Source organism: Streptomyces corchorusii (genome assembly GCF_001514055.1).
Taxonomy (GTDB): Bacteria; Actinomycetota; Actinomycetes; order Streptomycetales; family Streptomycetaceae; genus Streptomyces; species Streptomyces olivaceoviridis.
Genome location: NZ_KQ948374.1, coordinates 1 through 55,891, shown reverse-complemented (window position 1 = coordinate 55,891; position 55,891 = coordinate 1). Strand labels below are relative to the sequence as shown.

At 70.1% G+C, this 55,891-nt stretch carries 52 protein-coding genes, 1 tRNA gene and 4 pseudogenes; 25 read left to right on the top strand and 32 right to left on the bottom strand.

Annotation, left to right across the window (positions count from 1 at the left end):
* The first annotated feature begins 459 nt into the window (after positions 1-459).
* The 4 genes from AQJ11_RS40080 to AQJ11_RS40065 all read left to right on the top strand — a co-directional run bounded on the left by AQJ11_RS40080 (position 460) and on the right by AQJ11_RS40065 (position 4,517).
* A complete protein-coding gene (locus AQJ11_RS40080; protein ID WP_059266686.1) occupies positions 460-1,485 on the top strand; it encodes a zinc-dependent alcohol dehydrogenase in 1,026 nt (341 codons plus the stop codon).
* Positions 1,486-1,547: 62 nt separating this feature from the next.
* Positions 1,548-2,921, top strand: coding sequence for an MFS transporter (locus AQJ11_RS40075; RefSeq protein ID WP_059266685.1), 1,374 nt, complete (start codon positions 1,548-1,550; stop codon positions 2,919-2,921).
* On the top strand, positions 2,914-3,678 hold the full coding sequence (locus AQJ11_RS40070) for an SDR family NAD(P)-dependent oxidoreductase (RefSeq protein WP_208616739.1): 765 nt from the start codon (positions 2,914-2,916) through the stop codon (positions 3,676-3,678). The genes AQJ11_RS40075 and AQJ11_RS40070 overlap by 8 nt, the downstream gene beginning before the upstream one ends.
* A 47-nt stretch (positions 3,679-3,725) precedes the next feature.
* The gene (locus AQJ11_RS40065; RefSeq protein ID WP_059266683.1) at positions 3,726-4,517 is read left to right on the top strand and encodes an SDR family oxidoreductase; all 792 of its coding nucleotides are present in this window, start codon (positions 3,726-3,728) and stop codon (positions 4,515-4,517) included.
* A 429-nt stretch (positions 4,518-4,946) separates the two neighbouring features.
* Here the strand turns inward: AQJ11_RS40065 and AQJ11_RS40060 are convergent, their stop codons facing one another.
* A complete protein-coding gene (locus tag AQJ11_RS40060) occupies positions 4,947-5,324 on the bottom strand; it encodes an ATP-binding protein (RefSeq protein ID WP_159061795.1) in 378 nt (125 codons plus the stop codon).
* A 442-nt stretch (positions 5,325-5,766) separates the two neighbouring features.
* On the opposite strand from AQJ11_RS40060, the gene AQJ11_RS40055 reads away from it, so the two are divergent.
* The 4 genes from AQJ11_RS40055 (at position 5,767) to AQJ11_RS52290 (ending at position 9,345) form a co-directional block, all read left to right on the top strand.
* On the top strand, positions 5,767-6,828 hold the full coding sequence (locus AQJ11_RS40055) for a substrate-binding domain-containing protein (RefSeq protein WP_059266681.1): 1,062 nt from the start codon (positions 5,767-5,769) through the stop codon (positions 6,826-6,828).
* 119 nt (positions 6,829-6,947) lie between these two features.
* Positions 6,948-7,985 carry an ABC transporter permease gene (locus AQJ11_RS40050; protein WP_059266680.1) on the top strand — a complete coding sequence of 346 codons (1,038 nt, stop codon included), beginning with the start codon at positions 6,948-6,950 and terminating at the stop codon, positions 7,983-7,985.
* Positions 7,982-8,788, top strand: coding sequence for an ATP-binding cassette domain-containing protein (locus AQJ11_RS40045; RefSeq protein ID WP_059266679.1), 807 nt, complete (start codon positions 7,982-7,984; stop codon positions 8,786-8,788). The genes AQJ11_RS40050 and AQJ11_RS40045 overlap by 4 nt, the downstream gene beginning before the upstream one ends.
* 425 nt (positions 8,789-9,213) lie before the next feature.
* Positions 9,214-9,345: a hypothetical protein gene (locus tag AQJ11_RS52290; protein WP_279616978.1), complete on the top strand. Its 132-nt coding sequence runs from the start codon at positions 9,214-9,216 to the stop codon at positions 9,343-9,345.
* 127 nt (positions 9,346-9,472) lie between these two features.
* Here AQJ11_RS52290 and AQJ11_RS40040 read toward each other — a convergent pair whose 3' ends face one another.
* The 11 genes from AQJ11_RS40040 to AQJ11_RS39990 form a co-directional block, all read right to left on the bottom strand.
* Positions 9,473-10,384 carry a MurR/RpiR family transcriptional regulator gene (locus AQJ11_RS40040; RefSeq protein ID WP_059266678.1) on the bottom strand — a complete coding sequence of 304 codons (912 nt, stop codon included), beginning with the start codon at positions 10,382-10,384 and terminating at the stop codon, positions 9,473-9,475.
* A gap of 18 nt (positions 10,385-10,402) precedes the next feature.
* A complete protein-coding gene (locus AQJ11_RS40035; RefSeq protein ID WP_059266677.1) occupies positions 10,403-11,332 on the bottom strand; it encodes a phosphoglycerate dehydrogenase in 930 nt (309 codons plus the stop codon).
* Positions 11,329-11,904: a glucose-6-phosphate isomerase gene (locus AQJ11_RS40030; RefSeq protein ID WP_059266676.1), complete on the bottom strand. Its 576-nt coding sequence runs from the start codon at positions 11,902-11,904 to the stop codon at positions 11,329-11,331. Before AQJ11_RS40030 ends, AQJ11_RS40035 begins: the two co-directional genes overlap by 4 nt.
* Positions 11,901-12,863, bottom strand: a complete 963-nt coding sequence (locus tag AQJ11_RS40025; RefSeq protein WP_059266675.1) for a shikimate dehydrogenase family protein — start codon at positions 12,861-12,863, stop codon at positions 11,901-11,903. Before AQJ11_RS40025 ends, AQJ11_RS40030 begins: the two co-directional genes overlap by 4 nt.
* Positions 12,864-12,918: 55 nt before the next feature.
* A complete protein-coding gene (gene glpK / locus AQJ11_RS40020; RefSeq protein ID WP_059266674.1) occupies positions 12,919-14,418 on the bottom strand; it encodes a glycerol kinase GlpK in 1,500 nt (499 codons plus the stop codon).
* Positions 14,419-14,422: 4 nt separating this feature from the next.
* Positions 14,423-15,526 carry a zinc-dependent dehydrogenase gene (locus AQJ11_RS40015; protein WP_059266673.1) on the bottom strand — a complete coding sequence of 368 codons (1,104 nt, stop codon included), beginning with the start codon at positions 15,524-15,526 and terminating at the stop codon, positions 14,423-14,425.
* Positions 15,523-16,611: a galactitol-1-phosphate 5-dehydrogenase gene (locus tag AQJ11_RS40010; protein ID WP_059266672.1), complete on the bottom strand. Its 1,089-nt coding sequence runs from the start codon at positions 16,609-16,611 to the stop codon at positions 15,523-15,525. Before AQJ11_RS40010 ends, AQJ11_RS40015 begins: the two co-directional genes overlap by 4 nt.
* Before the next feature lie 10 nt (positions 16,612-16,621).
* The gene (locus AQJ11_RS40005) at positions 16,622-17,458 is read right to left on the bottom strand and encodes an SDR family oxidoreductase (protein ID WP_059266671.1); all 837 of its coding nucleotides are present in this window, start codon (positions 17,456-17,458) and stop codon (positions 16,622-16,624) included.
* 68 nt (positions 17,459-17,526) lie between these two features.
* On the bottom strand, positions 17,527-18,186 hold the full coding sequence (gene eda, locus AQJ11_RS40000; protein ID WP_059266670.1) for a bifunctional 4-hydroxy-2-oxoglutarate aldolase/2-dehydro-3-deoxy-phosphogluconate aldolase: 660 nt from the start codon (positions 18,184-18,186) through the stop codon (positions 17,527-17,529).
* Entirely contained in the window at positions 18,183-19,142 is a 960-nt protein-coding gene (locus AQJ11_RS39995; RefSeq protein ID WP_059266669.1) for an MBL fold metallo-hydrolase, read from the bottom strand. The genes eda and AQJ11_RS39995 overlap by 4 nt, the downstream gene beginning before the upstream one ends.
* Positions 19,143-19,273: 131 nt before the next feature.
* Complete coding sequence (locus AQJ11_RS39990; protein WP_059266668.1) at positions 19,274-20,068, bottom strand: SDR family NAD(P)-dependent oxidoreductase; 795 nt, start codon at positions 20,066-20,068, stop codon at positions 19,274-19,276.
* Positions 20,069-20,686: 618 nt separating this feature from the next.
* Here AQJ11_RS39990 and AQJ11_RS47490 point away from each other — a divergent pair.
* The 3 genes and pseudogenes from AQJ11_RS47490 to AQJ11_RS50590 form a co-directional block, all read left to right on the top strand.
* A pseudogene (locus tag AQJ11_RS47490) lies at positions 20,687-20,991 on the top strand (transposase); the annotation flags it as partial.
* On the top strand, positions 20,888-21,442 hold the full coding sequence (locus AQJ11_RS39985; RefSeq protein ID WP_244218594.1) for a TetR/AcrR family transcriptional regulator: 555 nt from the start codon (positions 20,888-20,890) through the stop codon (positions 21,440-21,442). The pseudogene AQJ11_RS47490 and the gene AQJ11_RS39985, both read left to right, overlap by 104 nt.
* A gap of 324 nt (positions 21,443-21,766) precedes the next feature.
* Complete coding sequence (locus AQJ11_RS50590; protein WP_208616738.1) at positions 21,767-22,006, top strand: DUF6417 family protein; 240 nt, start codon at positions 21,767-21,769, stop codon at positions 22,004-22,006.
* A 53-nt stretch (positions 22,007-22,059) separates the two neighbouring features.
* Here the strand turns inward: AQJ11_RS50590 and AQJ11_RS52285 are convergent.
* Both AQJ11_RS52285 and AQJ11_RS39975 read right to left on the bottom strand, forming a co-directional pair.
* A pseudogene (locus AQJ11_RS52285) lies at positions 22,060-22,137 on the bottom strand (DUF6233 domain-containing protein); the annotation flags it as partial.
* Positions 22,138-22,182: 45 nt separating this feature from the next.
* Positions 22,183-23,397 carry an SMI1/KNR4 family protein gene (locus AQJ11_RS39975; protein ID WP_244218593.1) on the bottom strand — a complete coding sequence of 405 codons (1,215 nt, stop codon included), beginning with the start codon at positions 23,395-23,397 and terminating at the stop codon, positions 22,183-22,185.
* A 530-nt stretch (positions 23,398-23,927) separates the two neighbouring features.
* On the opposite strand from AQJ11_RS39975, the gene AQJ11_RS50165 reads away from it, so the two are divergent.
* A complete protein-coding gene (locus AQJ11_RS50165) occupies positions 23,928-24,101 on the top strand; it encodes a hypothetical protein (RefSeq protein WP_167360902.1) in 174 nt (57 codons plus the stop codon).
* 290 nt (positions 24,102-24,391) lie between these two features.
* Positions 24,392-25,747: a beta-1,3-glucanase family protein gene (locus AQJ11_RS39970; protein WP_244218592.1), complete on the top strand. Its 1,356-nt coding sequence runs from the start codon at positions 24,392-24,394 to the stop codon at positions 25,745-25,747.
* A 15-nt stretch (positions 25,748-25,762) separates the two neighbouring features.
* On the opposite strand, the pseudogene AQJ11_RS50585 reads toward AQJ11_RS39970, so the two are convergent.
* Positions 25,763-26,105, bottom strand: a pseudogene (locus tag AQJ11_RS50585) (transposase family protein); the annotation flags it as partial.
* Between the two features lie 342 nt (positions 26,106-26,447).
* Positions 26,448-27,080, bottom strand: coding sequence for a TetR/AcrR family transcriptional regulator (locus AQJ11_RS39965; protein ID WP_059266665.1), 633 nt, complete (start codon positions 27,078-27,080; stop codon positions 26,448-26,450).
* Between the two features lie 170 nt (positions 27,081-27,250).
* Between AQJ11_RS39965 and AQJ11_RS39960 the strand changes: the two genes are divergently transcribed.
* The 5 genes from AQJ11_RS39960 to AQJ11_RS39940 all read left to right on the top strand — a co-directional run bounded on the left by AQJ11_RS39960 (position 27,251) and on the right by AQJ11_RS39940 (position 32,978).
* Positions 27,251-27,820 carry a hypothetical protein gene (locus AQJ11_RS39960; protein ID WP_059266664.1) on the top strand — a complete coding sequence of 190 codons (570 nt, stop codon included), beginning with the start codon at positions 27,251-27,253 and terminating at the stop codon, positions 27,818-27,820.
* An 896-nt stretch (positions 27,821-28,716) separates the two neighbouring features.
* Positions 28,717-29,472 (top strand): (5-formylfuran-3-yl)methyl phosphate synthase, encoded by a 756-nt coding sequence (locus AQJ11_RS39955; protein WP_014677242.1) that lies wholly within the window; start codon positions 28,717-28,719, stop codon positions 29,470-29,472.
* Between the two features lie 7 nt (positions 29,473-29,479).
* The gene (locus AQJ11_RS39950) at positions 29,480-30,883 is read left to right on the top strand and encodes an aldehyde dehydrogenase family protein (protein WP_059266663.1); all 1,404 of its coding nucleotides are present in this window, start codon (positions 29,480-29,482) and stop codon (positions 30,881-30,883) included.
* A 2-nt stretch (positions 30,884-30,885) separates the two neighbouring features.
* Complete coding sequence (locus tag AQJ11_RS39945; RefSeq protein ID WP_059266662.1) at positions 30,886-31,992, top strand: NAD(P)-dependent alcohol dehydrogenase; 1,107 nt, start codon at positions 30,886-30,888, stop codon at positions 31,990-31,992.
* A gap of 80 nt (positions 31,993-32,072) precedes the next feature.
* Positions 32,073-32,978, top strand: a complete 906-nt coding sequence (locus AQJ11_RS39940) for a class I SAM-dependent methyltransferase (RefSeq protein WP_059266661.1) — start codon at positions 32,073-32,075, stop codon at positions 32,976-32,978.
* 152 nt (positions 32,979-33,130) lie between these two features.
* On the opposite strand, the gene AQJ11_RS39935 is transcribed toward AQJ11_RS39940, so the two are convergent.
* The 8 genes from AQJ11_RS39935 to AQJ11_RS52940 all read right to left on the bottom strand — a co-directional run bounded on the left by AQJ11_RS39935 (position 33,131) and on the right by AQJ11_RS52940 (position 42,737).
* Positions 33,131-33,664 (bottom strand): EF-hand domain-containing protein, encoded by a 534-nt coding sequence (locus AQJ11_RS39935; protein WP_059266660.1) that lies wholly within the window; start codon positions 33,662-33,664, stop codon positions 33,131-33,133.
* 604 nt (positions 33,665-34,268) lie between these two features.
* Complete coding sequence (locus AQJ11_RS39930; RefSeq protein WP_059266659.1) at positions 34,269-34,550, bottom strand: hypothetical protein; 282 nt, start codon at positions 34,548-34,550, stop codon at positions 34,269-34,271.
* A 31-nt stretch (positions 34,551-34,581) separates the two neighbouring features.
* The gene (locus AQJ11_RS39925; RefSeq protein ID WP_059266658.1) at positions 34,582-35,964 is read right to left on the bottom strand and encodes a phosphotransferase; all 1,383 of its coding nucleotides are present in this window, start codon (positions 35,962-35,964) and stop codon (positions 34,582-34,584) included.
* Positions 35,961-36,812 carry a methyltransferase domain-containing protein gene (locus tag AQJ11_RS39920; protein WP_059266657.1) on the bottom strand — a complete coding sequence of 284 codons (852 nt, stop codon included), beginning with the start codon at positions 36,810-36,812 and terminating at the stop codon, positions 35,961-35,963. The genes AQJ11_RS39925 and AQJ11_RS39920 overlap by 4 nt, the downstream gene beginning before the upstream one ends.
* Complete coding sequence (locus AQJ11_RS39915) at positions 36,809-38,128, bottom strand: protein-L-isoaspartate O-methyltransferase family protein (RefSeq protein WP_244218591.1); 1,320 nt, start codon at positions 38,126-38,128, stop codon at positions 36,809-36,811. Before AQJ11_RS39915 ends, AQJ11_RS39920 begins: the two co-directional genes overlap by 4 nt.
* A complete protein-coding gene (locus AQJ11_RS39910) occupies positions 38,125-39,498 on the bottom strand; it encodes an MFS transporter (RefSeq protein ID WP_059266655.1) in 1,374 nt (457 codons plus the stop codon). Before AQJ11_RS39910 ends, AQJ11_RS39915 begins: the two co-directional genes overlap by 4 nt.
* A 102-nt stretch (positions 39,499-39,600) precedes the next feature.
* Positions 39,601-41,070, bottom strand: coding sequence for an NUDIX hydrolase (locus tag AQJ11_RS39905; protein WP_059266654.1), 1,470 nt, complete (start codon positions 41,068-41,070; stop codon positions 39,601-39,603).
* Between the two features lie 1,103 nt (positions 41,071-42,173).
* The gene (locus AQJ11_RS52940) at positions 42,174-42,737 is read right to left on the bottom strand and encodes a helicase associated domain-containing protein (RefSeq protein ID WP_059266653.1); all 564 of its coding nucleotides are present in this window, start codon (positions 42,735-42,737) and stop codon (positions 42,174-42,176) included.
* A 446-nt stretch (positions 42,738-43,183) separates the two neighbouring features.
* Between AQJ11_RS52940 and AQJ11_RS51835 the strand changes: the two genes are divergently transcribed.
* Entirely contained in the window at positions 43,184-43,717 is a 534-nt protein-coding gene (locus AQJ11_RS51835; protein ID WP_244218590.1) for a hypothetical protein, read from the top strand.
* Complete coding sequence (locus AQJ11_RS51830) at positions 43,675-43,989, top strand: hypothetical protein (protein WP_244218589.1); 315 nt, start codon at positions 43,675-43,677, stop codon at positions 43,987-43,989. Before AQJ11_RS51835 ends, AQJ11_RS51830 begins: the two co-directional genes overlap by 43 nt.
* Positions 43,990-44,456: 467 nt before the next feature.
* Here AQJ11_RS51830 and AQJ11_RS39890 read toward each other — a convergent pair whose 3' ends face one another.
* Both AQJ11_RS39890 and AQJ11_RS39885 read right to left on the bottom strand, forming a co-directional pair.
* On the bottom strand, positions 44,457-44,795 hold the full coding sequence (locus AQJ11_RS39890; protein WP_059266652.1) for a hypothetical protein: 339 nt from the start codon (positions 44,793-44,795) through the stop codon (positions 44,457-44,459).
* Positions 44,792-45,400, bottom strand: a complete 609-nt coding sequence (locus tag AQJ11_RS39885) for a DUF6232 family protein (protein ID WP_244218588.1) — start codon at positions 45,398-45,400, stop codon at positions 44,792-44,794. Before AQJ11_RS39885 ends, AQJ11_RS39890 begins: the two co-directional genes overlap by 4 nt.
* Positions 45,401-46,359: 959 nt before the next feature.
* On the opposite strand from AQJ11_RS39885, the gene AQJ11_RS39880 reads away from it, so the two are divergent.
* Positions 46,360-47,574: a hypothetical protein gene (locus AQJ11_RS39880; protein WP_059266650.1), complete on the top strand. Its 1,215-nt coding sequence runs from the start codon at positions 46,360-46,362 to the stop codon at positions 47,572-47,574.
* A 297-nt stretch (positions 47,575-47,871) separates the two neighbouring features.
* Complete coding sequence (locus AQJ11_RS39875) at positions 47,872-48,384, top strand: hypothetical protein (protein WP_159061794.1); 513 nt, start codon at positions 47,872-47,874, stop codon at positions 48,382-48,384.
* Between the two features lie 110 nt (positions 48,385-48,494).
* Here the strand turns inward: AQJ11_RS39875 and AQJ11_RS39870 are convergent.
* Positions 48,495-48,569 (bottom strand) — tRNA-Trp (locus AQJ11_RS39870).
* A gap of 811 nt (positions 48,570-49,380) precedes the next feature.
* Between AQJ11_RS39870 and AQJ11_RS50160 the strand changes: the two genes are divergently transcribed.
* Complete coding sequence (locus AQJ11_RS50160) at positions 49,381-51,576, top strand: hypothetical protein (RefSeq protein ID WP_059266648.1); 2,196 nt, start codon at positions 49,381-49,383, stop codon at positions 51,574-51,576.
* Here the strand turns inward: AQJ11_RS50160 and AQJ11_RS39860 are convergent.
* On the bottom strand, positions 51,537-51,914 hold the full coding sequence (locus AQJ11_RS39860) for a hypothetical protein (RefSeq protein ID WP_059266647.1): 378 nt from the start codon (positions 51,912-51,914) through the stop codon (positions 51,537-51,539). The two genes, AQJ11_RS50160 and AQJ11_RS39860, sit on opposite strands and share 40 nt — an antisense overlap.
* A complete protein-coding gene (locus AQJ11_RS39855) occupies positions 51,914-52,153 on the bottom strand; it encodes a hypothetical protein (RefSeq protein ID WP_058084289.1) in 240 nt (79 codons plus the stop codon). The genes AQJ11_RS39860 and AQJ11_RS39855 overlap by 1 nt, the downstream gene beginning before the upstream one ends.
* A gap of 507 nt (positions 52,154-52,660) precedes the next feature.
* Between AQJ11_RS39855 and AQJ11_RS52935 the strand changes: the two are divergent.
* Positions 52,661-52,801 (top strand): annotated as a pseudogene (locus AQJ11_RS52935) (alpha/beta hydrolase); the annotation flags it as partial.
* A 74-nt stretch (positions 52,802-52,875) separates the two neighbouring features.
* Here the strand turns inward: AQJ11_RS52935 and AQJ11_RS39850 are convergent.
* Complete coding sequence (locus AQJ11_RS39850) at positions 52,876-53,919, bottom strand: SMI1/KNR4 family protein (RefSeq protein ID WP_059266646.1); 1,044 nt, start codon at positions 53,917-53,919, stop codon at positions 52,876-52,878.
* A 142-nt stretch (positions 53,920-54,061) separates the two neighbouring features.
* Between AQJ11_RS39850 and AQJ11_RS49525 the strand changes: the two genes are divergently transcribed.
* On the top strand, positions 54,062-54,670 hold the full coding sequence (locus tag AQJ11_RS49525; protein WP_159061792.1) for a hypothetical protein: 609 nt from the start codon (positions 54,062-54,064) through the stop codon (positions 54,668-54,670).
* Here AQJ11_RS49525 and AQJ11_RS39845 read toward each other — a convergent pair.
* Both AQJ11_RS39845 and AQJ11_RS49520 read right to left on the bottom strand, forming a co-directional pair.
* Positions 54,579-55,085, bottom strand: coding sequence for a hypothetical protein (locus AQJ11_RS39845; RefSeq protein WP_159061791.1), 507 nt, complete (start codon positions 55,083-55,085; stop codon positions 54,579-54,581). The two genes, AQJ11_RS49525 and AQJ11_RS39845, sit on opposite strands and share 92 nt — an antisense overlap.
* Before the next feature lie 57 nt (positions 55,086-55,142).
* Positions 55,143-55,583 (bottom strand): PIN domain-containing protein, encoded by a 441-nt coding sequence (locus tag AQJ11_RS49520; protein ID WP_159061790.1) that lies wholly within the window; start codon positions 55,581-55,583, stop codon positions 55,143-55,145.
* Positions 55,584-55,891: the final 308 nt, after the last annotated feature.

Below are 55,891 nucleotides of genomic sequence, written 5' to 3'. Positions count from 1 at the left end.
CCGACGCCATACAGACCGTGCCACCGCGATGATCGTTCGGAAATGTGCCCCGCGGGGAGGGACGGTTCGCGCACGCACCCTCAGGACCGGGGGCACCAGTGGTGGCCAGGTCGTACCGTCGTGCGCCGCGCGGCGGCCCCTGTCTCAGGCGGGACCGGCGGCTAACGGGCTGTGAGGCCAGGTCGGCTCGGGATGTGTCGACGCCGACGGCGGCGGTGCGGCCATGGGGTCTCCCATTCTGTGGGGCGAGCGGTGGTACGCAGGCCTGACTCCGGCCGCGCCACCGTTCGCCGGAAGTTATCACTCACTGGACATAGTGTCCATGCCATGAGAATGTCTTGCCGGCAACGAACGTTCCCCTCATCGAGGGCTGGCCAAGGAGCCGCGATGCACCCTCCTGGCACCACGCGCAATCCGGGGCAAGATCCGCAGAGCCGCCCGCGGTCGACGCAGTATCAGGTGAAGACCGAGGCAGCGGAACAGACGTCGATCAACGAGTTCCCCCTCGGCCCACCACCGCCCGGCCACCTCACGGTCCGCGTCCGTGAAACCGGCGTGTGCGGCAGCGACGTGACCATGTGGGCGGGACGGCACGCCGTCCTCAAGCCGCCGATGGTCCTCGGTCACGAGACCTGGGGCACCGTGGAAGAGCTCGCGGGCGACCTCAGTCCGGATCTGCTCGGCTACGGCCCCGGCACCCCTGTTGTCGTCGTCCCGCCCGCCGGATGCGGCACCTGCTACAACTGTGTCCGCGGCCGCGAACAGCTCTGTGCCGACATGCGCTTCGTCGGTGCGCAGCTCGACGGAGGGATGGCCCGCTTCCTCACGGTGCCTCCCGCGCATGTGCTCCCCGTCGATCCTGTGGTGCCCACCGGTCAGCGGGTGCTCATCGAGCCGCTGGCGGTAGCCGTTCACGCTGTCGGGCGCGCCCGGCTCCGCCCCGACGATCAGGTCGTGGTCATCGGCGCGGGCCCGATCGGTGTTCTCTCGGCGCTCGTCGCCGCGACGCACGGCGTCGCCACCGTCGTGATCGCCGATCGGGATCCGCACCGGCTGGACCTGGCACGTCGGTTGGGCCTGCGGCACCGCGTGCGGACCACAGGCTCCGGGCTGCTCGCGGACTGCCGCGGGTCCATCCGCCCCGAGGGAGCGGATGTCGTACTGGACTGCGTCGGTGCCCAGGCCACGACCCGAATGGCCCTGGACACGGCGTGCCGAGGCGGCCGCGTGGTGCTCGTCGGCATCAGCCCCCCAGAGCTCACCGTGGACGGTGTTCAGCTGCAGCGCGGCGAACGGGAACTGATCGGGGTGCAGATGTACGTACGCGCCGACTTCGGCGAGGCGATGCGGCTGCTGGCCGATGGAATGCTGCCGGCGGTCGACGGTCTCAAGCGCTCCAGGCCACTGGCCCAGGCGGGCGTACTGCTCGCCGAACTCGCCGAACGGCCCAGCCCGGTCCTGAAGGAGACTCTGCTTCCCGGCTGAGCCCCCTGCCTCTTCCCTCCGCGGTCTGCGCCCGACCCTTTCCCGCAGCAAGGGATCCGACGATGAATCCTGTCAACGCCCCCTCCCCGGCTTCTTCCCCTTCCGCTCGCCCTGCCTCCTCCGGCTCCTCCCCGCGCACCGTCGCCTGGGCCACCATGATCGGTACGGCCATTGAGTGGTACGACTCCTTCGCCTACGGCATCGCGGCCGCACTCGTCTTCGACAAGGTCTTCTTCCCGGCGGGCACCGCTCCTCTGCTCGGTGTCCTGCTGTCCTTCAGCACCTACGCCGTGGGATTCGCCGCCCGGCCTTTCGGCGGCATCGTCTTCGCCCACTACGGCGACAAGACCGGCCGCAAGGCGACCCTCGTCGTCTCACTGCTCATGATGGGCGGTGCCACGTTCCTGATCGGACTGCTGCCCGGGTACACGTCCTGGGGCGTTGCCGCACCGGCCCTGCTCGTCGCTCTGCGGATAGTCCAGGGCTTCGGCGTGGGCGGCGAGTGGGGGGCCGCGGCCCTGATGGCCGTGGAGCACGCGCCCGCCCATCGCCGCGGCTTCTACGGCAGTTGGCCGCAGATGGGCGTGCCGGCCGGCATGCTCGTCGCGAACCTCGTCTTCCTCGCCCTGTCCGGCACCGTGAGCGACGCGGCATTCCAGGCCTGGGGCTGGCGCATACCGTTCCTCGCCTCCCTGGTGCTCATCGTGGTCGGGCTGGCGATCCGGCTGCGCGTTGGGGAGTCACCCGAGTTCACCGCCCTGAAGACGCGAGGCGCTGTAGAACGCCACCCCGTCGTGGCCGTACTGCGCTCCCAGCCCAAGGACATCCTGCGGGCCGCGGGCGTCCGCTTCGCCGAGAACAGCACTTTCTACGTCCACACCACGTTCGTGCTCACCTACGGCACCACCGTGCTCACCCTCGACCGTAACGGCCTGCTGATCGGCGTCATCATCTCCGCCGCGCTCGGCCTGGTCAGTCTGCCGCTGTGGGGGCTCGCCTCCGACCGCTTCGGCCGCCGGCCGGTGATGCTCTTCGGCTCGGCCCTGCTGGCCGTGATGAGCTGGCCCTACTTCTGGGCCCTGGACACCAGATCCCTCCCGGTCATCGTGCTGGTCACCGTGATCTGCGTCAACATCGGCAACCACGCCGTGTACGCACCCCAACCCGCCTACTTCGCAGAGCTGTTCGAGCCCCAGGTGCGCTACAGCGGTGCCTCCCTGGGACAGCAGACCGCCAGCGTTTTCGCGGGCGGACTCTCCCCACTCGTTGCCACCGCGCTGCTGAATGTCGGCGACGGCTACACCCTCATCGCGCTCTACATGACCGCGATGTGCCTGATCACCGTGGTGACCGCACTGGTCAGCCCGGACCCCTACCGGGACGGCCTACGCGCGGCCGCTCCTACCCCGACGACAACGGAGGCCAATCATGTCTGACCGTACGGTCCTCATCACCGGAGGCGCCCAGGGCATCGGTGCCGCGACCGCCCGTACCCTCGCGGCACGCGGCTGGCGAGTCGCCGTCGCCGACCTGCAGGCCGATGAGGCCCTGGCCCGCGCCAAGGAACTCGACGAGTCATCGCCCGTGGCAGACGGACACGTGGGCCTCAGCGTCGACGTGTCCGATCCGGAAGCAGTCAACGCCCTGGTCGCCGACATCGAGAGCCGCGCCGGCCGGCTCGACGCCCTGGTCAACGGCGCCGGGAACATCTTCCGCCAGGAGGCCCGCTCCTACGACGACCGGCAGTGGGAACGGCAGCTCGCCGTCCACCTCACGGGTGCGCTCAACTGCACACGCGCCGCATACCCGCTGCTGCGACGCAGCGACAGCCCGGCGGTCGTCAACATCGCGTCCGTGGGCTCCACCTTCGGCCTGCCCGGCCGCCTCGGTTACGCCACCGCCAAAAGCGGCATCCTCGGCTTCACCCGCACGCTGGCCGCCGAATGGGGCCCCGAGGGCATCCGGGTCAACGCCGTGGCGCCCGGCTATGTGGCCACCGACATGGTGCGCAGCGGCCTGGCCTCCGGAGCCCTGAACGAGGAGGCTCTCCTCCGACGCACGCCATTGCGCCGTCTGGCACGCCCCGAGGAGATCGCCACCGCCATCGCCTTCCTCCTTTCCTCCGACGCCGCGTTCGTCCACGGGACCACTCTCGCCGTCGACGGCGGGATCACCATCGACGGCACTTTCTGATCAACACACGCCGCGGCCGAAGCCGCGTCATCGCAGGAGCACACCTCATGGACCCCAAACCAGTGCGCCGCCCGGGCGATCTGACCGGCCGCACCGTCGCCGTCAGCGGCGCCAGCAGCGGCATCGGTCTGGCCGTCACCCGCCGCTTCCTCCAGGCCGGGGCCACCGTGCACGGGCTGGCCCGACGGAACGCACTCATCGAGAAGAAGGCCGACAACAGCGCTCCAGCGCCCGGCCGGCTGCACACCCATCGCGTCGACGTGTGCGATCCCGACGCGGTCGACCGCTGGGCTGCGACCCTGGACGGTCCCGTGGACACCCTGGTATGTGCTGCCGGGACGAACATCCCCGAACGCCGTCTGTCGCAGCTGACGCCCGAGAGCTGGAGCAAACTGATCGCCACCAATCTCAATGGCACGTTCTACCTGCTGCGCGCGCTGCTGCCGCGCCTGCGTGAATCCGCGGGCGACGTCATCATCGTCTCCAGCGTGGCCGCCGCCTGGCCCGACCACACCGGTCCCGGCTACCAGGCGGCCAAGGCCGGTCTGCTCGGCCTGGCCCGGGGTGCCGGGCTGGACGAGCACCGCCATGGCGTACGGATCTGCACCGTGCTGCCCGGCATCGTCAACACCCCCATCCTCGACAACAGACCCGAGCCGCCCCCGCAGGACCTGCGGGAGCTGTTCGTCCAGCCCGAGGACGTCGCTGAGGCCTGTCTGGGCGCCGTGACGCTGCCCCACCGGGCGTCGATCACCGAGATGACGATCGTGGCGACCAGGCTGCAATCCATGGGCAACACCCAGGCGGCCACGCCCCACCCCGCGCCGCCCGTCGCCTGACGGGCCGCCGCACCCGCGCGGTGCGCCTCACGCCTCTGCCCGCAACGTTGCCCGGGCAGGGGCTGTCGGCCGCAGACCAGGCGGCCTGAGGGTCGCTGAACCGCAGGTCGCCTTCCTGCGGCGGTCCGCCCACCGGGGCGGTGCAGGGTGCGCAGACACGGGCCTGGGAGAACGAGGGACACCCCATCGCCTGCGCCCACTTTGAAGGCGTCCCCTGGCATCGAGCCGCAGGCCGCGTACGACATCGGGACGCACCTGTATGACCTCATGCTCCCGGGAGCCCGTGCCACGCGGTGTCGCGGACACGCTCGCTTGGAACTCGGGGCGCTGTAGTCGCCGTTGTCCGGCATGAGTCGCCGTTGTCCGGCATGAGTCGCCGTGACGTCTCCCGGTGGACGCTCCCGGAGCCCGCAGAGCGGGGTGGCGTCATCACCCTCCTGTTGGCGGCGGGGAGAGGATACGCCGACTGAACCAGACGACTTTCCCTGTCCCGGCAGCACGTGCGCCGAAGCAGTCCGAGAGCGCGTAGACGAGGAAGAGCCCGCGGCCGCTCTCGGCGCCGGGGCCGGCCCGGCGCGGGCCGGGGAGCACGTCGCTGCTGTCGCCGACCTCGCAGACCAGAGTGTGCGAGGGGTGCACGCTGAGCCGGAGCCACATAGGGCCGCGACCATGCTGCACCGCGTTGGTCACGAGTTCGTCCACCATGAGGACCACGTCGTCGGCGGCTTCCCCGCCCATGTTCCAGCGTGCAAGAGCGTCCCTGGAGGCACGGCGCGCGTTGAGGACGCTCGTCGCCGTGGCAGTCAAGACCAAGGTCATCTCGTGTCGGGCACCGCAGAGGCGGGGTGGTCCTTGCGTGCGGTGGCCCCCGTGAGCGATCACTGGCGGTGCCGGGACTGCTGTCATGACTCCGAGCCTCCTTACGTCCGGTTCGCCTGGCCCCGAGCCGGTCCACTAGGGGACCGACTCGAATGTCGCATTCTCTTCGATGGCAGTCAACAGGTTTCGTAGAAATTTCTACTCCCCTTTAGATAGACCTCGAAGAACTTTCTTTCACGTTGTTGACATTGTCTCGAAACCTCTGCGACCTTCTTGGCAAGCGCCGGGCCGACACGCCTCTGCCCGGCCTGACCGGCCCAGGGAAACCCCAGGTCAGACGCCGGTCCCAGCCCCCCTTCCGCCCTGCCGCGAACCCGCTCGGCCGGTGGTCGGCCCCCGAATCTCATGCATCCGAAAAGAGGCATCCTCCATGGCATACCGACCCCTGCCGCGCCACCGAGCGCTTGCGCTGTCGTCCGCCGGTACCGGGCTCGCCCTGTTGCTCACCGCTTGCGGGAGCGGCGCCGGCTCTGCCCACGGCTCCCACGGACAGATCGTCGTCGGACTGATCACGAAGACCAACGACAACCCGTTCTACGTCAAGATGCGCGAGGGAGCGGAGAAGAAGGCGAAGGAACTCGGTGTGGATCTGAGAACCTTCGCCGGCAGCGGACAGACCGACAACAATTCCCAGGTCAGCGCCATCGAGAATCTGGTAGCCGCAGGAGCTAAGGGAATTCTGATCACCCCCTCCGACTCCAGCGCAGTGGTACCGGCCATCGAGCGAGCCCGAGAGGCCGGCGTGATGGTCGTCGCTCTGGACTCGCCCACCGATCCGTCCTCGGCCGTCGATGCCACCTTCGCCACCGACAACCGGCGCGCCGGCCAGATGATCGGCAAATGGGCCAAGGAGAAGATGGCAGGCAAACGCGCCCGGATCGCCCTGCTCAATCTCAGCGCCGACCGCGTCAAGGTCGACATCCTGCGCAACCAGGGCTTCCTTGCCGGCTTCGGTATCGACGTCGTTGATCCCGAACGCATCGGCGACGAGCACGACCCCCGCATCGTCGGTCAGGAAGTGACGGGCGCGAACGAGGAGGGGGGCCGCAGCGCCATGGAGAAGCTCCTCCAGAAGGACTCCTCCATCAACCTCGTCTACACCATCAACGAACCTGCTGCCGCGGGCGCTTATCAGGCTGTCAAGGCGGCGGGCAAGGCGAGGGACGTCACCATCGTATCCATCGACGGCGGCTGTTCCGGCGTCAAGAACGTGGCAACGGGGGCGATCGGGGCGACCTCCATGCAGTTCCCCGTGAGGATGGCTGCCGAGGGGGTCGCCGCCGTGGCCGAACACGTCAGGAAGGGCGGCGAGCCCTCCCCCTCGTCCGGGCAGGACCTGACCGACACCGGCGTCACCCTCATCACCGACGCACCCGTGGCCAGCCTGCCCTCGCAGAATTCCCACTGGGGCATGGCCCACTGCTGGGGCTGAGGCGACCGCCGCGCCCCGGCCCGTCGGCGTACCCCCTTCACCGGCCAGCGGGGTCGTGCGCCGCTCTCCGCATCACATCGCCGTTCATCCGCGCCTCCCACACGATCCAGGAGCTGACCATGGCACACGACACCGTCGCGCATCACGCCGCCGACCCCCCGGCCCTCCAGCCGCCGCGGCGCGGCCTGCGCGCCCGTGCGCAGGCCGCCCTACACTCTCAGCCGCTGCTTGGCCCCCTCATCGTTCTCGTGCTCGCCTCCACCTTGTTCACCTTGTGGGTCGGCCCTCGCTTCAGCGATCCCCTCAACCTTTCGCTGATCCTCCAGCAGGTGCAGATCATCGGCATGGTCGGCATAGCCCAGACACTCATCGTGCTGACCGCGGGCATCGACCTGTCGGTCGGCGCCATCACCGTCCTCGCCTCCGTCGTGATGGGCAAGCTCGCGGTCGACCACGGTATGCCCGTGCTCCTTGCCCTGTTGCTCGGTGTCGTCATCGGTGCCGCCTGCGGAGGAGTCAACGGCCTCCTGGTCACCCGGCTGCGGATCCCACCATTCATCGCCACCCTGGGCACTCTCAGCGTCTTCTCCGCACTCACCCTCGCCTACTCCCGGAGCGAGACCATCAGCGCCCAGGACGTACCGACCCTGCTCAGCTGGCCGGGGCATTCCGTCCGCATCCTCGGGACGGAGGTGACGTACAGCTCTCTGCTGATGATCGGCTGCTTCGCCGTCGTGGCCTACGTCCTGCGGTGCACGGCATGGGGTGCCCATCTGCACGCAGTGGGTGACAGCCCCGAGGGCGCGCGTCTCAGTGGAATCCGCACCGGCAGGGTGCTGCTCAGTGTCTACGTCGCGGCCGGGACCATCTGCGGTGTCGCCGCGTGGTTCCTCATCGGCCGGATCGGTTCGGTAAGCCCGCAGGCCGGCGAGAACCTCAACCTCAGCAGTATCACGGCCGTCGTCATCGGCGGAACCAGTCTCTTCGGCGGCCGGGGCCATGTCCTCGGCACTCTGCTGGGTTCCCTCATCGTGGGTGTCTTCAGCAGCGGGCTCGCCCTGGCCGGCGTGAATGACCTGTGGCAGGTCTTCACCATCGGCGTCCTCGTCATCGCCGCGGTGGCGGCCGACCAGTGGATCCGGAAGGTGGCCTCATGAACTCCGCCGACACGCATGCGTGTGTGCTCCAGGCACACGGCTTGGTCAAGCGCTACGGACACGTCACCGCACTTGCTGGCGCCGACGTCGAACTGCGAGCGGGAGAGGTCCTGGCCGTCATCGGCGACAACGGAGCCGGCAAGTCGACCCTCATCAAATGCCTGTCCGGTGCCGAGCTTCCCGACAGCGGAGAGCTCCGCCTGTTCGGGCAACCGGTGCAGTTCCGCAATCCCCTGGACGCGCGCGCCTACGGTGTCGAGACCGTCTACCAGAACCTGGCGGTCGCCCCCTCCCGGGACATCCCGGCCAACCTCTTCCTTGGGCGCGAGCGCCGTAAGCCGGGGCCGCTGGGCAGCGTCCTGCGTCTGTTGGACAAGAAGGCCATGCAGCGGGAGACCCGGGAACTGCTGACGTCGCTCGGTCTGCTGACCATCCAGAACTTCTCCCAGCCGGTGGAGACACTCTCCGGTGGGCAGCGTCAGGGCGTGGCAGTGGCCAGGGCCGCCTGCTTCGGCAGCAACGTGATCATCATGGACGAGCCGACGGCGGCCCTCGGGGTGCGGGAGTCGCAGCGCGTCCTGGACCTCATCCGTCAGATCCGCGACCGGGGGGTCCCCGTCATCCTCATCAGCCACGACATGCCGCACGTGTTCGATGTCGCCGATCGCATCCACGTGCAGCGATTGGGCCGGCGGATCGCTCTGGTGAACACTTCGGACATCTCCATGCCCGACGCCGTCGCGCTGATGACGGGAGCGCTGGACCCGGCAGACATCGACAGCCGGTCCACCGCGCCGAGCTGACCGGAGCATCCTCCGGTGCCCGGGGCCCCGATAAGGCCGGGCGACAAGCCGAGCGCGGGCGGCCCGATCAGAACCGCGATCACCGGGAGCCGCCGCCCGCGCCATGCGGACATCCCCATGGCCCCGGAGCCGGCGACGGTTCGCGGTGGACGCACTGCGCCCACCGCGAACGGCTGTCGGGACTGCCCGGGCGCCCACGGTTCGACCAGGAGCGGTCCGAGGGCCGCCCACGGTGTGCCACATGTACGCGCCTGGCCGAGGGACAGCAGGGTGGAACCGTGGGCCGCGGCCGAAGCGTTCGCCGCGGAACGGTAACTGCGCGAGACCCGTCCCCGCTGGCCTGCCCGACGAGGGCGGGTACACCCGTAGTGAGCCGGTGCTGCCGTCGGCGGCATCGAGGCTCAGCCCCCACGATCGTCAACTCGGTGACCGACGCAGGCGAAGACGGCATCACCGTGCTCGGGCGCTTCAGCGACGCTTCGCGCCGGACAACACAGTCCCGCGACCGTCACAAGCCCGGTTCGGGTGGCGGTCGGCCGTTGTTGTTCGACGACTGACTACCGCGAGCGCCAGACGGTCGGACAGCGACCACCAGGCACCTCAAGCTCGCCGTCCGCCACGAGACGACGGTGCCGGTCACAGTACTCGACGAGTGACTGTGACCGGCACCTTCCCCACAGGGCTTCAAGGGCGCAACTGTTCCGTGGAACGGGAACGGCGGATGCCCGCCTCGTAGGTCTCCTTGAGATGCTGAAGCGTGGCGTCGACATGGCGTGCGGCATAGGTGGCGTAGAGGATGTCGATGAGGAGGAGCTGGCCCCACTTCGAGGTGACGGACTCCCCGTACAGACCTGCTCCGGCAAGGGTGGACGTGAACAGGGGGACGTCGCTGAGCTGGGCGACCGGGCTGTCCGGGGCAGACGTGATCCCGATCGATGCTGCTCCGGTATGGCGGGCCAGCTGCATGGCCTCGACGATGGAGGTGGTCTGTCCCGAGTCGCTGATGGCGATGAGGACGTCCTGGGGTGTCAGGATGGTGGCCAGCATGACTTGCAGGCTCTGGTCTCGGTAGAGCAGACACTTCTTGCCGGCTCGGGTGAAGCGCATGACGCCTTCTTCCGCGGCGATGCTTGAGGACCCCATGCAGCAGAAGACGACCGAGGCGGCGTCGTGCAGGAGGTCGACGGCCTGGTTGATGGCGTCGCTGCTGACGCGTTCGGCCGTCTGGGCGAGGGCGTGTTTGCTGCTTCGTTCGATCTTGCCGACGATGGCGGGGGTGGTGTCGCCGCGGAGGATGCCTTCGTAGACGAACTCCTCGTCCCGGTCCTCGCCGGTGGACCGGGACGCGAAGGTGGCTTCGGCGAGGCCGAGCCGGAGCGAGTGGAAGCTGTCCATGCCGAGTTCGCGGACGAACCGGGAGACTGTCGACTCGGCCACCCGGCAGCGCGAGGCGAGCTGCGAGATGGTCATCGACTGGGCCTGCTGAGGGTGGGCCAGCAGGTACTCTCCGATCTGCCGCAGGGCGGCCGGAAAGTAGGGCATCTTGCTGCTGATGAGGCGCAGCAGGTTGCCGATCTCATCTTCCGGGACAGCCATGACTTCTCCGTGGTCTCTTCAGGGGCGGGCGGACAGCACCCGCAACAAATTCTCCACGGCCGCGCGGGTCGCGCGTTCCACACTCTCCTTCGTGTATCCGCCGATGTGCGGAGTCGTGATCACCCGCGGGTGCTGGTGGAATTCTCGCGGATCGGGGGGTTCCCGGTCGAAGACGTCCGTGGCGTAGCCGACGAGTGTACCGTTGTCCAGCGCCTGTCCCACGGCCTCGTCGTCGACCAGGGCCGATCTGGCGGTGTTGATCAGATAGGCCCCGGGTTTCATGGTCGTCAGCGCTTGCTTGTCGATCAGTGGGTGCGCGGTGGGCGGGCAGTGCAGCGTCACCACGTCGGCCTGGGCCAAGAGATCCTCCAGGCTTGTGAACGAGAAGTCGCCGGCCGGTGCGAACGAGGGATCGGGCACCGCGTCGAAGGCCCGGACCGACAGGCCGAGGCCCAGGCCGAGCCGGGCGACCCGTCGGCCGATCTGTCCGCATCCGATCACACCCAGAGTCCGTCCGGCTACCTCCCTGCCCTCCAGTCGTTGCCACCGGCCGGCTTTGAGTGCGGCGTCCTGCGCCGGGATATGGCGCAGCCCGGCGAGCATCAGCGTCACGGCGAGTTCGGCGACCCCCTGCGCGTTGGCGCCGGCTGCCGTCTCGACCGCTATCCCGAACTCGGCCGCGGCGTCCAGATCGATGGCGTCGGTACCGACACCGTTGCGGCTGATGACCTTCAGCACGCGCGCCGTGGACAGCACCTCTCGGCTGATCGGCTCCACGCCCGCCAGGTAGCCGACGCAACTGGGCAGGAACCGCAACTGCTCCTCAAGGGTGGGCTGACGTCCGGGGGCGGGGAAGAAGACTTCGTAACCGGCCGTCTCCAGGGCGGCCAGCGCGAGGTGGCCGCCCCGGGAGAGTGCGCGGGGTGTCACCGCGATCCTGCCGGTCACTGGGCCCACCTGGGGTTGTCCAGCACCGCCGGGGCACCGTCGCGTTCGACGACGATCTTGCGGAATCCCTTGGATTCGATGGTGCCGTAGTCATGGCCGGCGTGACCGGGGAAGGCGAAGAAGGTGATGAGCTGCTCGTCCGGAGAGGTGTTGATGCTGCGGTGGGCGTACCGGCCGGGGACGTAGACGGCTGTGCCGGGGGTCAGCTCCTCCCACTGCACGTCACCCTCGGGATTCTCCATCATCATGATCCCGCGGCCCCGCAGACAGTAGTAGATCTCGGCGGTGTCGAGAACGGAATGGAAATGGCCCTTGGTCATGAAGTACTCGTCGCCGACCTTGCCCGGGTAGACGATGCTCGTGCCGTAGGCGACTTCACCGGGGCTTTCCGGAACCCCGGCGTCGAAGAACTCGTAGACGAGGACATCCTCTTCCGCCAGCCGGCGGGCGGCCTCCCGGTCGGCGTACATGTCCGCCATCGCCGAGATCGTGCGGCGCAGGGGCGTCTTGGTCTGGGACAGTCCGTCGACCAGGCTGAAGTCGGTGACGATCGCGGGCCGGGTGGTGTTCATGCGTTCTCCTGGGAAGCGTCACGGGCGACACGGGACAGCCGCTCGAACGCGGGTCCGTGGGTGGGGATGTCGATGTGGAAGACCTCGGCGATGACCCGGGTCCAGCCGTGGATGAAGTACAGCCAGCCGTCGACGACGCGCACGTTGCGAGACTGCTGCTGGGCGCGTGCCTGGTCGAGGAAGACCAGGTCTCCGCGGTAGTTGAAGTCCCATGCGAGGCAGTCGCGCGGGAAGACGGCGGCGCCCGTCAGCGGCGAACCCGGCCGGTCCTTGCCCAGGCCGGTCGCGTTGACCACGACCGACTCCGGGGCGAGGGAGCGTAGTTGCTCGTCATTGCGCTCCGGCTCCGGCGCCAGGCGGTACTCGATGGGCAGCGTGGAGCCCAGGCGCTCGTGCACGGCGCGCATCTCCCTCAGGCGGGCCTCGCGGCGGTTGGTGACGACGATGCGGGACGGTACGTCCCGGCCGGCCCGTGCCCGATTGTGCAGGTAGAGGGTGAGAGCCAGCGATGAACCGCCCGCGCCCAGCAGGAGCAACTCGGCGCCGGTGGCGGACCAGTAGCCGTCGGGCACGACGGCCTCCAGGGACAGACCGCTGGTGACCGGGTCCATGGCGTGACCCCACAGTTGTTCCCCGCGCTTGGAGATGCTGCTGACCTCATCCAGCAGCCGGGTCTCCTCGCCGACCCCGTCGAACAGGTCACGGGCGGCCTTGAAGAGGTTGAGCTTGTGGGTGGTGACCAGCGCCCCGAGGGACTGCGGATCCTCCTTGATGAAGGAGACCACCTCGCGGTAGTGCTCCGGGGCGTCGTCCAGTGGAAGGTCGATGCCTTCGATGACGGCGTCCAGGTTCAGTTCCCGGGCCCAGGCCGGGAACACCTTCATGATGGACGACTTGGTGGTGGTGACACCGACGAAGTACATCGTCGGTCTGTTCGCGGGGGCGTGGCGACCCGTCATGGGGTGACCTCCGTGGGTTGCTGGGGGGTGAGGGGCCGGACGGCTTTGTGGACGCTCAGTGCTCCTCCCAGTCGCGGGCGCGTCCTACGGCCTTCTGCCAGCCCGCGTACAAGCGGTCGGCCCGGGCCGGATCCATCTCCCGTTCGAAACGCCGGTCGAGCCGGAAGGCGCCGGCGAGCTCCGCGTGGTCCTTCCAGAAACCGGTGGCCAGACCGGCGAGGAAGGCCGCTCCCCGGGCCGAGGACTCGATGACGGTCGGCCGCAGCACGGGCACGCCGAGGAGGTCGGCCTGGAACTGCATCAGGAAGTTGTTGGGTGTGGCTCCGCCATCGACCTTGATCTCGCGTACCGGGATGCCGGAGTCGGCCTCCATGCAGCCGATGACGTCCTGGATCTGGTAGGCGATGGACTCCAGCGTGGCGCGGATGATGTGCTTGCGGTTGGTGCCCCGGGTCAGTCCGATGATGGCTCCTCTGGCGTACTGGTCCCAGTAGGGCGCCGCGAGGCCGACGAAGGCGGGGACGACGTAGACACCGTTGGTGTCGGGTACCTGGCGCGCGGCGTATTCGGTGTCCTCGGCGTCGTAGACGATCTGTAGTTCGTCGCGCAGCCACTGGATGGAGGCCGCGGCCACGAATATCAGCCCTTCCAGGGCGTATTCGACCGTTCCGTCGATGCCCCAGGCGATGGTGGTGAGCATGCCGCGGTGACTGAACACCGGCTTCTCACCCGTGTTGAGCACCAGAGAGGCACCGGTGCCGTACGTCGCCTTGACACTGCCCGCGGTGAAGCAGGCCTGCCCGAACAGGGCGCCCTGCTGGTCGCCGACGGCGGCCGCGACCGGGATGCGGACGCCCAGCAGGACCGACTCGTCGGTGTGTCCGTAGACCTCACTGCTGGAGCGCACTTCGGGCAGGATCGCGCGGGGGATGCCGAGCTCGTCCAGCAGTCGCTGGTCCCACTCCAGACGGTTGATGTCGAACAGCATGGTGCGCGAGGCGTTGGTGTAGTCGGTGACGTGCGCGGCACCGGCGGTGAGATTCCAGATCAACCAGCTGTCGACGGTCCCGAACGCCAACTCGCCGCGCTCGGCGCGCTCCCGGGATCCCGGCACGTGGTCGAGAATCCACTTGATCTTCGTGCCCGAGAAATAGGCGTCGATGATCAGCCCGGTGGTCCGCCGGACATGGTCCTCCAGGCCGCGAGCCTTGAGCTCCTCGCACAGGTCGGCCGTACGGCGGTCTTGCCACACGATCGCGTTGTACACGGGCTCGCCGGTCGCCCGGTCCCACACCACGACGGTCTCGCGCTGGTTGGTGACGCCGATCGCCGCGACGTCCTCGGCGCCGCATCCGGCCTGCGACAGAACCTGCTTGGCCACGGTGATCTGGGTGTTCCAGATGTCGAGCGGGTTGTGTTCCACCCAGCCGGGACGGGGATAGATCTGCGGGAACTCCTGGCACGCCTCGGCGACGATGCCGCCGGCCTTGTCGAACAGGATCGCCCGGATTCCGGTGGTACCGGCGTCGAACGCCATGACATAGCGGTGGACCATGGTGCTACCTGCCTTCCGGCGGTGCGGTGCGCGGACCGGTGCCGGGAGCGGTGTCGAACACGTCACCGCCGAACGCGATCATCGCCTTCATGCCGGCTCCTGAGGCGGCGTACGCGAAAGCGTCATGGATCTTCTCCAGTTCGAAGACCTGGCCCACCAGGGGCGACAGGTCGACGCGCCGGTCGCCGACCAGTTGCAGACAGCGGCCGTAGTCGCCGTTCGTCGATCCGGTGGTACCGGTCAGTGTCAGGCCCTTGTAATGCACCTTGTTGGTGTCCACGGGTACGCTCCCCGCGGTGCCGAGACCCGCGAAGTAGTTCAGTCGCCCGTGTGTGGCGAGCAGGTCCACGGCCTGTGCCTGCACCTGCGGGTCGGAGACCGCGGTGATGACCACGTCCGCGCCGCGGCCGTCGGTGTGTTCCCGCACCACGTCGGCCAGGTCCCGCTCGCGCACACTGACACACACGTCGGCGCCGAGACGGGCGGCGAGATCGAGACGGGGCCGGCTCCGGTTGGAGATGATCAACTTCCGCGCCCCCGCGAGCTTGCCGAGCAGCACGTGGAAGGCACCGATCGGACCCGCCCCAGCGATCACCACCACGTCTTCCGGGCCCACGCGCAGGGCCTGCTGGCCGCTGTAGCAGCAGGAGAACGGCTCCACCAGGGCCGCTTCGGCGTAGGAGATGCCCTCCGGCAGCTCGAAGACGTTGCCCCGCTGCACGGCGAAGCCCGGTACACGCAGGAATTCCTGGAAGCCCCCGTCCATGGTGATGCCGAACGCCTCATAGTCGGCGCACATGTTGTTGAAGCCGTGGCGGCACATGTCACAGCGGCCGCAGCCCACGTTAGGGGTGACGCTCACCCGCATGCCCGGGTGGAATCCGGTCACCTGCCCGCCGACCGCCACCACGTCCCCGGCCACCTCGTGGCCGAGCACCCGGGCTTGGCCGGCCGGGAGCTTGAAGTGGCCGTGCTTGAAGATCCGGAGGTCGGTTCCGCACACGGAGGCGGCCCGCACCTGTACCAGGACCTCGTCGGCGCCGACGGCCGGCTCGGGCAGCTCCTCCACCGACACCGAGCCCGGCTCGTGCAGTACCGCCGCCTTCACCGGGCACCTCCGACGACTCCCGGCCAGGCCAGTTCGTCGCGGGCCTCCTGGGCGACGGCGAAGACGACCTTGTTGTACCAGGTGCGGCGCTCCAGCATGTCCTGGAACGTTCCCGGCGCCTCCTCCAGCGTGGGCGTGTGACTGATCAGGGGAGCCACCTGTAGATCCCGTCCCAGATGCCGTACGACCATGTCCCACTCGCTGCGCCCGGCAGGAGTGATCTTGGAATTCCAGGTGCCGTAGAGCCGCAGCTCGCGCCGCAGGACCGATGAGACCAGCGCACGGGGGACGGTCAGGTCCCCCGACAGGTCGCCCAGCAGCATGACCTGGCCCAGCGGGGCTGCCGCGGTGATCGCCTGGAGCAGCGAAACGGGCAGACCGCTGGCCTCCACGGTGCAGTCCACGCCGCGGCCGGAGGTCAGCTCACGGACGGTCTCCACGGTGTCGCCGTCGGAGGCGTCGACCACCGGAAAGCCCAGCTCCGCCATGACGGCGAGCTTGCGTTCGTCGACGTCGGCCACGTACACCTCGCTGGCGCCCAGGATGCGCAGCCACTGCGCGGCCAGGGCACCGATCGGGCCGGCTCCGATGACCAGCGCGGTGGCGTGCGCCGGCAGCCGGAACTTCAGCATGGCGTGCAGGGCGACGGCCGCGGGTTCCACCATGGCGGCGTGCACCAGCGGCACCTGGCGGCCCACGGGGACGAGGTTGGCCTCCGGGACGTGGAGCAGTTCCGCCATCGCCCCGTCACGCCGGGAGCCGTAGTAGTCGTAGCCGGAGCTGACCGTGTACTCGCCGATCTGTGTCATCGGATCCGCCGGGTCGGCCAGGAGTGGGAACACGGCCACGCGGTCCCCGGGGGAGAAACGGCTGTCCGCCGGGACCTCCTCGACGACGGCGGAGAACTCGTGGCCGAGGACGAGCGGATAGTGGTACGCCTTGCCGCGGCCGAACCGGAGCACGTCCGAGCCGCACACGCCCACACCGCCGACCCGGACCAGCACCGACCGGTCGCCGACGGGCTTCGGCTCGGGGACGTCCGTCCAGGTCAAAACGCCCGGGGACTCAAGTACTGCTGCCTTCATCGCGGTGCCCTCAGACTTCCATGCCGTAGCGGTGCGCCTTGTGCGTGGGGTACAGGGCGATCTGGGGAATGGTGACGTCGGGGGTGCGTGTGGCCACGTAGAGGGTGACCTCGGCGACGTTGTCGACGTCGATGCAGCTGGCGTGGATGCCCTCGGTCAGTTCCTTGTCGTCGAGCCATCCGTCCAGGTAGGCCGGGATGTCTCCGTCGTACAGACCCGTGTCGATGATCTCGGTCATGGGGGTCTTCACATGCGACGGGTTGATCACCGTCACACCGATGTTCTTGTCCTTGCCCTCAAGCAGGATGTTCTTGCTGAACCCCATCATTCCGTGCTTGGAGGCCCGGTAGGGGCTGTGCCCGGGGCCGGAGGCCAGTCGGGCGGAGGAGGACCCCATGTTGATGATGCGCCCGCCGCCGGGCTGGCCCTCCATCACGCGGAAGGCCTCGCGGCAGCACAGGAAGACCGCGGTGAGGTTCGGACCGATCGTCTTGTTCCACTCGTCCAGCGTCACCTCGCTCACCGGCGGGGACAGCGAGTCACGGCCCGCGCTGTTGACGAGCAGGTCCACGTGGCCCCACCGCTGTACGGCGTGCCGGAAGAAGTCCTGCACCCGCTTCTCGTCGGTGACATCGGCCTCGACGCCGACGCAGGTGCCGCCCTGGGACTGGATGGAGTCGACGACTTGCTTGAGCCGGTCGCCGTCGATGTCGACGAGCAGAACCGCTGCCTGGTTGGCGGCGAAGATCCGGCCGACGGCCTCTCCGATGCCCGACGCGCCGCCGGTGACGATCGCGGTCTTGCCGGCGAGCGCGGTGCCGGGAGCGGGTTCGTAGGTGGGGGTCATTTTTCCTCTTTCGGTTTCGTGAGCGGTGAGGCAACGTGCGCCGGAGCGCGTGGGGAGGGGCAGGAAGGTCAGGAGGCGGTCGCGGCGCCGGGTCGTGCGGCGGCGATCTCCACGGCGCGGCGGGCGTTGTCGGCGATGGCGGCGAAGTCGCCTTCGGCCAGCAGCGAGGCGCCGGCGATCCAGGTGCCACCGCAGGCGGCGACACAGGGGCGGCTGAGGTAGTCGCCGAGGTTGTCGGGGGTCACGCCGCCGGTGGGCATGAACGACACCCGGTCGTACGGCGCCGCCATGGCGTCCAGCAGACGCAGGCCGCCGGATGCCTCGGCGGGGAAGTACTTGACCAGGGACAAGCCCCGGGCGAGGGCCGCCTCGATGCCGGTGGGGTTGTTGACTCCCGGCACCACCGGGACGTTCAGGCGCAGGCAGTGGTCCACGACGTCCGGGTTGAACCCCGGGGCGACGATGAACTGTGCGCCCGCGTCGAGGGCCCGGTCGACGGTCGCCCGGTCCAGTACGGTGCCCGCGCCGACGAGCAGGTCGGGATGGCGCAGGCGCAGCGCGGCGATCCCGTCGCGCGCCGCCCCGGTGCGGAAGGTGATCTCGGCGACGGGCAGCCCGGCTTCCAGGAGCGTCTCGCCGAGGGGATCGGCCTGGCGGACGTCGGGCAGCGTCACGACCGGTACGACGCGTAGCCGGTGCAGGTGCTCCAGGAGGTGTGATGAGTTCATCGGTCCTCTTTCGCGGACGGGACGGCCTGGGTGAGGACGTAGGCGTGGCCGGGCCGGGGCACGGTCCACGACAACCGGGGAGCGTGGTCCTGCAGTTCGGCACGGGTGTCCTCGGGGTCGACGGTGTTGAAGTCGAACAGGCCGAAGTGGTGGCACAGCAGGTGCGGGATGCCGGCCGCCTCGCAGAGAGCGGCGGCCTCCCGCGCGGTGAAGTTGCCCGGGACACCGTTGGCGGTGCGGTAGGCGTCGCGGCCGTTGACGGGCAGCAGTGCCAGGTCGACGCACAGGTCGCGCAGCAGCTCGGCCTGTCCGGCGTAGGGCACGCAATCCCCCGAGTGGTACACCCGGATGCCGCCGATGGTGACGACGTAGCCGAGGAACCGGTGGTCGCCTTGTTCATCCTGTTCCAGCTGCTCGTGTGCGGCAGGCACCGGTTCGACGACGATGCCGTCCGCCTCGACGCGCTCGCCTGCCGTGGTGCCCGTGAGCAGTTCCGCGAGGACCCCGCGCTCCCGTGCGCGGGCTCGCTCGGCCCGTGGGACGACGAAGCGGGGGCGGTTGTGGAGCAGCAGCGGACGGATGGTGCCCGGGTCCATGTGATCGGTGTGGCCGTGGGTGCACAGCACCGTGGTCACACCGCGGATGTCCTCCGGGGCCACCGGGGCGGGGTGCATCCGCCGGTGGGGGAAGAGTGTGCCGCGGTATTTCCGCGCGAGCGTGTCGGACAGGTACGGGTCGATCAGGACGAGGTTCCGGCCGTGGCGCAGGGCGAACCCGGCTTGGCCGAGCCACCACAGCGTCACGTCCTCGGAGCCCGCGCCGTCGGGCGCGGCGAAGGCACCCGGCAGTGGGGAGACCGGCGCGGGCTGCGCGAGGACCTGGATGCTCCGCTCGCCCTGGTGGGGTGGCGGCGAGGCGGGACGGGCGGCTTCCGGGTTCGGAAGGCTGCACTGCATGGCGACCGGCTTTCCTGATATTTCTGCGGGCGGCTGGGGCGGCGCGTCCGGACGGTTTCCCGGCAGCCTCGCGGGAGGCGTGCCGGACGGCTTCTCGGATGCCTTTCAGGGGGCGGGCGTCGGAGCGCCTCTCACACGACGGACCGACGTGTGCCGCCGTCGACGGAGAGCGCGGCACCGGTGGTGGCCGATGCCTGCGGCGAACTGAGGTAGACGATCAGGTTGGCCACCTTCTCGGGTGTCGCGGCACGGCGCAGCAGCGAGGTGGGCCGGTGTTCGCGCACGAATTCGTCGACCTGTTCGTCGAGGGACAGGCCGGAGCCGGCGCCCAGTTCGGCCACGAAGCCGGCGATGCCCTCGGAGTTCGTGGGGCCGGGCAGGACGGAGTTGACGGTGACTGCGGAGCCGGCGCAGACCTCCGCAAGCCCGCGGGCGACGGCCAGCTGGGCCGTCTTCGTCATCCCGTAATGCATCATCTCCGGCGGGATCTGCAGGGCTGACTCGCTGGACACGAACACGATCCGGCCCCATCGGCGCTCGATCATGGCCGGCAGGTAGAGACGGGACAGCCGGATGCCGCTGAGCACGTTGACGTCGAAGTAGCGGCGCCATTCGGCGTCGTCGATGTCCAGGAAGGCCTTTGGTTCGAAAATGCCGAGGTTGTTGACGAGGATGTCTGCGGCGGGCACCTCCGCGAGGAGGGTCTCGGCACCTTCGCTGGTGCTCAGATCGGCCGCGACGGCGTCGACGGCGGCGCCGGGGACGTCGTCGGTGATCCGCCGCAGGGCCTTCTCCAGACGGGCCGTGTCCCGCCCGGTGATCACGGTACGCGCGCCCGTGCGGGCCAGGCCCAGGGCAGTGGCGAAGCCGATGCCCTGGCTCGATCCGGTCACGATCGCCGTCTTGCCGCTCAGATCGATGTGCATGAGGTATCCGCTCCTGCGAGGGGTGAGGTCGGGCCAGGGTGTGCCGTGGCGCGGCAGGCGGGTGGCGGCGCCGGCGAGGACGAGCGCCGGCCCGTTGCGGATCGGTTGGGTCCGGACGGGAGCGCCGGCCAGTGACGGTCCACTGGCGGGACGGTTGCGGTGAGGGCAGGCCTGGAGCGACCAGCAGGGGGGTGGGCGAGGGATCGGATCACGGCGGCGGTTCCTTCACTGCGGCGGGGCAGGTCGGCTCAAGGGGTGCCCAACGGCCGTGGGCTGCACGGGGAGGGCGGCTCATGCCCTCGGCTGCCCGTGGGCCGTTCCGGCCCATCGGAGCGAGGCTCTCTGCGGCAGAGCCGTGGTCGGTCCTGCCGTCGAGCAAGAACGTCGCAGACTCGTCGACCCCCTGTCAATGGAGTCGAAGAAATTTCTTCGACTCGCTTCACCTGAGCGCGTGGAAATTTCTTCGCCGGTTCTTGACACGTCTCGAATTCACTGCGACCTTGTAACTGTCCTGATGGCGCGGCTGCGGATGCCTCGATCGAGCGCGAGCGGTAAGGAGCCCGGAGCGCACCGGCACACGGACGTCGCGGTCTCATTTGGCTGAGTGGGCTGTCGGTCGTGCTGGTGATCGTTGAACGGCTGGTGCCGGACGAGTTGGGGACCAGTTCCAGCGGGTGGTGCCCGAGGCTCCAACTCGGCCTCAAGGTGGTGGTCGGCGTCGCCACGGTGACCGCGAGGTGCTGGCCGCGATCGTGTTCGTGGCCACGTCGGGCTGCACATGGCAGCAGCTCCCCACCGCTTCCTTCGGGCCGTCGGGTGATGGACGACATCGCCCAGGCGACCGGCCTGGGCAAGGGCAGCCTGTACGGCGCATTCGGCGACAAGGCCAAGCTGTTCCACCGCGTGTTTGGCGACTGGTGCACCACAGTCGTCGAGGTGGCCGAAGGACAGCTGACAGGTGGCCCGGACGCAGAGGCCTTGGCCCGGCTGTCGGGATACGTGCACCTAATGGCGGAGAACACCGCCTCCGACACCGAGCGCCGCGGGTGCCTGTTGGCCAAGGGTGCGGCGGAACTGGCCCAGCGCGACCCGACGGTCGCCGGACGGTCGGCCGAGACTATGACGGCACTACTGACCCTGCTGCGGACGGAGATCAGCGCCGGCCAGCGCCACGGCGACATCGATAGCGCTGCGGATCCGGAGCGGTTGGCGGCACTGCTGCTGACGGTGGTCCGCGGTATCGAGGCGGTAGGCAAGCCCGGCCTGGACCCGGAGACGCTGCGGAACATTGCAGACACCGCACTGGCAGTCCTGCCCATGCCCGGGGGGCAGAAACGCGCCGCAACCGGGCGCAGTCCGGCCCGCGAGAACTAACTTGGTGCCATCACGGCCACATGATCCGCCGGACAGTGCCTACTGGGTTCGGGACCCGTGCCCCGGCCCGGTGCGCTCCGCGCGCCGTCCGGGCGGCCGGGAATGCCCAGCGGGTGGGTGTGGTTGAAGGAGGCGTGGTGGTGAAGGGGACTGTGTCCCCGGGCCTCACCTATTGCCTGCGGGGACGATCGTTCGGCTGAAGCCCCGCAGAGCCTTTCGCCGCGTAGGCGACCACCCTTTCACGACCACACTCTTCACGGGTTCAGCCCCGGCCGCGGCCACGCGGCCGGGGCTGCTTCCTGCCCGGGGCCGGGGCGAGGGCCCGTGACGGGGGCGGGGTGCGCAGCGTCGCCACGGTCGTGGACGGCTACGAACCTGGACCTGGACGAGATCGAGTTCGCGTCGGTGGAGACAGCGGGCGAGCGACTGCCGCTGCTCACGCTTCATGAGGCGCACGACCTGCTGAACTGGCTGCGTCGTGTCACGGCCGAGGGCGGGGCCCATGCGCCGGACGCCGGGCGCTGGGCGAAGGAGATCGCTGCCCGTGTCCCGTCACAGGAGTGAGTCCCCGCCGCCTGGCGGTCGCGGCCGGCTAAGCCGGCGATGCCGAGAGCGGTGTCGGGGCGGCAGTGGCTGCACGCGCTGGTGCCGTCGGCCAGCAGCCGGCGGGCCTCGTCCGGGCCGACGGGCCGGGGCCGTTTGCCCGCCTAATTCTGTCCCAGCCCGTGGTCTTGGGGTCTTCACCACGGCGCGCCCGGCCCGAACGGTTCGAAGAACATGACGTCCAGCGGATGCAGGTCCCGGCCGCTCAGACCGGGGAAGCCGGATTCGGCGGGGCCGCCGCGCAACCACGTGAGCAGGGTTGCCGTGAAGCCGCCTGGCAGGGGCGGTCCTTGGTCGCAGTGGCGTGGGTTGACGGCTACGCGCCAGGTCTCGGGCGGGCCGTCCGCGCACCAGCCGATCTGGTCCCCGTCGATCGTCGACGCGAACGGCAGGAAGCCGCCGGGCTCGGGCCACGCGGGCATCGGATAGTACTGGGGATGGGAGGCGCGCAGTTGGCGGTATCCGTCAAGCATGCCCTCGACGGTGGCCGCGAGCCCCTGCCCCCGTGGCCGGTCCAGGGACAGTGGGGCGCTCATGTCCAGCCACCAGCTCCAGTTGCCCGCCCCGTACCGCTCCGCGAGCGCCACGAAGTCCGGCGGCAGCCGGGTGCCGAGCCGCTCGAAGACCTGCTCCCATGTGCCCTCGCCCAGATACGGCTCCAGGGGCGGTGGAATCAGCGCCATGACGGCGTCGAGACCCGAGCCCTCGGTGAGCGCCGCGTGCTGCCGCGCGTCCACGGCGGTGCCCGCAGGCGGTGGCGACCAGGGTGCGGCCCCGGCCAGCGGCGGCCAGACCCGTATCTGCGAGGACAGCGGACCCAGCAGCCCGCCGGGCTCGCCCGGGTGCGGCACGCCGGTGCGCAGCAGAGTGAACAGCAGTTCCAGGAACGGGACTTCGTAGTCCACCCAGGGCTCGCTCACCCCGACTGCCACATTCGTGGTCATGAGCGTGACCGGCCACTCGTCGGGGTCGTCCGACGCGCCCGTGTTCCAGAAGAGGTGGTCGCCGCTCCTTGTCGTGGCGAAGGCGAGCAGGCCGCCCTCCTCGGGCAGGAAGGGGCGCCGACGCGCGGTGAACATGCCGGGCCGGATCGCCGAGTGCCGGTGCGTCTCGACGATCCATGCTGCGTACTCGAAGCGGCCGTCAGCGCTGACGCACGGGGGGTGCAGCCGGATCGCCGCACCCGGGCCGCCTATCTCGGCCGCACCGTACGCCGACACGAGCGCCTTGTAGTCACCGGGCAGCGGGGTGCCGAGCCAGCCCTCGACCGCCGCCCAGTCGACGGCGGGCGCCGGGCCGGGCGGCGGTCCGACGAGACCTGTGAACGCGGTGATCCGCGCAGAGTGATCCATGGTGCCGAGGATGACATCCCCCACCGACATCGAGATTCGGACCTGGCACCGCTCGGGGGTCTGACCCGCCCACTGACTGACGCTTCGGCTGTCCTCGGGCTGAATGGCCCGGCTCCCGGGCGGTGCCACAGCGCGCGTGACCGGCCGGGCTACCGTGACCTCATTGCCTCGCCCAACCCCCGTGCCCCGCGCATCTCGTTGCCCGGAGCGGCTGCGGGGTCGGACCCGCGTCCATCGGGTCGGCTGCCCGACCCTCACCCACGGCCTGAACGACTTCCCGGTCGGCCTGCTGGCCTGGATCCTGCGTCGGTGGAAGAAGTGGAGCGATCGCAGGGGTGACTTCGTCGCCGACCGGCCGGTCGGCGACATCCTGACCTTCACCACCATCCACTGGGTCACCGAGTCCATCGGCTCCTCGATCCGCGCCTACAAGAACGCCCACCTCCATCCGCCGGAGCCGGTCAATGACGTGACCCCCTACGTGCAGGCCCCGGCCGGGTTCACGCTGCTGCTCGGGGACAACCGCCCGGGTGTGGACGGACACGGCCGAGGAGCGCATCGAGGCCTTCAGGGTCGGCGGCGGCCGGTTCTACGCCGACGTCCGTGGGGTCAACGTCCACGACAAGGGGAGCTACTTCGGCCCGTACGAGAACCCAGAGGCCTGGATCGACGACCTGCGGAACACCTACCGTGAGCTGCGCTGACCACAGCTGCGGCGGACGTACAGCCATCCCCGGTCGGTAAGGGCCAGCAGACCGGAATCCAGGCAGGCACGCCACATCGATCGCAGGAGGCACCCGGCCCAGGGCCGCCGTCTTCGTCACCATGCGTTCATCCTCCGAACGCCAAGCCGCTCGACGGATTGGTTATCGAACAAGCTATTGACTGTCGAGTAGCTGCTTGCGAGCATCACCTCGCTACCGAAGCTCCCGGACAATCCGCGCGTGGCTCCGCCACGACCCCCACCCGGACGAGGAGTTCATCCGTGTCAGTCATGGCATCGACTCATCGCTCGTACAGCCGTCTTCGGCGCCGCCCCTCCCTCACCCTCACGCTGCTGATGGCCCTGGTCGCCGCCCTCGGCCTCACCGTCATGGCGCAGCCGCCCGCCCACGCGGCCGGCACCCTTCTCTCCCAGGGCAGGCCCGCGACCGCCTCTTCCACCGAGAACGCCGCCTTCAGCGCATCGCAAGCCGTGGACGGGAACGAACAGACCCGCTGGTCCAGCGCGTTCACCGACCCGCAGTGGATACAGGTGGACCTCGGGGCGCAGAAGACCATCACCCAGGTGACCCTGCAGTGGGAGGCCGCCTACGCCAAGGCTTTCGCTCTGCAGACCGCCACGAGTGAGAACGGTCCCTGGACGACTGTCTATTCGACCACCACGGGCGCAGGCGGCGTACAGAACCTGAACGTCGACGCCACGGGCCGTTACGTCCGGATGTACGGCACCCAGCGCGCCACTCAGTACGGCTACTCGCTCTACGAGTTCCAGGTCTACGGCAGCGGGGGCGGCGGATCCGATCCCTCGGGCGACTTCTGGGGGACGACCGACGACATCCCGGCGTCGTCGGCCGTCATGAAGGTGAAGGTGCTCAACCGGACCAACGGCGCCTATCCCGACAGCCAGGTGTACTGGGACTACAACGGCGAGGTGCACTCCATCGCCGAGCGGCCCTACGTCGACATCGTCGCCGGCCCCGCCCAGCGCATGTACTTCTACGTAGGCGCCCCCAAGGGCCAGTACTACGACTTCATCGAGTTCACCACCGGAACGTCCAGCTTCAACGGGAACACCACCCGCGTGGACGCCTGGGGTCTGCCACTGGCCGTTCGACTGCACTCGCACAGCGGCCAGGAAATCCAACTCGGCGACACCCAGGACCTTTTCACCATGAGCCGCGACCAGGTGTTCCAGAACTTCCGGGACTCCGTGCCGCAGCCGTTCAAGGTGCTGGCTCAGACACAGGCTCCCTACCGGATCATCGCTCCGGGCAGCGACCCGAGCTTCCGCGCGGGCGGCGCGAACGCCAACTACTTCACCTCGTACGCGAACTCGGTCGGCGTCGGCGAGTCGACGTCGAACATCTTCGGGTGCGCCGGTTCCCTCGCCGCGAACGCGAGCCTGTGCGCGGCGCTGAACCGGCACACGGCGAACCTGCCCGCAAGCCAGCAGCAGGACCCGTCGAAGTTCTACTCCGGTGACCCGGCCAACTGGTACGCCAAGTACTGGCACGACCACGGCATCAACCACCTGGCCTACGGCTTCCCGTACGACGACGTCTCCGGGCAGGCCGCGTACGCCAGCATGGACAAGCCACAGTGGATGGAAGTAGCCGTGGGCTACTAGGGTCTGTCTCTTTGGTGCGGCTTGGCAGACGAGGGCGAGTTCGTCGGTTCGTGTGGCCAGGCCGCGCCACTGCTTGAGCTGGTCGATGCACCACTCGACGGTGTTGCGCTGCTTGTAGGCGTCCGCGTCGAAGCCGGGTGGGCGGCCTCGGCCTCAGGCGGTGGCCGATCTGGTCGGACGACTGCGGGATGACGGCTCGCGTTCCCCGGCGCCGGAGGTGGCTGCGGATGGCGCGGGAGGAGCAGGCCCGGTCGGCCAGCACGGCGAAAGGCCGGGTTCGTGGTCTTCCGGGGCCGATGCGGGGCACGCGGATGCGGGACACCACGGTCTCGAAGGCGGGGCCGTCCTCAGCCTGGCCTGGCGAGTTGGTGCGGTACTTCCACGCCACGGCCTGGACGTTCGGCGGGGGCCGGCCCACCGCCGTCCACAGACCGGATCATCCGGCGCAGCGTCCCCGTTCTTCCACTTCGGCATCGCGGTGTGGCTGGAGATGTTCTTTTCCCACTCGCGTCCGGCCGCGCACCGCCACCACACCGCGACCTGCATCTTCGGCGTTGCCTTCGTCGAGTCAGCCCCCGTACACGCTCTCGCGCCTCGTCCAGCTGGTAATCGCGACTGGAACGGCCGCGAGACCACGTCAGCCAACCCCGGCAGGGAAGTCGCCGTGTGGCTTCGAGGCCCGATACGGAGTGGTGGGTGCTCAGTGAAGGACGGTAAGCAGGCCCTCGACGCCGCGGCGGAACGCGGCGCCGACGCTGTCGACGCCGTCGAGGTGGGCGCCGCTCATGGCGCCGTCGCGCATCATGACGAAGTGCCGGGCGGCGTGTTCCGGTTTGCCGCGACGCGGTGAGTTCCCGAAGACCTGCGCGAAGAGTTCGGTGAGCGTGGCCGTGTACCAGGCTCGGTGATCGAGGATCACCTGGCGCACCCGGTCTTCGGGGTCGGGGTACTCGGCGGCGGCCTTGAGGAACGCGCAGCCGCGGAACTCCGGCGAGGCGAGGCTGTCGGCGACGGCGGTCCCGATCGCGCGTAGGGCGTCGGCCGGGGACGGTGCGGCCTCGATGGTGGCCTGCACGTCGGCCCGTATGCCGGTGTCGACGCCCCGCAGGTAGGCGATCACGAGGTCCTCTTTCGAGGGGAAGTGCCGGTAGAACGTCGCCCGCGTGGCCGGGGCCTCGGCGAGGATCCGCTCGACCCCGACCGCCCGGATGCCTTCGCGGTAGAACAGCCCGCTGGCCGTGGAGAGCAGCCGCTCTCGCGCCTCGGACCGAACCGGCTCTCCCGAGGAGCTTCCGTTCGGGCTGTCGTGCGCGGGACGTGTCCGTGTGGCCATGACCCCACCGTAGCAGAAAGAACGATCGGTCTTGCGGTCCCCGAGGAGTCGTGCCAAGCTCCGGACAGCAAGAGAGAACGGTCTTTCTACCAGGGGCCCGGCGGCCATGCCGTTGCCGGCTCCGCGTCAGCAGATGCCCAGTCCAACGGCTTTCTGTGGAAGGAACAGTCATGACCACGACCACTACTGCCCCTGCCACCGTCGCGTCAGCGCTTCGTCGGCTCTACCTTGTTCGGTTCGGGTTCGCTCTCATCTGGGCTGTCGTGCTCTTCTTGACCGCGTCGAGTATCGGGCCGGTGAGCGCGACCCTTCTTGTGATCTACCCGCTGTTCGACGTGGGCGCCGCCGTCGTCGACGCCCGCTCCTCTCGATCGAGCCGGTCCGCTCTTGGCCTCTACGTCAACATCGCGATCAGTGGGATTGCCGCCGTCGGACTGGTCTTCGCGGTCACCTCCGGCATTCCGGGGGTCCTGCGCGTGTGGGGGGTCTGGGCCGTCATGGCGGGCCTCGTCCAGCTCATCGTTGCTCTGCGGCGACGCGATCTCGGAGGCCAGTGGGCGATGATCGCCAGCGGCAGCATCTCCACGCTCGCCGGGATCTCGTTCCTCCGGCAAGCCGCTGCCCCTCACTCCTCGCTGAGCAATCTGGCCGGCTACGCCCTGCTCGGCGGCATCTTCTTCCTCGTCTCCGCCCTGCGCCTCGGACACAACGCCGACCGGAACACCGGCGGGAGCAACTGACAGAACCCCCCATGGCGAATGCTCCCGTTGAGCCCGCGTCCCCACCAAGGCGCTGCTGCGCAGCACGGCGGCCCTACGGCGGCCCGCCGGCTGCCCGGCGCGTGAAGCGGTGACCGGCGCCGTGGACCCGACCGCGGCGCTGCGCCGCCGCGACGGCTTCGCCTCCCGCCGTACAGACGTCGGACAGGCGTCCTGGACCAGGCCATCTCCTTCTTCGCCACCGGAACACGCAGCCCGCGGCCGCGCAGTCTGGACGAGGATCAGCAGGGCCGGGACGGCCTGAGGACTACGCGGCTGTTCCCGGCCCGGCTTCCCGCGGATCCCCGGCCGGCCGGGTCGGCCCGTCATCCGTCACCAGCCGGCGCTCCGGCGCCGTCGCATCCAGCTCCCAGTAGTACAAGCACTCCTCGCACCGGACCCCGTCGAGCAGAACCTCGTCCTCCCCGTTCGGGCAGTCCGTGCCATCCCCGCGCCCTGGGCACGTTTCCCTTGTAACCCCCATACGTCGACCGTGCGCCGCCCGGGCGGTGGCCGTGGAGAGAGCATGCCCAGCGCACAGGCGCTCACCGGCGACACCAGGTCCCACCACCCGCCAACAGCCCCAACAGCGACCCGACGCCTGCACCCCGGCGCCGGGTGGCAAACGTGAAAGTCACAAAGGAAAACGAGTTATCGCCAATTCCACGAACATGCGCAGACCGGGCGAATTACTGCCTGTGGGGCGATTTGATCCGATGTGTACGGCGCACTGCATGTGGGCTGAGCACCGAATAGGTACTCTGTGCGCCCTCCCGATTCCCCTGCGTGACAGAAATGATGAGCGCACCGCACATGAGCCAGGTGATCCGCGGTCCCCTGTGCCTCGGCCGGGCGGACTGGCGGTGAAGGAGGTCAGGGTGTTGCTTCTCATCTCCCCGGACGGTGTCGAGGAGGCTCTCGATTGCGCGAAGGCGGCGGAGCATCTCGACATCGTCGACGTCAAGAAGCCTGACGAGGGCTCTCTTGGCGCGAACTTCCCCTGGGTCATCAGGGAGATCCGCGACGCGGTCCCGGCGAACAAGCCGGTGTCCGCGACCGTGGGGGATGTCCCGTACAAGCCCGGCACGGTGGCTCAGGCCGCGCTCGGCGCGGTCGTCTCGGGGGCCACGTACATCAAGGTCGGCCTCTATGGATGCACGACGCCCGACCAGGGCATCGAGGTCATGCGCGCGGTCGTCCGGGCGGTGAAGGATCACCGCCCGGACGCGCTCGTCGTCGCCTCGGGCTATGCCGACGCCCACCGGATCGGCTGCGTCAATCCGCTCGCCGTGCCCGACATCGCCGCCCGCTCCGGCGCCGACGCGGCCATGCTCGACACCGCCGTCAAAGACGGGACCCGGCTGTTCGACCACGTTCCGCCGGACGTCTGCGCCGAGTTCGTCCGGCTGGCCCACGCATCCGGTCGGCTCGCGGCCCTCGCGGGCAGTGTCACCCAGGCCGACCTCGGCCCACTGACCCACATCGGTACGGACATCGTGGGCGTACGGGGAGCGGTCTGTGAGGGCGGTGACCGAAACGCCGGCAGGATCCAGCCGCACCTGGTCGCCGCCTTCCGAGCGGAGATGGACCGGCAGGCCCAGGTGCACGCCGCCGGCGTCCCGGCCGTGAACTGACCATCGGATGCCGACACCGGAAGCCGGCCGCACGCCCGGACACCGAGCCGCGCGCCTCGCCGTCGTCGACCCGGCCACCGGGGAGGCCTTCGACGAGGCCCCCGACCAGCAGCCGGACGAGCTGGACGCCGTGGTCGACCGGGCCCGGCGTGCCTGGACCGGATGGCGCGCCGATCCGGCCGCCCGCGCCACCGGGCTGCTCGCCGCCGCCGACGCCGTGGAAGCGGCCGGGGACGACCTCGCTCCGTTGCTCACCCGGGAACAGGGCAAGCCTCTGGCCGAGTCGTACGCCGAGGTCGCCCGCACGGCGGCCCGGCTGCGTTACTTCGCCGACCTGGCCCCCCGCACCCGCCGGATCGACGACGGCCGGCCCGTGCGCAGCGAGGTCCGCTGGCGTCCCCTCGGACCCGTCGGCGCGATCGTGCCGTGGAACTTTCCCCTCCAACTGGCGGCGGCGAAGTTCGCGCCCGCGCTCGCGGCGGGCAACACCATAGTCCTCAAACCCTCCCCGTACACCCCGCTCGCCACCCGGCTGCTCGGTTCCGTCCTCACCACCGCCCTGCCCGAGGACGTCCTGACCGTCGTCACCGGCCGTGAACCCCTCGGCGCCCGCCTCGCCTCCCATCCGGGAATCCGCCACGTCACCTTCACCGGCTCGGTGCCGACCGGGCAGGCCGTCGCCGCAGCGGCGGCGTCCTCGCTCGCCCGGGTCACCCTGGAACTGGGCGGCAACGACGCGGCCGTCCTCCTGGACGACGTCGACGTGGACCGGATCGCGGACCGGCTGTTCTGGGCCGCCTTCCGCAACTGCGGGCAGGTCTGCATGGCCGTCAAACGCGTCTACGCGCCGGCCCGGCTCCACGCCGACGTCGTCGAGGCCCTCGCCCACCGGGCGAAGACCGTCGTCGTCGGACCCGGACTCGACCCGGACACCCGGCTCGGGCCGGTCAACAACGCCCCTCAGCTGGCCCGGGTCGAGCGGGTCACTCGGCAGGCCCTGGCGGCCGGCGCCCGGGCGGCGGCCGGCGGCCACCGGCTCGACGGACCGGGCCACTTCTTCGCCCCCACGATCCTCACCGACGTCCCTCCCGACGACCCGGTGGTGACCGGGGAACAGTTCGGCCCAGTCCTGCCGGTGCTGCCGTACCGGGACCTCGACGAAGCCGTCGAGGCGGCCAACGGCACCGACTTCGGGCTGGGCGGCTCCGTGTGGGGCACCGATCTCGACCGGGCCGAGGCCGTGGCCGACCGGCTCGAATGCGGCACGGCCTGGATCAATCACCATGCCGAACTGTCCCTCGCCCAGCCCTTCGCAGGCGTCGGGAACAGCGGCGTCGGCGTTGCAGGCGGACCGTGGGGGCTCTACGGCAACCTCCGGCCGTTCGTGGTCCACCGTCCGCAGGAGGCATGACGATGAGGTTGCAGGCGGCTGTACTGCGCTCGTACGAGGACCCGTTCACGATCGAGGAGGTGACCCTGCGCACTGAACCCGCCGCCGGCGAAATCCTGGTCGAGATCGCGGGCTGCGGAATGTGCCGGACCGATCTGGCGGTCCGGCGCTCGGCCGGCCGCAGCCCGCTGCCGGCGGTGCTCGGCCACGAGGGGGCCGGGGTCGTGGTGGCGTCCGGCGACGACTCGGACGGCGCGATCGGCGTCGGTGACCACGTCGTGCTGAGCTTCGACTCCTGCGGGCACTGCCGGGCCTGTCTTGGCGCGGCCCCCGCCTACTGCGACTCCTTCGCCTCCCTCAACCTCTTCGGAGGACGCAAGGAGGACGCGCCGCGGCTCACCGACGCGACCGGGGAAGCGCTGGCCCCCCGCTGGTTCGGCCAGTCCTCGTTCGCCGAGTACGCGCTCGTCCCGGCCCGCAACGCCGTCCGGGTCGACCCCGCACTGCCCATCGAACTGCTCGGGCCACTCGGCTGCGGCTTCCTCACCGGCGCCGGAGCCGTGCTGAACACCTTCGGTATTGGCCCCGGCGACACCCTCGCCATCTTCGGCGCGGGAGCGGTGGGGCTGGCCGCCGTGATGGCGGCCACCGCCGCCGGCGCGCTGACCGTGGCCGTCGACCGGCACCCCCAACGGCTGACCCTGGCCGAACGATTCGGTGCGATCCCGCTGCCCGCGGCAACGGCCACACTGCCCGAGCAGATCCGGCGCCTGACCGAGGGCGGTGTGCAGTACGCGCTGGACACCACGGCCTCACCGCCGCTCATCAACGACGCGCTCCGGGCACTGCGCCCCACCGGCAGCCTCGGCCTGGTGGCACGGCTTCACACCGCCCTGCCGCTCGAACCGGGCACTGTGGACCGAGGCCGCAGCATCCGCCACATCTGCGAAGGGGACGCCCTACCCGGACTGCTGATACCCCGCTTGACCGGGCTGTGGCAGGCCGGACGCTTCCCCTTCGACCAACTGATCCGCACCTACCCGCTGGCCGACGTCAACGAGGCCGAACGCGACTGCGAGGCGGGCCGCGTGGTCAAACCCGTCCTGCTCCCGCAGCGAGGAAGCCGATGAGCGAGGCATACAGCACCGCAGACTCACCGCATCCGCCAAGCGGACACCCCGCAGTCCCCACTCCCGCCAACGGAGGAAACATGGCCGGCACGGCGCCGCAGGACACGGACGTGGAAGGTGTGGACGCAGGGGTGGGTCTGACCGCCCTCCTGGTCGCCGCGGCCCGGGCGATCGAGACCCACCGCCACGACAGCCTGGCCCAGGACGCCTACGCGGAACACTTCGTGCGGGCCGCCCCGGCGTGCGCGGACTGGCCGGTGCGCATCGAGCAGGTCCCGGACGGGGACGGCAACCCCCTATGGGGGCGGTTCGCCCGCTACTTCGGCCTGAGGACCCGGGTCCTCGACGACTTCCTCCTCCGGTCGGTCCGTACGAGCGCCCGCCAAGTCGTCCTGCTGGGCGCCGGGTTGGACACCCGCGCCTTCCGACTCGACTGGCCCTCCGACTGCGTCGTCTTCGAGATCGACCGGGCGGGCGTGCTGGCGTTCAAACACCAGGTGCTCACGGACCTGACAGCCAGCCCGAAGGTGAAGCGCGTCCCCGTACCGGTCGACCTGCGCGCCGACTGGGTCACCGCGCTGACCACCGCCGGCTTCGACCCGGCCGCACCGAGCGTCTGGCTGGCCGAGGGACTCCTCTTCTACCTGCCGAGCCCCGCCGAGACGTACCTCATCGACACGGTGGACCGGCTGACCACCGAAGGCAGCGCCCTGGCCTTCGAGGCCAAGCTGGAAAAGGACCTACAGGAGTACCGCGACAGCCCGATCTACACGGCGACGCGAGAACAGATCGGCATCGACCTGCTCCACCTCTTCGACAAGGGCCCCCGGCCCGACTCCGCGGGCGGCCTGACGGCCAAGGGCTGGTCCACCTCAATGCACACGCCCTTCGATTTCAGCCGCCGGCACCGACGCGGCCCCCTGCCCGAGCCCAACGACGCGCTGGAGGGAAACCGGTGGGTGTTCGCGCACAAACCCTCGCCCTGACACTCGCACCGCTCACGACGACGTCCGACCGGAGGATGGGGGCGGGGCCCGGACCGCAGGCCCCGCTCGGTGGGACGCGTCCTGACGGAAGCGGCGGTTCGGTCACGTCCAGCGGCGCCGTCCACGGCCGGGAGAGCCGCTGACGGACCGCGTCAGGCGGCCCGGTCAGTCACCAGCTGGTCGCCTGGGATCCCGGCCAAGTCCGGCGCGTAGTAGTCCTTGATGCCGGCGTTCCACGCAGCCACGGTGATGCGGTCCTCGGAGTCCGGACCGAAGGCGTCGAAGAGGGCGTGGATGTTCGCTTCCTCGAAGCCGATCGCCGTCATCAGCGATACGAAGAGGGGGCGCTCGATCAGACCGTCCCCGTCGGGGTCGCCGAGCGCGGAGAGGGCCTCGGCGAACTCGGCGATCGTGGGGCCAAAACGCTCTGGGTCGAGCACGAACGGACGGAACTCGTCCAGGGTGATCACACCGTCGCCGTTGGCGTCCAGTTCAGTGGCCAGCGTCGTCCAGTAGCGGCGGAACGCGGCCCGGATGGCGTCCTTGGCGCCATCGCCCGAGGCGGCCGCCGCCTCCAGAACACGGCCCGTCATCAGATCGAAGTCGCCGGAGTCGACGACTCCGTTGCCGTTGGCGTCGAAGAGGGAGAAGACCAGCTCGACCCGTTTGGCGGCCTCATCTCGCATTTTCCATCACCTGTCTTCTGCGACCCGACGATTCCGGGCCTGGGCCAATGAGGGCCTCTACTCGACCGTGTTGGGACACACGAAATCTCCTGCGACTGTCCTTCCCGAACTCAGCGCGAGTAGCGGCCACGACCTATGGAACCGTCATGGCGAGCGGCAGGCTGTCGATCTTCGCTTCTGTTGACAAAAGGACTGCTGAATGAGCGTATGTGACAAGTCGGATGTCCCGCCTGTGACAACCAGACTGTTCCGACCTGTCCCATTCCTCAGCTCATCCGACCCCGCTGATGACAACCGCTGCGCCTCGCCCCAACCGCATCGGTCCGGGCTCGCTCGCGTATCCGAAATACAGGCGAAGCCGTCCGGAGACTGACCCCGCCCGCCTGCATGCGCTCGTACGGAAGGACAAAGGCGCTCAAGGAAGCCGTTGCCCAGACGCTGAGTGTGCTGCGCAGTGCCTGCACAGCGTTCTCCGCTTGGCGGCCGGCTGCGAGTGCCGCTCTCGTTGCGCGCACCGCTGCCGCTTCCGCCCGCGGACGTCTTGGGTGAGGTGGGCGCGGACGGTCTCGCCTTCCGCTTAGACGTCGCTGTGACGTTGCAGATCCTACGGGTTTACGGCCGGGCCGCCAGGCGGTCCGAGGGGGGCGCCGGTGTTTCCGGCGATCTGCCGGAACCGGTGGTTGCCGAGCATGACCTCGCGGATCGTCGGCAGGGCCCATCGGCCGCCGATGTGCGGCGATCGGTATCCCACGCCGAGCGCGCGGCCGCCGCCGTCCGGGGCCGGGGTGTGCTCGGCGAGGAGCTCCCGCTCGCGCTCACCGACCTGCCGGAACCCCTTGCCATCGCTGAAGTGCTGCTCCCACTGATCGCGGGCTGTGTACGTCAACGTGCTGCTCCTCGTGCGTAGGGCGGTGGTGTCAGGGGCGTTGTGCGGCGCGGAGCCGGGCCAGCGTGCGCCGGCCGCGCTCGACGAGCTCGGGATCGCCGTGGGCGGCGCCGTAGGAGATGCCGGAGACGGCATCCAGGACGGACAGGACCGTGAGGTGAGCCTCTTCGTCCGGGGTGAAGCGGCGGCCGTAGCCGTCCATCACGGCCTGGAAGAGGTCGGGCCGGCCGTGCCAGGCGTCGGAGAGTCGTACGAAGTCCCGCACGGCCGGGCCTTCTTCCGACCGCTCGAAGTCGATCACGTACAGAGCGTCGGCGGTCTCGTCCCAGTGCAAGTTGCGGAGCTGGAAGTCACCATGCGTGGGCACCGTCATCAAGGGGGTCAGGCCGGCGGCCCTCTCGGTGGTGGCGCGGATGAACTTCTCGTCGCCGGGAGCGAGGTGGGCCAGGGCGCCCGCGAGGTGGCGCTCCAGCTTCCCCAGCGGCAGGCCGTCGGCGGCCGGCCGGGGCGGGGCGCTGTGGTGGATGGTCGCCGCGAGTTGCCCGATGCGGTGGAAGATGAGGCGCTGCTGCTCTGGCGGGTGGAGGGCGCCGTGCAGGGTTCGGCCGCCCACCGCGGTGAGCACGACGGCCCGCAGCGTGGGGTCGGCGGCCACCAGCCGGGGTGCGGCCGCCCCGAGGCCGGGGACCCAGCTGCGAAGGGCGTCCACTTCACGCTGGTGGAACCGGTCGTTCTGGTGGATCTTGACGTACCACTCGCCGTCCTCGGCGCCGACCGCCCGCCACACGCGGCTCTCCTCCCGCGCCCAGGACGCGTCCGTCCACTCGGTGATCCGGCCGACCGCCTGCTCGGCGAACGTGCGCACCGCCTGGTCCGGGACCGCGCCGCGCGTGGCGGGTTCATGGAGCAGGACCAGCCGGTCGACGGACCGGTCGTAGGCGATCGGGTCGCCGGGCTCCTGGAAGTGCACGGCCATCCGCGCGCCGGCCCGGTAGGCATCCAACCCGGCGCGGCAGTACGCCACCATCGGCTCCGGGAGGGCGTCGAAGGAGAACCACCCCATGGCGTCGCACACATGGGGCTCCCTGACCTCCGGGGTGCCCTTCCACCGATCCACCACGAAGAACACCCCGATCCTGGCGCCGCCGGCAGGGGCTCGGTGGTGCACGGTGACGGCCGCCCGGACATCGGCCCGGTCGATGACGACACCGGCCTCCTCCCGGGCCTCACGCACCAGGGCGGCGACCATGTCCTCCCAGGGGCCGTCCAAATGCCCGGACACGAGATGCCAGCAGCCAGCCGCGTACACGTTCCCGGCCCGCCGGGACAGCAGCACCTCATGGCCTGCCGCGCCGTCGCGTACGGCGATCAGGTGGACGTCGAGCGGCTCGGTGTGCCGCTGGGTGCCGCTCACGCGTCACCGCCGGGGCGGCGGGCGAGCAGCACGGTGAGCACCGCGTCCTCCTTCAGGACGCCGCCGTCGGCATGGTCCTGGAGCAGTCGGAGAGCGGCGGTCTCGAACTCGGGGTGGTGGCCGGCGAAGAGGGCGGGGCGGGGAAAGCTGGTGGTGCGCAGGTAGCCGAGGACGTCCTTGGGCGCCCAGGCGCGGGAGAGGGGGAAGCTGTGCTCGGCCACCTCGGTGAACGCCGAGTCGGGCAGGTCGTCTTCGGAGGAGCGGGCTGACCCGGCGTGGGTGCCGCGGGTGCCCGCGCGCCGGTCTTCGCCGAGGTAGCTCTGGATCAGCTGCCGAAGGGCGGCTGTCCAGTCGGCCTGGTGGGTCCAGAGGCTGCCGTCGCCCATGATGGCCACGACGGCGTGCGGCGCGGCCACCCTGTCGGCCATGGACAGGACCATCGGGTAGGCCATCCAGTGGAAGGACCAAGAGCAGGTGATCAGGGCGGGCGCCCGGCCGGGCGCGGCGGGGGCGAAATCGTGGGCGGCGCCGGTGAAGACGTCGACCGTGCACGTCCCGCGGACCGGTTCGAGTGCGGCGCGGGCCGACTTCAGCATCGAGGCGTTCACGTTGACCAGGTCGCTGTGCGCCAGGCGGTGCAGGGCGGTCAGCAGTGCTCGGGGCACCTGGCCGGTTCCGGTCCCCAGGTCCAGGAGGACGGGGGCGGGCACACCGTGCTGGGTGGCGGCCAGGAGGTGAACCGCGGCGTCCGGGAGGCCGGGACGGTAGCGGGCGTAGTCGGCGGCCTCGGGCCCGAACAGGGCATCGTCCGAAACCGCCGCAGAGGCCGGTCGGTCGGGGCGGGTCATCGTGCATCTCCAGTCTCGCCAGGGGAAAGCTGCCAGGTCAGTGCGCCGTTCGGGCTGGTGGCCCGCTGGCTGCCGTCGGCGTCGAACTGAAGCCGGAAGACGTCTGGTGCACCGGCCGCCCGCCACCGGCCGGCGACACCCTGGATCTCTGCCCAGATGTCCCGCGGCCCGGAGGTCGTCACGTCCCACCGGTGGTGGCCCACTGCGCGCACGCGCATCCACGACCGGCACTCGGGCGCGCCGATCGTCAGGTCCTCGGCGCCGAAGTCGCGTACCAGGCCCGGGTACAGGTGGTCCAGGGCCAGCCACATGCCGCGCGCCGTATCCTCCGGCGGTGCGAGCATGCTGCGCTGCGTCCACCCGTCGGCCGTGGTGATCTCCGCGCGGAACGTGGCGGACAGGAACAGCCGCTCGAAGCCGGCACCGGCCCGGTGCCCGAACTCGACCGCCCGCAGCTGGGCCTCTACGCTCCCGTCCTGTCGTCTTCCGATCACGGCCAGGCCCGGCCACGACGGCGACGACGTCCCGAGCGTCATCAGTGCGCGCCCGCCCGGCGCCAGCTGCTCCACCAGGGCCTGCGGCACGTGGCGGACGGCGAAGGAGACGAAGATCCGCTCGTACGGGCTGGCGGCGGTCCACCCGGTGGTGCCGTCCCCGGTCACCGTGGCCGGCCGGTAGCCGAGGTCGGACAGCCGCTCGCGGGCGGCCGCGGTGACGTGCGGGTCGATGTCGAGGGTGACGACGCCCTCGTCGCCGCACACGAAGCAGGCCGCCGACGCGGTCACCCCGGCGCCGGTCCCCACATCCAGCACCCGCAGCCCGGGCCGCAGGTCCAACTGCTGCAGCAGGTCCGCGGTCAGGCTCATCGTGCTCGACATGGCGGTCATCACGCCCCCGCGGCGCGGCCCGGGAACGCGGCCGAGGATCGGCTCGCCGTCATGCTGGATCGCGACGCTGTCCCCGCTGTGCAGGCGCTCCAGCAGCTCCTCCCGGTCGGCCGGACGGGAGAAGTCCAGCAGATCCCAGCGCGGCGGCGTCTCGTCGGGGGCGCTGCGCCGCACGTACGCCTGGGGCATCAGGATCTGGCGCGGCAGCGCGAGCAGAGCCTCTCGCACCGGTCCGGGGCCGAGCGCTCCGCTTTCCTCAAGCCGGGCGACCATCGCCGCCCGGGCCGCCACAGCCCCGGAAGTGTCGCCGGCGGGCTGCGCTGAAAGGAGGGGCGCGGCGGGCGCAGTGGGGTCGCTCAGCACGGTGCACTCCAGGGGATCGGGTGGGGGAGTAGCGGGCTTCGCCGCCGAGTTCGGCACCTTGTTCACGAGGCATCGCCTCCGAGTGCGCGGTCGGGCCGCGTGTCGTCCGTGCGCGCTGGAGTGGGCACGGCGGGAGGGGACGTCCGGGCTGCGGGCGGCGACGGCAGAGGGGCGGCGGGCGGGTCCGGCATGTTCCGTAGGGCGCGGATCGGAGAGTGGGCGAGGACGACGAGCGGGATCAGCAGCAGGAGGGTTCCGGCCGTCAGGGCGGACCGGACACCGATCCACGTGCCCAAGGCGCCGGCGAGGAGCGCGGCCACGGGCCGGGCGCCGGACGTCAGCCAGGTGCTCACCGCCTGCATCCGCGCCTGCATCCCGGCCGTGGTGACGATCTGGCGGATGGATCGCTGGGTGGTGCCCGCGGCACCAGCGCACGCGAGCTGCACAAAGAGCGCCGCACCGATCGTGATCTGCCAGGCACGGCCGGGGAAGGCGAGCAGCAACGGGAGCTGGGTGAGCGGGGTGATCGCGAGCGCGGCCAGCATCATCGGCCCCGGCCCGCACCGGCGGGCCAACGCCGGTGCGGTGAACGCTCCGGCGGCCGCGCCCAGCGCGCCGAGGCCCAGCACCACCCCGAACGCGGTCGCGCTCATCGCCAGGGACCTCAACAGGTACAGGGCCCAGAGGGTGTTGAGCAGCCCGAGTGCGAACGAGGTCGTGGCGTTGACCAGGGTCAGGGTCCACAGCCGGTCATCGCCGCGCACGTACCGCAGGCCCTCGCCGATCTCACCGCGCAGCCGGCGGGTCTCCGGGCGTACGCGGGCGGGTTCGGCGGTCTGGACGCGGGCGGTGCACACGGCGCTGATCAGATAGGAGGCGACGTCGCCGAGCAGGGCCCGGGCGGGCCCGAGCAGCGCGGTCAGCGCGGCGCCGAGGTGGCTTCCGGCGGTCGCGGCGACCGCGAACAGCGCGCCGACCCGGCTGTTGCTCCGCTGGATCAAGGACCGGTCGACGAGGCTGGGCAGCAGGCTGATGGCCGCCGCGTCGTGGAGCACGCTCGCCGCCCCCTGCACCACGGCGACGATCATGAGCTGCGTGAGGGTGAGGGTGCCCAGCGCCGCCGAGACCGGCACGGTGGCGAGGACCGTCGCGCTGACCAGGTCACCGGTGATCATCTGCCGTCGCTTGGAGTGCCGGTCGGCGAGCGCGCCGGCGTGCAGGGCGAGCAGCGCGGGCGGGAGCTGTCCGAGGAACGCCAGCCAGGCGACCTGGGCGGTGGTCGCGTCCAGGTGGAGCACGGCGAGCACCGGCAGCGCCATCTGAGTGATCGAGCTGCCGGCCACGCTCGCGGCCTGGCCGGTCAGGTACCGGCGGAAGTCCCGGTGCCGCCACAGCGAGGTGCCGGCGGCGGAGGAGGGCTCAGTGCAGGGCGGCACGGGGCACCTCCCTCGGCTCCGCCAGGAGCCCCCGCAGCACGTACCTGGACTCGGCCTGGGACTGCCGGCCGGGTCCGCTACCGGTGGGTGTGCTCACCCTGCTCACCAGCCCAGCTCGGAATAGGGGCGGCCTTCGGCAATGGCGGTGATGGCCGTGCGGGTGTAGGAGACGATCGGGTCCGGCAGCTCGTCCCGCGGCCACCACTGCCAGGTCAGGCACTTGTCGGACTCGCGCACCTCGGGGGTGCCCTCCCACCGGCGAGCCCGGAAGACGAGCTGCATCAGGGGCAGGCTGCCCGGAGTGTCGACGACGTGGACGACGTGCACGAGCTCCACGTCGGCGGGGCCGATGACCAGCCCTGCTTCCTCCCACGCCTCGCGGACCAGGCAGGAGAGCGCGGACTCCTGCTCACACCGCCCGGCGAGGTAGTGCCAGGTGTCCCCTGCGTATTTCGAGTCGGGGTGACGCAGGCCGAGAAGCACCCGGCCTTCGGCGTCTTCGAGGTGGAGGTGGACTCCGACGCCGTTCAGCACCACTCGGCTGCCCCCGTCCCACACAGGCGGGGCCGCGGCCGGCTTGTCGTCCGGGGAGTTCTCGGCCGCGTGCCGGCGAATCAGGTCACGGGTGGCGGGGCTCAGGCGCAGCCGGTCCAGTTCGTCGGGCGTGAACCAGCGCAGCAGCACGCCCTCGTGCAGCGCGAGTCGGTCGGGGTTGCCGTGCCACCGGCCGGCGAAGACCTGGACCGGGACGCTGAGGCCGTCGATGCTGGTCGCGGCCTCCACGGCGTAGGGCTTCACATCCTCAAGGCGTAGGTCGGGCACCTCCTCGGACAGCTCCCGCAGCAGAGTGCCCTCAAGGCTCTGGTCGTCGTGCGTGCGGCCGCCGCCGAGAAGGGCGAACGCCCCCGGCTCCCAGATGACGCCGGGCTTGTGGTCACGCAAGTGAAGCAGGTACCGGCCGGCCCCGTCGTGGATCAGCACGGAAGCGTTCACCGGCTCCGGTCGGCCGTCCAGGCCCGCCGCGAGGAGCTTCGCGCGCAGTGTCGGCGAGGTGACCTCCGGCTGCGGGAGCCACTGGGCGCCGGAGACCTCCTCGTCCTGTAGCGCGACCTTGGGCGGCTCCTCGCCGGCGAGGTAGAAGACGTAGCGGACGTCGTAGTGGTGGTGCGCCGGTTCCCCCTTGGACGGGCTGGCGTCGATGTCGTGGACGTCGATGTCGATCGGAGAACCGAGCAGCTGCCGGGTCAGGCACAGGGCGCCCGGCGCGATCCCGGCCTCCTCCGCCACCTCGCGCAGCGCCGCGGCGAGCAGCGTGCGGTCCCCAGGCTCGACGTGGCCGCCGGGAGTGAGCATGAGACCGTCGGTGGCCCGGTGCCGGATGTGCAGGACCCGGCCCTGCCGGTCCATGACGACGGCACTGCATGTGACGTGCCCGGGCAGTGTCGTCCGGGCGGTCGCGTCGCCGGGCCGGTCCAGCGCGGCGAGGAGCTCGGCCAGGGCGTCACGCTCGCCGGGGTGCTGGCCGAGGTACGCCTCGACGGTCCTGCGGATCGCGGTGGAGCTGGGTGGCATGGGCGTCGTCTCGCCTTCGATGTCAGGGGGCGGGCAGGCGGGGGAAAGAGGCTCCAGTGGTTCAGCTCGCCGTTCCGTGGCCGGACGGCTTGGCGCTTCGGGGGCCGGGTTCGCCGCCGCTCGACGGCGCGATTCCGTACTGGGGGGCCTCGGCGGTGCACATGCTCTGGGACAGGCCGCGCTTACGAAAGATCAGGTCCTCGTGGGTCTTGGCGCCGCCTGGTTCGACTGGCGTCCATGTGTTCCCCTCTCGTGGACGTGGCGGTGGCGTCGCCGTGCTCAACGACGCCGCACGATTTCGAGCACCTGTTCCTTTCGGACGCGTTGCGCGCCCTGTGATTCAGCGGTTTTCCGAGGGTGCGCAGTGCATCGACCCTTGCCGCGCAAGGGCCTGCGGCTCGGGGGAGGTTGGCCGAAACGCCGACGTTCAGTCGCTGCGGCGGCCGGCTGTCAGCCAGCCCCCGCCGCTGGGGCTTCGCCCTGTTCGCCCGGGGTGGACGGCAGGGCCCAGGCGCAGTGTCATGACTGCGTGGTCGGTCAGCCCCGCTTCGCGGGCTTCCTGGTGGTAGTCGCAGCCCAGGACGCGCTCGGCGTGGGGTGTGGAGACGAAGAGGTGGTCGAAGCGGAAGCCGTTGCGGCTGCGCCCGAACCAGGAGTGGGCGGCCTCGTCGGGGTGGAGCGGCGGAAGGTGTCGGTGAGGCCGGCGGCCTGGAACGAGTCGTAGACTTGGGGCCGCGGGAGGGCACGTACAGGCCCAGCACTCCGATGTCGTGGCCGCCGACGGTGACGCGGGCCGCCGGGGCGCGGCACAGCCCCACCCGATGCGGGCCTCCCGCATCCCCGTCTCGCGTTGGTCGGTCCCCGAGGGATGACCGTGCACACGCCCGCGAAGGCGCCTGTGCGCCTCTCTGACGGGCATTCCCCCCGTCCAGGCGCAGCAGGGCGCTCAGGGCGTGCTGACTCTCACTTCATTGCCTGAGTGTGTTCTCGTTCTGGTGTGTCCATGAAGACGGTTCGTGAGCGCTGACTCCTCGGCACGTGCCGAGACGATCATGGACGGCCTCGTGAGAACGCCCAGCATAACGAAGCGAGAGAGTCAGCAATCAGAGGCTGTCCGGGACGGCCTGCGGGACCGTCACCGGCCTTGCCCAGTCAATGCCCAGCGCCGCGAGCGCGGCGATCTGTTCGGCGTCCAGCGGTCCCCTCGATTTCGTGTTCGAAATCCATACGCCCAGTTTCACGGTCACCGGCTCGCCGTTGGCCGTGATCTGTTCGCTGTGCCCCCTCGGCACAGGTCGGTCGCCCTCGCGTTCCACCCACTGCGTGAGGGCCGCCAGGCCCCGCTGGAACGCCGCCTGCGTCTTGCTCCTTCGTCGTGCGCGCGGCCACCGGGGCGGGAGACGGCGCCTCAGCGGGCTGCACGCCCAGCTTCGCCAGCCGCTCCTGCGCATCGCCGCCAGGGTGTCGGCGGTGTCCATATGGTCGGGGTCCGGGATGACGTTCACCGTGAACCGGATGATGCTGCGGGCGATGCCCGGCACCGCCGTGGTGGGGGAGTCCCGCGCCCAGTCCCGCAGCGCGGACAGCAGCACGCACCCGACCTCGTCCAGCGCGAAGGAGTCCGCACACGGGTCGGTCTCCCCGTCCACGGCCGTGACGGGCCACATGATGTCCTCGGCCAGCCGCAGCAGGATGAACGCCAGCTCCGGGGTCGCTTCCGTCCGCCCCGCGGCATAGGCGCCGCCGCCCGTCTGCAGCGCCAGGAGGTAGTCGAATCCCTACTCCACCTGCTCGGGCGTCAGCGGTGTACGGGGTGGGATCAGGTACGGCATGGAGGTCTCCTCAACTGGACGGTCGCCGCGCGGATCACGGCGAGTTCCAGCAGCTTCGGGCGGTCGCCCTGTGGACAGAGGCCAGAGATTTCTCCCTGCTCCACGGGATGGGGCGAATTGCGACGGCCAGCGATAGTTGGCGGTTGGCCACTGAATAGTTGGCGAGTGACGCTCCGTACGCGGTCAGATCGCGTCGCTTGTGATCGTGTACGGAGATCCACGCTTCGCGGGGAGGCGACGGTGGTCTGCTTGTCGTCGTGAGTACGCGGGCAGGGGCCGTCGTGCGGTCCGATACGTGCGGGCTGGACGATCTCGTCGTTCCGTACGGGATCGAGGAGGCGGCAGGGGATCTGCTGACGCTGGGAGAATCCTGGCCCCGACGTTGGGCGACGACGTGGCGGTTTGCCGGGGACGAGGTGGTCTGGCCGGTTCGTGATCTGGCTGGGGTGCCGGTGTTCTCCTCGGAACCGGTACGACGGTTCACCTGGCGGGCTCGGCAACGGCACCGGCCGGGTATGCAGTTCATGGTCTCGACGCGCCGGCATCATGGGTTCGAGTCGCTGGAGGAACAGCGGCTGTTGCTCGCGCTGGACTTCCTGCGGGTGGCGGAGGTGTTGCCGCAGCCGTTCCGGCTGGGGTTCGAGCACGCTGCAGGACGTGCCGAGCACACGCCGGACTTCCTGGCCGTCATGCCCGACGGCGCCGGTGGCTGTTCGATGTCCGGCCGCGCCGGCTCATCGAGCACGCGGACGCGCTCAAGTTCGCCGCGACGGTGGAGGCGGCGGCCGCCTGCGGCTGGCGCTACTCGGTGGTGACGGGCTGGCGGCCGCACGCGATGGGGGTGCTGGACGCGATCTCGGCTCAGCGCCGAGACCTGGACGATCCCCTCGCGCTGCAGGCTCAGTTGCTGCTGGCAGCGGAAGGCCGGTCGGTGCGCTTCGGCGACCTGGTCGCGGCGACAGCTTTGCCGGTCGTGGCCCGCGCGCATGCCCTGCACCTGATCTGGCACCGGCAGCTCGGGGCCGACCTGGGCGAGCCCCTGCGGGACGCCTCCGAGGTCTGGCCGGGCGCAGGAGTCCGACGGTGACCGAAGGGGGGCTTCTTGAGCTGGCCCCGGGCTCGGGTCTGCTGCTCAACGGCGTTTGCTGGACGGTCGAGGAGGTCCTGCCTCAGACCGGTCTGGTCAGGCTGCGGGATCAGGGCGGGGAGAGGCGGGAGTGCTCGATCCGGTGGCTGATGCACCACCCGGATGCCCGGCCCGCACAGGTCTCCAAGGCGAGAAGTCCGGACCCTTCCGGGCAGCCGGCGGAGGCGGCTGACCGTCCGCGGATCAGAGAGCCGTTCGTGTTCGCGGGCGGTGTGATAGCCGAAGTAGGCGTCGAGGTCGCCGTTGCTGGTGACGGCGCGGGGCCCAGCCACCGGGAGGGCGCGCACCCCTCCACGAGCACGGAATGCGCAGCGCCTGGTCCACGGCCGGAGGCCGCTCCAGCGCTTCCCGCACGGATACTCGTCAGCGCTTCGTCGGCTCCGGTGGTCCTCGCCGTGTCCGGCTGCTCAGCCCAGCAGAGCGAGCAGCCGTCCCACGGCCTCAGCGACGGGCTGGCCCACCGCGCCGACGGCCGACGCGATCTGAGCGACGGAGGCCAGGACGAGACCCCGACTGCGCAACGCTTGGCGGTCTGGGGTGAGTTCGGGCAGGGCCTCCTCGACGGTGCGGTCCTGTTCCCGGGTGAGGTGTGGACGCAACTCGCCCAGGAGGCCCCTGAGTTCGTTTACGGCGGCACGGACCTCGACGTCCTGGGCACCGCCGACGGTGCCGTAGTTGATGCCGACGTTCTCGCGGCCGCCGTTCATGTTGACCACCGGCCCGTAGTAGTTCGACGCATCGCTCATAGTCTGAACCCCGTGTTTCCGCGGCCGCCGTTCATATGGACGACGGGGCCGTAGTTGTTCGTGTTGTTGCTGTTGAGCTGCTGCACGAGCGTCTTGAACTCGGCTTCCGGGTTGTCGATGGCCTGTGCTATCCGTTCGGCGATCTGTTGCAACTCGTCCATGCTCGGCAGGGTCAGGGTCACCCTGGAACCGCTGGCCGTCTCGACGGTCAGCACCGGCCTCGGCCTGAACACGTCCTTGAAGGCGAACCCGGCCGCGGCGATCACGACGACAATGAGCAGGTCCCCGAGGTGATCCCCGCCGTCCCCCGCGCGGTTCAGCCATGCGAAGAGCAGAAGAGCACCAAACAGCCCCGTGAGGAAACGCATGCACGCTTTGCCCCAGTCAGTCCTCGCCTTGAAGGCGTCGACACTGGTGATGTTGTGCAGCGGGAGTGCCGCTGTCCCCACCCACAGCATGCGGCGGCTGACCTTGAGAACCAGGGTTCGCTTGTCCTCGGAGCGTGCGGGTGTCGTGAGTAGTTCCGGCGGTTCCTGCGGTCGCGGCGGTGCGGGCGTTCTCGGAGGGTCGGGCGGCGATACGCCGAGGTTCCCTGTGTCGTTCATGCGCCCCCCGTGTCCTTGGCAGCTCACTGTGCGTACCGGGTGCACCATTAAGCACCTCCGGATGCCTCCATGGAAGACAAGAAGCTGCCATTCGGAGCGCCGTGCGCCGGTCCTCGGCCCCGTGCCGGTACACGGCGTGCCGGAGGCTCACCTCGCGCGCAGTCCCTCGCACACGATCTCGGTGACCCGCTCCAGCGCCGCCAGGTCCGCGTCCGTGCGGCCCTCCGTCCGGACCAGGCAGCCGGTTATGAGGGCTTTCACGTCGGCGTAGTCGATGTCGTCCCGTCGGCGGCGCTGAAGCCGTCCTCAAACTCCGCGGCCGTCTGTCGACGCCTACTTCACCTATCACACCGCCCGCGAACACGAACGCCTCTATCCAGCCCTGACCAGGCCACATTCAGACTGACCGCCTGATCCACGACCTTCACTTCAGAGGAGCAGCACCCAACGGCGATGGGCCCGCCAACTATCGCCGACCAAACTCGTCAACTACGTTCGACCACACGCGCGTCACCTGCGGGATTCCTCCGAGCCCCCGCCAACTATCGGCAGCCGTCACACCCCTTCAGGTTCATCACGATGCGGTCACGGCGGAGTGGTTCTTCAAGGGCCGGCGTCACACGAGAGCCGAGAGCCGCGCCTGTAGAAGGTGAACGGCGGGATGGGCCCGCCCCACCTTCCAGGAGCACCCTGTGGCGAGTACCGCAGACGAGCCCGAGCAGCCCCTTGACCGGACCGGACAGGCCGCCCCCTCCGTAGCCCCCTCCATCACCCCCTCCGCGCCCCGCCGCCAAGAGCCGGGAGTTTCCGCAGGTCCGCCCCGGCGAACAGGGGGCCGTCGCAGGTCCGACAACCCTCATGTCCAAAGGCGTCCTACTCACAGGAAGAACTCGACAGAGCCCAGGCGGAGGGAGCTGCTGCAAGCGCTGGGGATCTTCCAGAGGGCGACGCCCGATCAGTTGTGGAAGCTGCCCCGTCCGGACAACTGGCACGACAAGCTCACGCGGGACACCCTCCTGGATCTTCAGGACCACCACCTGGTGAGGATCGAGTTGGTCCGGGAGGACCAGCAGCAGGTGTGGGTGCTGACCAAGCGAGGCCACGGCGAGGCGAAGAAGCTGCTGGAGCCGAAGGGCATACGGGTCTCGGCGCTGCGTGAGGAGAAGTACGACCTGGTTACCGGGGAGCTGCTCGGCGCCAGCTACGACGACCACTCCGCGGCGGTCACCTCGACGGCTGCCGAACTCCACCGCGTGGGGATCGGTCACCGGTTCGGCTTCGCCACCGAGGTCCCGCACCGGCTCGGCAACGGGTACGGGCAGCGGGCGGACCTGGTGGTGCGGGCGCGGGAGGCCGGGGTGCCGGTGCTGCTGCTGGAGATCGACCGTCGCACCGAGGACGCGCACGACCTGGTCACCAAGCTGCGCCGGTACTGGGAGTGGGGCCGGCTGCTGGCACCGGACGCGCACAGGCTCACTGTGGACCTGGTCCGCTCACGGCCGGACGCGATCGAGGACGTCGGCCACGAGAAGCGGCTGTGGCGCCGGGTCTACCCGCCCACCGGCCGGGAGGGCCTGGTCCCCCTCGCGTTCGTGTTCGCCGACACCACCGCGGCGAAGGTCGACAACACGGTGAAGGTCATCGAGGAAGCCGGCCGCAGCTACTGGGCGCCGCGCCGGTACGAGACCTACTACCAAGAGGCGATCACAGCGAAGGATTACAGCCAGGCGGTGCCGGTCGTCGTCACCACCCTGGAGCAGCTGAAGGAGCACGGCGCGGATGCGGCGGTGTGGCGGCGCCTGGGGCGCAAGGACGAACAGAGCCTGACCGACGCGCTCGACAACGCCGACGGAGACGCTCTCTACCGCCGCCAGTACGCCCGCGCTGAAGCGGAGGATGAGCGGCGCCGTGCCGCTGAGCGGGAGGCGCGGCGGCCGGTGTGCAAGCGGTGTGGGAGGAAGTTCACCGACGAGCGCTGGGAGGAGACCACCGCGAGGACGGCCTGGAAGGCCGGTGACCTGTCAGTGTGCGGCACCTGCCACGCCGACGACGTCGCCCGCAAGGAAGCAGCCGCCGAGGCCGCCCGTCTCCAGGCCGCCACACCACCGGAACCGGAGCCGGATCACGGCCAGGAGTCAGGCAGGGGTCGCAGCTGGGTCCGCCGACGGCCCTGACGATATGTACCGGTATGGTGCGTGAGCGGGTGCGGTGGCCGTCCGTGGCGGACCGGGCGCGGGAGATCGTGAACGGGTAGCTGTGCCGCCTGTACCAGCGGGTGATCGACCGGTACTGGGACGCCGCCGCCTTCCGGGCGGCGCTGGCGTCGGAGAAGCAGCACGGGGCGGTTCTACGGCGCCTCGCCGCGGACGTTTGACCAGCGGACTCATCAGTGAACGGCACGTTTCTGCCGCATTCCGGCTGACCTCCTGTCTCGGTCACACTCCTGAGGGGAGACTGATCTGAATATGGGCATGAAGAAGTCACTGTCATCTCACACAAGGAAGAGAATGCGCATGGGCTCCCGGTCCGCGTTAGTTGCTGTTGGCGTTGCCGTGACCTTGGCGGTTCTTCCTGGCTGCAACGACAGCCACTCGTCACAGCCAGCACAGTCGGCACAGCCGACCCACAAGCTCGTGAAGCACACTTTTTACGGCTATGACCCTGAGGACCCCGACCTGCACATGCGTGAGGTTCTCACCTGGACGTCCCAGGATGACAACGGACCCATCGACGGGACGTACGCGATCCAGGAACAGGCGAACGGCAAGGGTCCTTGGACGCCAATGGGCGAAACGAAGTCCTTCCAGGGGACTCAGCGCGGTAACGAGATCGATGTGCCGGGAGGGCAGCTGGGCGACGCGATACCCGTGCATGGCACCCTGCAGCAGAACGGCCATCGGCTGCACCTCGATGGCGATTTGGGCATCGAGACGTACGACCTGTACGACTCTCCATCGGTCGCAGCAGCCGCCGGGAGGCAATGATCTGACCTCGTCCCTGCTTGCGTGGATGCTGCGCGAGTACGACGAGCAGGCCGCTATCGCGGCGATGAGTGAGCGGCCGGGTCCCACGGGGACCTGGCCGCTCTGCTGCGCAGGGGCGGCAGGATTCGAACCTGCGGCGTGCGGGTTTGGAGTCCGCTGCTCTGGCCGGGCTGAGCTACGCCCCTTCGGTGGCTGGAGCCTGGCACGGCGCTGGATCCCTCCGCCGCCGGATATCGGGCGGCACCCGGGCCACCCCGGTGCCCGTGAGCGCCTGAGCCAGCGCCCTGACCCCGGACGGCCTCCCCTCGAGTGAATCTTGAGCCAGGCTCCGTGTACCACACTTGTTGCACACGTTATGGTCGTCCTGACCGCTTCTGAGCTGCGAGAACTTGAACCGCACGCTCGCGACGCCCCGGAGAAGCGTCGGTTACTTCGACTGCTCCGGCGAGGACATCGAGCGGGACTGGGTGGCGCGGACGGGCTGTTGGAGCCACACCGAGCGGGTGCTGCTGACCTACGAGCAGGTACGCGCCTACGAGCTGCCCGCGACCGAGGGCAAGCACGGCGATCCGAGGTGGCCGGCCTTCGCCCGCCGCTACGGCTTCGACCCCCGCCGCCCGGTGCAGTGGGAGGTGGAGGTGCTGGAGCCGGCCGAACTCCGGCGCCTGGTGCTCGCCGCCGTCGACCCGTACATCGACCGTGACGTCCTCGCCCGGCAGATCGCCGCGCGCCTGCATCTGGTTCTGGCCACCGGCCTGCCGCCGGCCGCCGGCGCGGCGGTCTGCGATGCGACCGAGGCCACCACGACCGCGCACCGGCTGAGCGGGTCCAGGCGCAGCTGGCCGTGCACACCGGCCGGATCACCGACGCTGGCGGTGTCGCCGCAATCCTGCGTTCCCGCACACGGACCACGAGCACCGGCAGTTCGACCGTCCCGCCCGTCCCACGGGAGACCAACCGCGTTGGATGAGCCGCAGCTGGTGGCAGCCTCCGTGCATGCCGGACACGGACGCCATACGGCACAGTCAGACGAAGGGCGAGGGCGATCCCCTGGAGCCCGGCCCGCCTGCACCACGCCTGTACTCGCTGACGACGCGCTACACCGATCAGTTCCTTGACGGACAGGACGGCCCGGACCTGCTGTGCGACGATGCGATCGCCGCTCTGCACTTCGCTCTGACCGTCAGCAGTTCCAGCCCGCTGGCCATCACCTGCAGCGCTACCGCCGACGGCCGCACCTGGACACGACTGCCGCTGCAGGTCCTGCGCGCGGACGCGGTAGACGCCCTGCGGCAGGACGTGAAGCCTTCCATGTACGCTGTCGCGTTCAACAACCCCCGCACGACACCCAACCGCCCTCGTGCGGCCCTGAGCCGTCTCATCGAGCACGCCCAGGCGCGCTGGCTGGACTCTGTCCTGCGCGAGCCCGTCGACGAGTTCTCGGCATGGGTGCCAGACGCGACGGCCCCCGCGGACTGGATCCGCGCCGGCCGACTGTGGGCGGCCGTCTGGGGCGACCTTCCCAGCGAGTCCGTCCTGGACCAGCTCCCCATCCCGACCGGCACACCCTCTGCCGCCCTCGGCAGAACCCTGCTGCGCGCCGAGGCCACCGCCGTCCTGGACGCGATAGCCCTGGCCCGCACTCCCGCCACCGAGGACAGCCTCGCCGGCCTGCACGCCGCCTGGAAGCTCCTGCACGACCTCGACGAGTGGACGCTGGACCCGCGATACGGGCCCGGCACCGACGTGCGCACCTCTGCACACCGGCTACTGGACCGCATCGTCGCCCTCCACCCCGACACCGCCGCACCCCTGGCCGCCACCGCGGACCACCCTGACGCCGCCCGTATCCGAGCCGCCGCCCACGCCTATCTGCGCCACGTGCTTCCGCTGTGGCCGCACACCGCTGACTGGACGGACCAGGCCCGCACCGCATACCTGGAAGAACACCACGCACTGCGCACCACCAGCGGCGGGCCGCCGCCCGGCCCGCCCGAAACGCAGGCGCAGACGGTGCTGCGCGCCGTGCTCGCCCCCCTCACCGACCCAGCGGCGCTTACCAGGCATCAGGCCGCGGCCCTGTGGCGCAGCCACTCCGGCCGGGCCGCCGAGCAGGCCGCCTGGGACGCAACCGACCACACGAACCGCTTCGACGACCTCGCCCGCGCCCACACCACCGAGGGAACACCACGACAGAAGGGCGAAGCCATCGCAGCCGCCCAGCAGACCCTCACCGCTGTCACCCACCACCACGACGAGCACCTGACCACCCACGCCGCCCGCGGACACTTGCACGAACTGGCCGCCACCCTCCGCACCCTCGACCAGGCACAGCGCACCCTCCACGAAGGCATCTGGGGCATCGCCGCCGCACGCCGCGCCCAGCACGACCCCGCGACAGGGCCCTGGAACGGTCACGACGAGCAACGGGCCACCGCCGACCTCACCCCCGTCCTCACCGCCGGCGAAACCCGTATCGCCCACCTGCGCCAGAATCACCTCCACGCCACCCACGAAGCCCTGACCGACCTGATCCCGCAGCTCACCGACCTCCCGCCAGACGGCCACCGCCACCACGCGATGCGCAACCACCTGGCCTCCCTGGACCTGCTACGCCAAGACCTCAACGCACTGGCCTCGCTCATCGACACGCGACGGCGCACCTGCACCGAACTGCGCATCTGCCTGGACAAGGGCCCGTACTTCGGCCAGGACCACGCCACCGCCCACGACCTGGCCGCCGCCGAGAAAGACCTGCGGAGCCTGGAACGGCGCTACGCCGACACTCACACCGAATTCGCCCTGTCCGTCACCCTCGGCCGCACCCTCGACCAGGTACGCAACCCCCCGCCCCCGACGCAACGCCCGCCACCTGGCATACCGCCGGCGCCGCACCACACCCCTCCCGCCGCACCACCCCCTCCACACCGACAGGCCACGACCAGACCACCGCTGCGGCGCTACGCCCAGGACCTACCGCTCACGGCAGGACGACAGGCGCCTGACCGAGCAGTGGTCCGGGACCGGGGTTGTCTTCGGGGGCGAGCCGGCGACCGCGCGGGACGGCCCTTGTCTACTGTTCCGGTCGCCTGCCTGGTGGAGGTGGCAGTGCCGCGTGCAACGGGGCCGGCCCGCCGCCTGACGCGCCTGGATCAGATGCGCCAGGACCGCAGGGCCTCGGCGACGGCGTAGACGCTCAGCCGGGTGTCCCGGACCTTTCTGACGAGGTCGGACAGGGCACCGTATGGGGGGTCGATGCCTTCGCCGGACTGATCCATGTACTGAGCGGCCACGAAGGCGGCGAAGAGGCTGTTGCGGTGGGGGAGTGGCTCCAGGCGCACGATCGTGTGCAGGAGCGCGGCCGAGCGCCAGGCGGCATCCGGGTCGGAGGCCTCCAGCGTCGGCATCCGGGTCTTGTGCCGGGCGACGGCCGCCACCAGCGCGGAGTAGTCGGTCACGGTCACGTCTTCGTGCCCGAGGGCGGCCTCCTGGACGTCGAGGAGCCAGGAGACGTCGATGTGGACAACCATCAGGCAGCCGCAGCCCCGTCGCCGCGCTGAGAAGGCGGAATCTCCTCGGGGAACGCCTCGTCGAACTCCCCGCGCAGCCTGTCGGCCCAGGCGGTGGCGCCGGCGACGAACCGCTTGCGGTGCATCTCGCGTACACCGAGATCGTGCAGGTACTGCTTGAGGCTCTTGCCCTCGGCGGCGGCAGCGGCCCGGACGCCTTCCATTTCCTCGTCGGAGAAGGACACGTTCAGTGATGGCATAACCCGATGGTACCTAGTTGGTACCACACTCCTCAAGGTCGGTGAGCGTGATCAGAGCAGCCACACCATCACCGGCGCCTGGATGCGATGGAGGGCATCGGTGGCGCAGCAGCCGCGATGATGGCACCGAGGTGGGGTGACGCGCTTCCACCGCTCTGGTCGCGTCACCTCACCCTGCTGGCACCGGGCATGCCGACGCAGGAGTTTCGCGCAGCCACCTCCGCGCGCCCTGGCCCGGAAGACGATGGAGGCGTGGACCAAGGCGACGTCGCCGGACCGGCGCGGCCGTCACTTTCCGCTGCCTGAGCCCGGGGCCCGGGCCCACCGCTGTCCGCCCGGGCCACGCCTGCCCCGCCGCCTGGCACCGTTGTCTTTCTGGCCGCGACGCTCTCACCCGGGATCTGCGGCCCGGCCCGCCGCCGCGCGCCCGGCCCGCTTCGCCCTCCGGCAGCCGGCACCGTGCCCTCGCAGCGGCAGGGGACAGGACTACTGACCCGGTGCTCTGCCGACCTTGAGGATCTGTACGAGGACCCGGTGAAGATCTGGCAGCAGTGGGCACCGGACGTACGCGGCCACGGCGTCGACTCCGGGCATCACGTGGCCGAAGAGGCTCCGGAAGCACTCGCATCTTCCCTTGCGGACTTCCTGGTTGGACCGGACACGGCGCGCAGCCCAGCCAGCGCATCCCCCTGCTGCCTTTGGTCATCAGTTGAGATGACTTGTCAGCCCGAGGCGTGGCGGTCGTTGACAACAGCGCGTACGGCCCGGTCGCCGCGGGGGTCGGCCATCAGGCGGGCGAGGTCCCACCACCGCAGCAGCAGCGCCGGATAGTGCGGCGGGATCGCGTCCATGAACTCCCGGTCGAACCGTGCACGGACGCTCTCGTGGCGTAGGGCGGCGCGGATGTCGTCCATGGACGGCGGGAGGTGGCGGATGGCGGGCGGCAGCGTGGCTTCGTACTCGGGCGCCAGCTTGCGGCCGGGTTGGACCATGATGTTCCCGCCCAGCGCGGCGGCAACGTCGTCCTCCAGTTCCTCCTGGGCCTGCACGGCACGCTCCCACCAGTAGTCCCGGAAGACGGCGACGGCCTCGGGGTCGGACAGGTCGAGGGCGTCGCGTTGCCCGTCGAACCCCGCACGCTCATCGCCGGGCAGAGCTTCCCGGATCGCGCCGAGAGTCTTCGCGGGATGGCGCGGCGGCGCCTGGCCGAGGTGGCGCACCCACTGGTCCTTGTGTTCCCCGTCCAAAGGGGGTCCCCACACCAGGGCGCCGCCCCTCATGCCGGGCTTCTGCGGCCCGGACCCCGCCAAGGGGGCTTCCAGGCTGACCGCCATGAGTTCCAGGTAGGCGGGCAGCGACTCGTACTCCCGCTCGCGTTCCCCGAACCTGGTCCACTTGCATACTTCCCCGGTCTCGCCGTTCAGGTAGAGGCCGTAGACGGTGTCGTCGGGGTTGAAGGAGCAGAACGGTATCCATGATGGCTTCCACAGCACCAGGGCGTCCTCATCCTCGCCGTTCTCCTCCTGGAACCGCATCTGCATCCTGTAGACCTCGATCACGGCGTCGAGCGGTATCAGGGCCCAGTTGCCCAGCATGAGCCCCGAACCGGCCACGCCGTCCTCACCGGCGGACAGCCGCCACAGCGCCTTCAACTCCTGCGGAACGCTCACGCCGAGGGCCTCTTCGAGAGCCGCGATCTCGTCGTCGGAGGCGCCGGGCTTGAGGGCCGCGTACGACGGCGGGGCGTACTCGGCCAGCCATTCCACGATCCGGCTCCATGCCCGGGTGACTCGCACGTCTGCTGGTGTGTCAGTGGTCATAGCCACCACGTTCGCATTGCGCCCCGACCCATCACACAGCGGGGCCCGAGCGCCATACGGGGACCGTCAGACATGGCGGTGGCGAGCGGTGAGCGGCCACGTCCGCCCCCGTGCACAGCACGAGATCCTCAATCACGTCGTCGTGGAAGGCGTGTCGCAGAGGTGCCAGCCGGGCCGCCGGGGCTGGATCAAGGTGCGTGCCCGGGCCAGTGCGGAAGCGGTCGTCGCCTCGGTGACGGGCCGGGTGGCCGCCCCGTCGACGCTGCTGCTGGGCCGCTACGACGAGTCGGGCCGGCTGCGGTTCGTCGCGCGGACGGCACCGCTGTCGGCGACGGCCCGGCGGGAGGTCGGTGACCTGCTGTACCCCGGTGGCGCGGAGCACCCGTGGCAGGGCCGCCGCTTCCTGGCCGGGTGGGGCTCCTGCGAGGTGATCGAATACCGGCCGGTCGTGCCCGACGTGGTGGTCGAGTTCGCCGGGGACACCGCGGTAGACGAGGGCCGTTACCGGCATCCCGTCCGCTATCTGCGCGTACGCGACGACCTGCGCCCCCAGCAGACTGCCACCCAGGGGGTACGGGCGCCGGGGGAGGCCGCTGATAGGGCGTCTACTCCTCGTCGGCAGGCGCCTCGATCGGCAGGTCCCGCGGGGTCTCCGCAAGCCGGCCCCGCCAGTCGCCACCAACCTGGATCTCGCTGATGGCCTTGCGCAGAGCGGCCTCCAGGGGATACACGTCGGGCACGACTCGCTCGGCGATGCTGGCCAGGGTGGCCTGCATCGCTGGAGTGTTCAGCAACGCTCTGACGTGCGCTTCACCCATCAGCCGCAGACGCTCCGCGTCCGAAGGGAGCTCCGGCAACCCGGGGATGTCCTCCTCCGTGATGGGGCCCGGGCGCCTGGAGTCCAGGACGGTTATGGCCTGGTCGGCCGCCGTGCTCAACAAGACGCGTGTCTCCCAGGCGTACGCCAGCTGATCCCCGTCGCCCTGGAGCGGCTCCCTGAGCAACCACCGGACCCAGACCGTGAACCAGTGGTGACCGCCGACCTCGCGGCCGCTCACCTCCAGTACCTTGTCCAGCGCCACCGCCATCGGAGCCCAGCTGGACGTTCCCATCTTCCGCAGCCTGTAGGAATCACTGTCCTGGGCCAGCCGCACGCCGCTGATCGTCCGCTAGCGCTTGGTGGCTGCCCGAGCCGCATCCAGGACCACCGCGCGGGTCTCCTCAGTGTCCAGCAGTTCCCGGACGTCCTCGGCGCTGGCCTCTACCTCGGTGGCGAACTTGTCCACAACGCCATCGAGCGACGTGAACAGGAAGAACCGGTCCTCCATGCCGGCGATGTCCCGCTGCATTGGCTGCGGCAGCTTCCCGTCGCTGGAGTGGTCCGTGTCGTTGCTGACGAAGTACACGGTCTCTTCCGGGTGCTCGCGCGCGTACTCGACGGCCGTCAACCAGATCGCGGCATCGCGGGCGCCCGTCTTGTGTTTGCCGCTGTTGACGGTCTTGCACGGCTCGATCAGGTTCGTCTCCCGGTACAGGGCGTGCTGGTAGGCAGTCGGGGACGTCTCCAGGACTTCCGTGGAGCCTCCCGCAGCAGCACCGACACCCCGCACAGAGCCGCGACGACGATGCACAGACGCAACCAGGACAGCCGCCGCCGACGCGCCTCGCGCGCGGCGAGCACCTCGTCGACGATTTCCGCCACCCGGTCGTCGATCAGATCGCCGTACCGGTCGACGAACCTGGTTAACTCCTCGCGGGAGGCCGGGCCGGCCGCCGCGGCACTCTCGTGCGAGGCGCCCTCGGCCGCGGGCGCTCCATGCTCGACGCCGCCCCGGGCGGTCCGCGTGTCGCCCCCATGGTAGGCGGTCGCGGTCCCGGTGACTTCAACTGCCGTCTGCTGCTTCGTCATACGCTAGAT

What these genes read in the sequence shown, in the direction of transcription:
- AQJ11_RS39905 (WP_059266654.1), bottom strand. Translation starts at nt 41,070, where the DNA reads ATGCCACCCAGCTCCACCGCGATCCGCAGGACCGTCGAGGCGTACCTC.
- AQJ11_RS39940 (WP_059266661.1), top strand. Translation starts at nt 32,073, where the DNA reads ATGGCCGGCACGGCGCCGCAGGACACGGACGTGGAAGGTGTGGACGCA.
- AQJ11_RS39985 (WP_244218594.1), top strand. Translation starts at nt 20,888, where the DNA reads ATGGACGACATCGCCCAGGCGACCGGCCTGGGCAAGGGCAGCCTGTAC.
- AQJ11_RS40055 (WP_059266681.1), top strand. Translation starts at nt 5,767, where the DNA reads ATGGCATACCGACCCCTGCCGCGCCACCGAGCGCTTGCGCTGTCGTCC.
- AQJ11_RS40040 (WP_059266678.1), bottom strand. Translation starts at nt 10,384, where the DNA reads ATGGCTGTCCCGGAAGATGAGATCGGCAACCTGCTGCGCCTCATCAGC.
- AQJ11_RS39845 (WP_159061791.1), bottom strand. Translation starts at nt 55,085, where the DNA reads ATGGGAACGTCCAGCTGGGCTCCGATGGCGGTGGCGCTGGACAAGGTA.
- AQJ11_RS39860 (WP_059266647.1), bottom strand. Translation starts at nt 51,914, where the DNA reads ATGGTTGTCCACATCGACGTCTCCTGGCTCCTCGACGTCCAGGAGGCC.
- AQJ11_RS40050 (WP_059266680.1), top strand. Translation starts at nt 6,948, where the DNA reads ATGGCACACGACACCGTCGCGCATCACGCCGCCGACCCCCCGGCCCTC.
- glpK (WP_059266674.1), bottom strand. Translation starts at nt 14,418, where the DNA reads ATGGTCCACCGCTATGTCATGGCGTTCGACGCCGGTACCACCGGAATC.
- AQJ11_RS40010 (WP_059266672.1), bottom strand. Translation starts at nt 16,611, where the DNA reads ATGAAGGCAGCAGTACTTGAGTCCCCGGGCGTTTTGACCTGGACGGAC.
- AQJ11_RS40065 (WP_059266683.1), top strand. Translation starts at nt 3,726, where the DNA reads ATGGACCCCAAACCAGTGCGCCGCCCGGGCGATCTGACCGGCCGCACC.
- AQJ11_RS40045 (WP_059266679.1), top strand. Translation starts at nt 7,982, where the DNA reads ATGAACTCCGCCGACACGCATGCGTGTGTGCTCCAGGCACACGGCTTG.
- AQJ11_RS39935 (WP_059266660.1), bottom strand. Translation starts at nt 33,664, where the DNA reads ATGCGAGATGAGGCCGCCAAACGGGTCGAGCTGGTCTTCTCCCTCTTC.
- AQJ11_RS40025 (WP_059266675.1), bottom strand. Translation starts at nt 12,863, where the DNA reads ATGACGGGTCGCCACGCCCCCGCGAACAGACCGACGATGTACTTCGTC.
- AQJ11_RS39945 (WP_059266662.1), top strand. Translation starts at nt 30,886, where the DNA reads ATGAGGTTGCAGGCGGCTGTACTGCGCTCGTACGAGGACCCGTTCACG.
- eda (WP_059266670.1), bottom strand. Translation starts at nt 18,186, where the DNA reads ATGAACTCATCACACCTCCTGGAGCACCTGCACCGGCTACGCGTCGTA.
- AQJ11_RS39960 (WP_059266664.1), top strand. Translation starts at nt 27,251, where the DNA reads ATGACCACGACCACTACTGCCCCTGCCACCGTCGCGTCAGCGCTTCGT.
- AQJ11_RS39885 (WP_244218588.1), bottom strand. Translation starts at nt 45,400, where the DNA reads ATGAACGACACAGGGAACCTCGGCGTATCGCCGCCCGACCCTCCGAGA.
- AQJ11_RS40070 (WP_208616739.1), top strand. Translation starts at nt 2,914, where the DNA reads ATGTCTGACCGTACGGTCCTCATCACCGGAGGCGCCCAGGGCATCGGT.
- AQJ11_RS39975 (WP_244218593.1), bottom strand. Translation starts at nt 23,397, where the DNA reads ATGGATCACTCTGCGCGGATCACCGCGTTCACAGGTCTCGTCGGACCG.
- AQJ11_RS40075 (WP_059266685.1), top strand. Translation starts at nt 1,548, where the DNA reads ATGAATCCTGTCAACGCCCCCTCCCCGGCTTCTTCCCCTTCCGCTCGC.
- AQJ11_RS39965 (WP_059266665.1), bottom strand. Translation starts at nt 27,080, where the DNA reads ATGGCCACACGGACACGTCCCGCGCACGACAGCCCGAACGGAAGCTCC.
- AQJ11_RS39990 (WP_059266668.1), bottom strand. Translation starts at nt 20,068, where the DNA reads ATGCACATCGATCTGAGCGGCAAGACGGCGATCGTGACCGGATCGAGC.
- AQJ11_RS52940 (WP_059266653.1), bottom strand. Translation starts at nt 42,737, where the DNA reads ATGTGGCCCGTCACGGCCGTGGACGGGGAGACCGACCCGTGTGCGGAC.
- AQJ11_RS39920 (WP_059266657.1), bottom strand. Translation starts at nt 36,812, where the DNA reads ATGACCCGCCCCGACCGACCGGCCTCTGCGGCGGTTTCGGACGATGCC.
- AQJ11_RS40005 (WP_059266671.1), bottom strand. Translation starts at nt 17,458, where the DNA reads ATGACCCCCACCTACGAACCCGCTCCCGGCACCGCGCTCGCCGGCAAG.
- AQJ11_RS39890 (WP_059266652.1), bottom strand. Translation starts at nt 44,795, where the DNA reads ATGAGCGATGCGTCGAACTACTACGGGCCGGTGGTCAACATGAACGGC.
- AQJ11_RS39970 (WP_244218592.1), top strand. Translation starts at nt 24,392, where the DNA reads ATGGCATCGACTCATCGCTCGTACAGCCGTCTTCGGCGCCGCCCCTCC.
- AQJ11_RS39855 (WP_058084289.1), bottom strand. Translation starts at nt 52,153, where the DNA reads ATGCCATCACTGAACGTGTCCTTCTCCGACGAGGAAATGGAAGGCGTC.
- AQJ11_RS50160 (WP_059266648.1), top strand. Translation starts at nt 49,381, where the DNA reads ATGCCGGACACGGACGCCATACGGCACAGTCAGACGAAGGGCGAGGGC.
- AQJ11_RS39995 (WP_059266669.1), bottom strand. Translation starts at nt 19,142, where the DNA reads ATGCAGTGCAGCCTTCCGAACCCGGAAGCCGCCCGTCCCGCCTCGCCG.
- AQJ11_RS39950 (WP_059266663.1), top strand. Translation starts at nt 29,480, where the DNA reads ATGCCGACACCGGAAGCCGGCCGCACGCCCGGACACCGAGCCGCGCGC.
- AQJ11_RS39875 (WP_159061794.1), top strand. Translation starts at nt 47,872, where the DNA reads ATGAAGAAGTCACTGTCATCTCACACAAGGAAGAGAATGCGCATGGGC.
- AQJ11_RS40030 (WP_059266676.1), bottom strand. Translation starts at nt 11,904, where the DNA reads ATGAACACCACCCGGCCCGCGATCGTCACCGACTTCAGCCTGGTCGAC.